Source organism: Litorimonas haliclonae (assembly GCF_965138505.1).
Lineage (GTDB): Bacteria > Pseudomonadota > Alphaproteobacteria > Caulobacterales > Maricaulaceae > Litorimonas > Litorimonas haliclonae.
Genome location: NZ_CBCSCO010000004.1, coordinates 57,672 through 114,556 on the forward strand (window position 1 = coordinate 57,672; position 56,885 = coordinate 114,556).

Here is a 56,885-nt window from a genome sequence, read left to right on the forward strand (position 1 = left end):
AGTCACAGGTCAATAATCTTAGATTCAATTTGACCGGATATTATATTGATTACAGTGACCAAGTTCTGTCCTCGACGTTTACGACCGGGCCGGGCGGCGTAAACTCTTTCAGTGATAATGTCGGAGACACCGAAATTTTTGGTCTTGAGTTGGATACCCAAATCGACTTGTCGGATTCCTTTTCTCTGCTCGGAACCTACGCGCTCACAGACGCACAGTTCAAAGAAGGTTTGAGCGCTGACCAAGCTTATTTGTTTGGCGGCGTTGGATGCCAAGGCGTTGACTTGGTCAATAATGATGTGACCCTTCCAGTCGGGACCATTATTGGAGACGGGTCTGCGTTAAATGTTGCTACATCTTGCGCAGAATTTGGAGATATTGGAGGGCAGCAGGCTCCGCTTGTTTCCAAACACCAACTTACCTTGAGCGCGGACTATCAGAATGATCTCGGAAATACGGGAATGGATTGGTTCGCTAGAGGAGACTTCATTTATCGCTCCTCATTTTTCGCGCAAGTTCATAATTTGGCAGAGTCTGGTGATTCCTCTCGCTTCAATTTCTCGACGGGTGTGAAGAATGATAATTACACAATCCGCCTCTGGGTGAAGAATGCTTTCCAAAATGAGGATGTTGCCGGAATTATACGGTACGTTGATTTCGCTGCGCCGGAGCTAAATGGTGATCGCCAACGTGCCTTCGGAATTACGCCTGGATCTAGACGCCAGTTTGGGGCCACGGTTTCTGCAAACTTCTAACAAAGTTTGCAATCCTTGAAATAAAACCCAGCGAGTATTCTCGCTGGGTTTCTGTTTTTAGACTGAGAAATAATCTTTCATGGGAAAATTTCAGGCGAGTTGAACAAAAATTGAAGTTTTTTCCTGGAAATGCCGTTTAATTGCCCTCAGACGAAAGGATTTTCGTCTCAAAGACATACAAATGATTTTTATCAAAAGGGTCTTCAGGATAGCGCGCATATTTATTGTTACAATATGCTCACAAAAATGAAGGGGACCTCAATGACATATTTGACTCGTAAATCCGTAATAGGACTATCTGCTTCCACTTTAGCTATTGCGGCCATGATAGCGACGCCGAGCGCTTTTGCCCAAACGGCAGATGAAATTGTTGTGACAGCCCGTCGCCAAGCGGAGACTCTCATTGAAGTGCCTGTGGCCGTTTCTGCCTTTGATGAAAACGCAATTGAAGAGTTGGGGCTTCGGAGTGTGGACGATGTAGCCAGATTCACAGCGGGATTATCCTTTTCGCAAGCCTATGGCCGAACAACCGAACGTCCGGTTATCCGAGGGGCGGCAAACATTCTTGCTGGCGTTCAGTTCGGTGTCGAGTCAGGCACGGCTTACTATATTGATGGCGTATATTATTCCGGGGATCTCCAGGCTCTGGATACACGAGGGCTGGAGCGTGTCGAAGTTACCAAAGGGGCTCAATCTGCTCTATATGGTCGGAACAGCTATGCTGGCGCGATTAACTTTGTAACCAAGCGCCCAAGTAAAGAAGGGTTTGGCGGTTCATTTGAAACTTTGGCGGCCGAGGACGGTGAATACGAAGTTTACGGTCGTGTTTCCAATTCCTTTGCGGACGAACGGATTGGGCTGGCTCTTTCAGGTCGCTACTACACTTATGACGGAGACAGCGCCTTCATTAACGAAGAAGACGGGTCTCAATTGGGGTCAGAGGAGACCATATCTTTTAATGCTGTTTTGGACGCAGATCTGACTGATAAATTGACGGTTCTAGCCCGTTTGGGAGTTGTTGAAGATAATGACGGGCCGCGTCCTTTCCGGATCAATGGGGCTGAGGCGAATAATTGTTTTCCAGGCTATCGTTCCGGCGCGTATTATGACCCGAATTACCTGAGCTTTTTAAACCCTCCCTTTGGCGGTATCTTCCCAGCCTCACCGACAACGGATAATAATTTTCAGTATTACTGTGGAAGCTTGCAAGAGTTCGAGGATTTGGCTCCCGCACAGTCGTTAGATTCTGGTCCGTTCCAAGGTGTCGATAGGGAAATGACTTTCGGCACTCTAAAGGCTGATTACAGTTTCGACAGCGGATATCAGCTTTCTGCCCAGTTTGGGTTAAGAGACCAGGAATTACAGACAGGATCTGACTCTACTCATCAATCGGGCACGACTTTCTTTTTCCCTATCAGCCCATTCTTTTCGATCCCCCAAGCTGACGGACTCTTTTATAATGGTTCTAAGAACGATTCATTTGATTACTCTGGCGAGCTTCGTTTCTCATCTCCGGTCGATAAACGCATTCGCTTTTCTTTTGGTGCGTTTGCATATGACTTTAATGAAGAACAGCGTTCTGTTAGTTTTTCCAACGACCCAGACAATGACTTTATAAGCGGGCCTCCAACCGACACGCGCTTTGTTAAAAACCAAGCTGTCTTCGGTACGTTAGATTTTGATGTCACGGATCAGGTCGAGCTTTCCTTAGAAGCCCGTTATCAGTCAGAAGAAAAAGGCCTCCAAGAAGACACCGGCTATCAAAATTCAGTTACGTTCAAAGATTTCATTCCAAAAGCTATCTTGTCGTATGACTCTAATTCTTTCGGCAACTTTTATGCAAGTTATGCCCGCGGTGTGAAACCAGGCGGAATTAACGGTCCTATCGGTCAGCCATCATTCGAGTTTTATGAGCCGGAAGAATCTGATAACTTTGAAATTGGCTACAAAGCTCGCACGGCTAATGGCAAAGGACAGGTTACACTGTCTGCTTTCTTCAACGACATCTCAAAATATCAACTCACGACCCCGGTACAAGTCGGCACAGCGCTCAATTCCGTAGCTACAAACCAAGGTGATGCCGAAATTAAAGGCATAGAGTTTGAGGGAAACTATAACCTGACTGACTATCTGACAATCGGGGCCACATACGCTTATACTGATGCAGAGTTTACGTCAGGCTGTGACGACTTTCAGTTTACCCTAAATTCCGGTGGTTATCTTTTGCAACCATTTGATTTGGACGATCCGAGCACACAAGGTTTTATCCGTAATCCAGCTGACTTGAGTGTCGGAGCAGGCTTAAGCGCTCCCATATATGATCCTGACGGGTTGTTTACAGGCAACCTTTCCTGTTCAATCGCGGGCAAGAAGATACCAATGACATCAGAACACCAAGCCGCAATTTTTGGAGATGTGAGGGTGCCGCTGAACGAAAAGCTCGATCTTTTCGTAAACGCAAATTATACTTATGAAAGTTCCAAATTCATCCAAGTGCATAATAGTCAAGAAACCGGAGGAACGAGTATCTTCGGCGGTAAAGTCGGTGTTTCGTATAACAATGTTCGGTTTGAAATTTTCGGTCGCAACCTGTTCAATGAGAAAACTCCTCCGATAGGGACGCGTTGGTTTGATCTTCTGGAAGGTTTCAACACTATAAGTGCAAGTATTCCTGGAGCAGGTCAAATTGATCGTAATCCGACCGGACCACGAGCAACGTTTCTTTCCTATCGCCGTGGAAGACAAGTCGGCGCCCGCTTCGCTGTGGACTTCTAGAGGGTATTTAAGGGCAACTGCCCGAAATGAAAAAGCCCGGTCACCGACCGGGCTTTTTTGCTTTTCGCCTATAATTAATTAGGAAAGAATTAGAAAAACTTGGTGGTTCCAATAAAGGCTGTAATGACCAAGAGGAGGTACGTCATCCTAACCCAAAAACGTGACTTATTCATTGTGCGAAGAAGAGGCACTTCGGTTTCATCAGAAGACCCTTTTTCAATCAGAGCCATTAGTAGAGGCCCAACAGGTTTGAACATGACATCAATTAAGATGGCCGCGACAAAGATCAGACCAAACAAGAGAGCTTTAGACGCCAGCCAATTCGGCTCCAAAGGCGCATTTGTCGTCAAAGACAATGAGCCCAGTCCCAGATAGAAGGCGGCTAATACCCACTTTAAAATAACTTCTATCTTACGCAGTTTTGTCCCTTTTTCTGTTTGCCCGGCTTTATGAGCAGATAAGACCAACCAGAGCCAAAAAAAGCTAATGACCCAAGCAAGAATTACGCCCCAAGCCGGTACGGCCCAATAGCCTCCGACCGTGACAAGTGAAATTGTACTCGCGATCATGAGGGCCCAAGCATATCTGGGGCCCAAATCGTTAAGAACCAAAAGTTTTAAAATCGTCAGCCTTTCCTGAACGGAATAGGTATCTTTCTTACGAAAGTTATCTCCGAGTATGGCTACGCCCAAATCTCCTCCCAGCCAAAATACAAAAAGCAGAATGTGGAAAAAAACGAGACAGGAATAAAGCGTCAGCATTGAAAATTTCTCCGAATTTAAAGTTTCTCTAGGGAGACGAGTTCATACCAGGTTTCCATGTATCCCCCGACGCCGCCTTGAAGGAAAAAACCTTGCTCATCGTTAGAGCACCACATTTCATAAGGCGGATGTTCTTCTGGCAGGCCCTCTGCGGTATCAACGATTTGGAACTTCCGGGCTTCGAATGTTCCAGCTCCAACCGATACCTTTTCATCTCCTGTATAGACTAGACCAAAGGAGAGGGGGAAAAGCTCCGGACCGGTTGCGCCTCTGTGATCAGGGGAACTCATCATCGCCGTCTCAAGACGGACTTTCCCAGGCTTTGAACCCAATGGGAAAAGACGACCTAAAAACCCGTCATTGATGATGGCATGGTGACCAAACCAGGGCGTGCGGGACGTCAGCGGTATTTCTGCCTCGTTTGGACCATGGGTTGAGTTAATCCCGCTAAACCGCGCGTATGTCTCATCGAATTGAAACCATCCGCATCCTTCAAATTGGCCGCCAACGGAGAGACGTGAAAATCCATCAATCGGGTTGAGGGTTTTTGTTTCAAAACTGGCCGTGACATCCCGCAGCACATCCGGAGCGTCATCAATTTCCGTGTGAGCATGTAAAACAGAAGTGCCATTTGTTTGCTCATGCAGAGTGAAAGTTTCGCGGCCTCTGTTTTCATTCATCCGGTCTGCTTTTTTAGATGTATAAGCAATTACCCCACGCCATGTATTATGGGTTTTCACAGTGCCACCACGCATTTCCCAACATTTTTACCGTTCATGAGTTTTTCCATCAAAGCGGGAGCCTTTTCCAACCCAGAGACTTCATCATGGATATAAGCGACCTTGCCTGATTTTACCCAAGGGGCGACTTCGTTTCTGAACTCATCCCAACGGGAGTAATAATCATAAACGACTAAGCCGTGTAAGCTTGCACGTTTGCCGATAACCATTCCTATGGAGGTCATGGCTGGCGGTCCATCTTCATGATAATGTGCGGCCAAACCACAAAGTACGGCGCGGCCATAAAGTTGCATGGAGGACATTGCAAGACTGAGCATGTCTGAGCCGACATTTTCAAAATGGACGGAAATGCCGTCAGGAGCGGCTTTTTTGAGTCCATCCTTCCAATCTGCCTGTTTATAATCAAGGCAGAAATCGAACCCGTAGCTTTCTTCGACTTCACGGCATTTTTCTTGGCCTCCAGCTATGCCGATAAGCGTTTTAGCGCCTTTCATGCGGGCAATTTGTCCTGCTGTCCCGCCCACAGGGCCGGCAGCGGCATTAACCAGGAATACGTCTCCGTCCCGAACTTTTGCAAGCTGGGTTACTCCGGCCCAGGCGGTTAATCCCGGCATTCCCAGAACCCCTATATAACTCTCAAGGGGCGCGGCTTCTGGATCGACGATTTGAACGTCCTCAGCCTTTAAGGCAATAAACTCTGCCCATCCGCCTTCCATGGAGTGTATGAATTGGCCCGGCTTGAAACCGGGGGCTTGGCTTTCAAGGATCTCTCCAACAATAGCGCCTGGTATTAATCCCGTTCTTGGAGCGGGGGCCGCTTCGCCCATATGTTTGCCGCGTAGACGGGTACCGACATAAGGGTCCAAGGATATATATCTGACTTTGACAAGAAGTCCGTCCTTTGGACATTCAGGCGTCTCAACGTCTATGAGCTCAAAATCAGCGGCTTTGGGTTTCGCGTCTAATTCTTGTTTCAGTACAACTTGTTTCATTCTATGCCTCGACTATTTCGATGAGTGTGCCGTCAGGGGCGGCGAGAGTTCCGCTACGTTTATTGTTATAAAACGGCCCGCTGCGCTTTATGGGCGGTGTGATCCAATTGTTTTTGTTAAGGTCATCTATCCGGTCAAAATCCGGATGCAGGAATGTACCGATTGCCGCACAGGGCGGGAGCATCCCTTTATGCCGGGGCCGTTGTGTTGCCTGCTCTGGATATTGATCCACTTCCAGGAAAACGTCTTTTTCGTGGATGAGCGTAGCAATTTCGTGTTGCGTCCCTTCCGGAAGGCCAAAGGCCTTATTTATCATGGTGTAATCAATACTCATATCCCGACCAGCAGAGAGGTCTAGGTGATTTACGAGCCAGTCTTTAGAGTTTCGGAAATCGGAACACCCCATGACCAGAATGAATAATTTATCGATGAAACTCCCGGCTCGGGGCAGGTTGTAATTGGGTAGGTCGCCTCTGATTTGCGTTAGATAAACAATCTCTTCATCCGGGCCTTTAACCTGCATAGGAAAAATCGTCGGCAGGCCCGCAATCTCAGCTGGAGGGCCAATGATCTCAAAAGGAGACTTCTCCATACGCTCAGCAACTTTAGGCGTATCTTGTGTGCAGATTTCAACGGCGTTCCATCCATAGGTGCTGAGCGCTTTATATTCTGGCACAGCAGGTTGTTCGATAAACCGTAAAAAAACTTCAGCTCCCGAGGCGGGTTGGAGGACAGCAAAAGGACGCCCAGCGGTCTTGGGTGTTCCCCAACTTTCGGCCAGGTCAGAGGGTATTTCTCCCTTTTCAATAACAGAATATTCCAACCATTCTGTATAAAGCTCACAAGAGCGTTTCAGGTCAGTCACAACCAGCGTTGCGGCGTGCATAATTTTCATAATTTAAATCTTTCCCGGAAAGCCGAGTGAGCCTGAATTGACCGAATTGGCCGGATCGACGAGATGTTTCACCCCGTCAAGCAAGGCTTTTGTGGCGTCATCCATATTGTCGCGATAGGGATAGGTTCGACCAATTTGGAGATGGGCCGCCCCGAATTCTGTGAAGATATCAAGGATTCCCTGACGGGCTTTTTCAACAATAGCGGTGGCGTCAGGGTTCTTTTCAAATTGCTTGATGCGCTTGCGTACGCTTGGTTCAACTGTATTTTTGTGAATCTGGAAAATCTCTTCCGGCCAAATGAAGACGGGTTCAATTAAATAACCATTATTGGACAAAGTCGTCATAAGGTAACCTGTCATGATTTCATATTTTTCGATTTCCTCTTTTAGACTTTCGAAAAGGGCGTCGAGTTTTGCAATGCAGGCTTTTCCATCGCCCATCGGAACGACGCCGTGAATAGGAACCCAACGTTCCCCTTGAGGACCAAGTATATTGTTTAGGGGGGTAAACGGATTTGACCGCATAATCTTTGGAATCGAGTTTTCTATTTCCCGTCCCCCATTTTTCTTCGCGATATCCTTCAAAGTTTTCATTTTTGCGCGAATTTCTTCATCGCTGTGACCTTCAATCGTCCAGTGAAGGGAGTAGGCGACGTCATCCATGTAAGACCGTCCCGCCATGGCGATTTTTGCGCCCTCCTTGAGTCCTTTTAGAAGGCCGCCTTTTTGACCTTTGACGACATTACCCAGAGTTTTGAAATCCGCAGCCAAACTGGCGCGTTTCATTCGTACCGCTTGAAGGTTGGGGTCAAACCCGAATAGTTCACAGGCAAGGCCAAGACGTCCGGCTTCTGCGAGTGACTGAGCCCAGCCATCCCGATTGTCATATTCAAAACTTGCCCAGCTTTCAGCTTCCGGTAGGGGGATGAGCCGGAGAGTGATCTCTGCTTTATACCCTAATGCGCCTGCATCAGAAAGAAACAGACCGGTTAAATCAGGGCCGTATTGACGAAAGAAGGGTTTGCCCTTTGGGCTCGATGCCGTACCCGTTTTGATAACCGACCCGTCTGCCAATACCACAGTCATTGAAGTGACGCTGTCAATAGAAGAGCCGTGAGTGCTTGCGCCGAAGAAAGCATTATTCTGACTGACACCGCCGCCTATTGTTGAACAATAGCCTGATAACGGCCCCCAGAACGGGGTGCGAAGACCTAATGGCTTTAAAGCTTCGTAGAGGGTCTTCCAAGAACACCCAGCCTGTACCGTGACATACATATCGTCTTCGTTAATCTCTAGGATTTTATCCATTTTGGAAAAGTCTATGATGGCTGTATGCTTCTGGTTTGGGATGTACCCCTTAGTGTAGGACATGCCTGCCCCGCGCGGGTTAAAGGCCATTTTCTTTCTCGCGCCGATGCCAATAATGTGGGCTAATTGTTCCGTGTTCTCTGGACTAACAACAAAGTCTGCTGTCTCGCCTTTTGCCCAAATGTCCTGAGAAAACAGGGCGCGGATGCCTTCATCCTGTGAAAAGTTTTCGGCCCCTACAATTTGTTTTAGTGTGTCGAGTGAAGCTGTATCCAATGACTGACTCATATTTTTCCCTTTTTCGTTTTCTTAGGGCCGACTTACGAAAGCGACTTTGTTTTTCGTCAAGTTTAATGTTTGACGGAGAAGTGACATTTAATTTTTCGGTAGATTAAGTGCGGTCAAGGTCATCTGATATTTATAATGATCTGGGTGGTACCAGGCATGTATATCTTCGACGGATCGGCCGCTTTCCTCAATCATAATGCAATGAATTTTCAAGAGGGGTCGATTGACTTCGGTCCCGAGAATTTCGGCGATATGGGAGTCAGAACTCACTGGAAATAGTGTTTGTTCTGCCCGTTCAATCAAAACACCGGATTTACTTAGCAAAGTCATTAGTGGTTCATGACAAAGTTCGTCATCGTGAAAATTTTTAGCTAAGCCATCTGGAACAAAAGTTTCGACATAGGATAAAACTTTTTTCTCCAGCGATAGAGTATGGCATATTTTCTCTACCTCTATACCTTCTGCGCGCTTTAGGTTTCTTGCCGTTTCAGGCGATGCAGAGAGCACGTCACGGGACAAAATTTGCGCCGTGGTTGATTTTCGTAGCCGCGTAACATTCTTGACATAATTGTGCATCGGATCGCTGAATTTTAGATCGGTTGACGCTGTAACAATCGTTCCGCGTCCTCTCGATCGGCTAACTAAGCCGGACTCTGCCAAGTCATTCAGGGCTCTTTTCACTGTTATTCTGGATACATCCAGATTGTCAGATAATTCTTTTTCACTCGGTACCTTTGCCCCGGTGGGCAAAGCGCCTGTCTGAATTTTATTTTTTAGAGCCGTGTAAAGCTGATGATAAAGCGGTTCCGGTTTGTCGGGGTTGAGTGGTCCAATGGTTAAGTCATTTTCTAAGCAGGACATTTAATTAACCCTCCACTCGTCACATAAAGTGCGTTTGTAAAGCTTTCCGTCTTTAAACCAGTGCCACGTTCTGGCTCTGTGTTCTCCGGTGTCGCCTAGGGCGATTAGTTCAAAGAAATGAGCTCCGGGGTCGTCCTTTCGGTTCAGATTCAACAAAATGAGGTTATCTTTGGTTTGCCAAGCCGACCCATGAAAGGTCTCCGTATCCCACCAAAGTCGTCCGTCACGGTATATTCCCGGCAGGTCGACTTTATACTCTCGACCGTCATCCCAAATGAAATGATTATGCTGGATATAAACAAACTCTCCAGAATCAGGAAACTCACAACCTATGCGGACTTTATGTTTATCTAGGATTTTAGCGTTCGGGTCGAGATGCGTGTAAACCCCCTCCCAAACGCCTTCATGTTTCATCATGGCCGGCATTTCTTCCCTGAAACGATTTGCCTGACTCACTTGTTTTCCCCTGTTTTATTGCCGTTAAACCGTGGCCATTCTGCCACAGAAGGCGATTTTTTTTGTCGATGGCGCAGTCCTTTGTCACAAATCAAAGTGCATTAGGCGGCCCCGCTACAGAGTAATTCCATAAAAGATATATCATTATATCAATTGCCTTAAATCAAATGAGGCTCGTGAAATTAAATTGAACGGGAGGACAATATGAAACCGTCACTTAAAAATAATACCGCGCTCGGCCAGTTTGGCATGGCTTTTGGAGCTTTGGCTCTTCTGGCGTCCCCTACAACGGCGTTGGCTCAGATTGATGAAGTTATCACTACGGCTCAGAGAGCGTCGGAAAACCTTCAAGAAGTTCCGGTTTCAGTGACGTCATTATCCACGGAGGAGTTAGAAAACCGTCAGGTGCAGGACATTCTCGACCTGCAATACCTAGTGCCCAATATAAATATTGGAACGAATACCGGTACGTCCAATGCGGCGCGTATCTTCCTTCGCGGCGTCGGCGAAGATGAGTCCCGCGGGGCGGTTGACCCTGCGGTCGGTATTTATATTGACGGCGTCTTTATTGGTAAATCTGTAGGAGCATTGTTCGATATCGTCGACTTAGAGCAGATCGAAGTACTCCGTGGTCCCCAAGGTACGCTTTATGGCCGATCAACGAATGGAGGGGCGATCAAGCTCACCAGCGTAAAGCCTCAAGATGAATTTCTAGCGAGCGTCAAAGGAACTTACGGAAATTATGACCGCGTCGACACAAAAGCGATGCTGAATGTTCCTGTCACGGATAGTACGTCCGTTCGCTTATCTGGATTGTACCGTTCAAGAGATGGGTTTCATACTTTAAATCCGAACGGTGACCGCGCGGAATTTGCGGGCACAAACATTGGTATTCAAGACATGTTTTCGCTTCGGGGACAGTTAAGTCAGGATTTCGGTTCAAATTGGAATCTCCTCCTCGCGGCTGACTACACGAAAGACGATTCAGATCCGGTTCCGGACACTGTGGCGCCGCCAAATGACCGGGATAACGATCAGTTCACAATTGAGCCTTTACCGGGAACAACTTGTAGCAATCTTACTCCGGCAACGTTCCAACCGCTCGGTTGCTTTGTGAACTATGATAGTGAGTCTATCTCCCAAGGTTTGAGTGCCACTTTGACCGGTAGCTTTGCAAATTTCGATTTATCTTCCATCACTTCTTATCGTGAATTGGACGATGACCTAAGTTCCCGGATTGGGTTCCCGTATTTCCAAGAAACGAATGCCCAACAGTTCAGTCAGGAAGTCACGGCCTCATCTAATTTCTCTGGCCCGTTTAACTTCGTAACAGGCGTATTCGTCTACGAAGAAAATACAAAATTGGACGCAACATTTGTTGTGCCGACCTCTCTTATTACAGATACGAGTTCAATCGGAGTTTTTGGGCAAGGCAATTATGATGTAACAGATCGCCTAACCTTGACAGCGGGTGTTCGTTATACCGACGAGAACAAAACCTATGAAGGCATCAACAGAGCTGGAGGATTTGGACGTACAGACGATGCCGATTTCAATAATGTTAGCTATACTCTGAAAGCAGACTACCAAATCACAGATGATTTCCTCGGTTATGTTTCATATGCGACCGGATTTAAATCTGGTGGATGGTCAGCGGATTGCTTTTCTCCGGGAGCCGCTTGTTTTCGTCCAGTGGATGAAGAAAAAGTCGGCACATTTGAAGCGGGCATCAAGTCCCAAATCTGGAACGATCGTTTGAGGTTCAATGCGACATATTTTAACAATCAATATGACAACCTCCAGATCGGAGCGACCACGAGTATTGGATTTACTCGGTTCAACGTGGATGAAACTGAAATTCAAGGCTTGGAATTTGAATTGGCGTTTAGACCAACACAAGATTTTCAGCTCAACGCAAACCTCGGATTTCTGGATGCAGAATATCAATCTGCTACACCCTTTCAGGTCTCAGGCTTGACGAACAATGGGGCTAGTTGCCAAAATGGAATTCCAACGCTTGATTGTGCCTTAGGGTTAGAGCTTAAAAATGCAGCGAATTACAAAGCTAATATTGGCGCTGTTTACACAAAATCTGCATTTGGGGGTGATGTGACCTTAAGCGGTGATGTCGGGTTTGAAGGTAAATCTTGGAGCCTCGTGGCTAATAACCCCCCTCATACAGAAATCAGCCCTCCGACGATTGCTAATGCCCGGATTGCTTACCGTCCGGACAATGGAAATTGGAATATCGCCCTTTGGGGTAAAAATCTGACGGATGCTAATTATTACCGAGCGGCAGCTGCTAATCAATTAACCGCTTATGCCGCTGATCCGATAACTTACGGAGTCGATGTTGGATTTGATTTTTAAATCAATCACACTCGCTTGATTTAAGGCAGTCGCATTTTGTGCGGCTGCCTTTATACTTTCTGCATGACTAAGACCGTTTTTGATAAATTATGGGATGCCCACCGGGTGAAAACTTTACCGACAGGTGAAGATTTGATCGCGATAGACCGTGTTTTTCTGCACGAACGCACTGGTAGCGTCGCTTTAGAAAGCTTGCTCGAAAGTGGACGAAAACCTCTCGCTCCGAAACGTGTTTTTTGCACTATGGATCATATCGTCTCGACGCAGGCTGGACGAGGGCGCAATGATGCCCGCACGCCAGGCGGCGGCGTTTTTATCACGGCGACCCGCTCTGCGGCCAAAAAGGCTGGCATAAATCTAATAGACATAGACAGTCCCGAGCAAGGTATTGTGCATGTTATTTCACCGGAACTTGGCATTGCGCAACCCGGACTGACTTTGGTTTGCCCGGATAGTCATACCTGTTCTCAAGGCGCTTTGGGGGCGCTGGCCTGGGGGATTGGGTCGACAGATGCAGAACATGCCATGGCGACCGGAACGCTTCGGTTGCAAAAGCCGCCTCAAATGAGAATTCAAATAAACGGGAAACTGCCGATAGGTGTTACGGCGAAAGACTTAGCGCTGCATATTATTGCCTTGGAGGGAGCGGCCGGCGCGAAACGCTGCGCAATTGAATATTGCGGCGAGACAGTTAAAGCTTTGCCCATCGAAGCGCGTTTGACACTTTGTAACATGGCGGTCGAATTTGCCGCTTTTACAGCGATAATTGCGCCGGATGAGACGACGTTTGATTATTTAAAAGACAAGCGATTTTCTCCAGACGAGAAAAATTGGCAAGAGGCGCAGGCTTATTGGGAGACGTTGAAATCTGATGTCGACGCAGATTTTGATTTCGAGATAGAGATAAACGCAGAAGAGGTTCGGCCAACGGTCACATGGGGCACAAGCCCGTCTCAGTCCGGCGCTCTCGGAACAATTATTCCGGAGGATGCAGACGAAAAAGCCCTCTCTTATATGGGGCTCAAAAAGGGGCAGTCTGTTGAAAATATTGAGATTGGAGGAGCTTTTATCGGCTCGTGCACCAATGCAAGGCTTTCTGACTTACGGGCTGCTGCTGACATAATAAAAGGAAACAAAGTAGCAAGTGGAATACGCGCCATCTGTGTACCAGGCTCCACCGCTGTGCGCCGCGCTGCTGAAAATGAAGGATTGGACAAGGTCTTTAAAGACGCCGGATTTGAGTGGGGCGAGGCAGGTTGCGCATTTTGTTTTTATGCCGGAGGCGAGACGTTCAAACCGGGGACAAGAGTTATTTCCTCTACAAATAGAAATTTTGAAGGACGGCAGGGGCCAGGGGTTAGAACGCATTTAGCCAGTCCGGCAGTTGTTGCCGCGTCAGCCATTGCCGGGAGGATTACGGCGCCGGAGACTCAGACATGAACCAGCCACTTACACTCCACACTGGATTTGCGGCCCCGATTTTACGGGATAATATAGATACGGATCAAATTATTCCGTCGCGGGAAATGAAAACAGTTTCAAAACTTGGTTTGGGGGATGCCTTATTTGCCGGGCAGCGCTATGTAAAAGACCGCGACGAAGACCCGAGTTTCATTCTCAATAAACCTCCGTTTAATAAGGCGACGATTATTTTATCAGGCGAGAATTTTGGATGTGGGTCCTCTCGGGAACATGCCGTCTGGGCGTTAAAGGACTTTGGTATCCGAGCGGTTATCGCAGAAAGTTTCGGTGATATATTTTATAAAAATTGTATCGTGAACGGTATCGCTGCGATTATTCTGCCCAAAGAAATTATCAAATCATTGGGGCAAAAAGTGACGCTTAACCTTCCAGAGCAGACAGTAGACGGACAACATTTTCAGATTGCAGAAAATGATAAACGTATGCTCGTTGAAGGTCTCGACGCCATCGCATTGACAGAGAAATTTGCAGAAGAGATTTCTAACTATCTCAAACAGGATAAATCAAATCGCCCGTGGGTGTATCCTTAAACGCTAAATAACGCCTGCTGATTTCAGCTTTCTAATTTCTTCGGCAGACCGACCAATCGACGCCAGAACGTTTTCAGTATGTTCCCCTGCTTTCGGTGGATCAAGTTCAAGCCCTAGTCGTTCTCCGTTTAGACTGATTGGCAAAGCCGGGAGTTTACACCGGTCGCCATCTTCCATCTCCATATCCAAGAGTCCTCCGCCCGCATTAAGGTGCGGATCGTCAAACATCTCTTCCGGTTTCCCGATTGGGGCAAATGGAAGACCGAGATTTTCAATTTTTTCCATAAGCTCGGCTTTGGTCAAAGAGCGGAACTTTTCGATTATTTCCGGGAGGAATTTGTCTTTATGAATGACGCGGTCTCGGTTTTCGGCCAATTCTGGATCATCTAAAAGATGCTCTAGCCCGAATGCTTCGCAAAGAATCTTCCATTGTCCGTCAGAGACGACCCCAATGAACACCTGCTCGTCGTCTTTGGTGTCAAAGAGCTGATAAATTGCCCAGCTTGAAACGCGTGCCGGCATGGGCGCCGCCGCTTCGCCTGTCACGGCTTTTTGCGCCATATGCTGTCCAACGAGAAAGACGGTTGTTTCGAACAATGATGCGGATACATGTTTGCCTAGGCCCGTTGTGGCTCTCTCATAAAGTGCGCCGAGCACAGCCATCGCCCCGAACATCCCGCCAGTGACATCAATAACGGAAGACCCTGCCCGTAAAGGCTGTCCCGGAGGGCCGGTCATATAGGCAAGTCCCCCCATCATTTGTGTCACTTCATCCAAAGCCGTACGATGCGAATATGGCCCGTCGAGAAACCCCTTTTCAGAGCAATAGATCAAAGACGGATTTAGGTTTTTCAAAGCGTCAAACCCGAACCCTAATTTCTCCAGAGCCCCTGGCCGGAAGTTTTCAATAAAGACATCGGCTTTGGCGATTAATTCCAGAATGGCCGCTTTCCCGTCCGCAGATTTTAGATCTATACAGATAGATTTCTTATTGCGGTTATACATAGGGAAGTACCCGGCGCCCGCGCCGCGCAGGCGTCTTGTCTTGTCGCCTCCCAAAGGTTCAACTTTGATAACTTCTGCGCCCATATCGGCCAGCATCAATCCTGCAGCTGGCCCCATGACCATATGTGAGAATTCAACGACCCGGAGGCCGGAAAGAGGCTTTTTCATTTTATCTGTTCTCTAAAGTTCTGAGTGAGTTCAGAGCCTGTCATAACGGCGATATCAGCGTGGTCTGCGATATATGTCAAAAACTCGCGTAAGGCCCAGATGCGGAAAGGCTGCCCTAGAATATAAGGCGTGAGCGTCAGGCCGAGACATTGTCCGCCAAACCTTTCATGCTCTGTTATCAGAAAGTCACAAGCCTCTTTCATCTGTGTCAGCCAGCTTTCTTCAGTTTGGCGTCGTGTGTGCAAAAGCGTGAAATCTGAAAGTTCATAATTATTTGGCAGGAGCGTCATTGGCCCGTCAGGTGTCTTTGCCGCGACAGGGGCATTTTCCATTTCCCAATCGAGACAATATTCAACTCCGGCTTTGGCCAGCAGACCAAGCGTGCGGGAAGATTGATTCCGGGCCGGGCTCATCCATCCTTTTGGGGGCTCTTCAAAACAGGCCAGAGTCTCTTTAACTAACTCTAGCTCCTCTTCAAGACTAAGTCCTTCGTGATGTATATGATTTGTTGAGAGACCATGTGCCACGACTTCGTGGCCTGCGGTTTGGACGGCCTCTAGCAGGGGAGGGTATCGTTTTGCGACCTCGCCATTTATGGTAAAGCTCGCTTTTAACCCGCATTCGTTCAAGCTTTCCAAAAGTCGGAATACTCCGACTCGATTCCCGTAATCGCGCACCGTAAAATGCCGCAAATCAGGATAAGGCGTTGCCATGGCGCCGGGATGTTTAAACGGACTTCCACTCGGATTAAGCGGGAAAAACTCCAAAGGAACGATAAGCTGAACGGCTAATTTTGCGCCACCATCCCATGCCAGAGGAGTGCGATCTTTCGCTTGCCGCCAATCATATAGTTCATGATCTTGACCATATCCGCGTTTAGGATAGATGAGATAGTTGTCCGGTAAACTCATGACGCAAATCCCGTTCCGAGGGTCGTCACACCGCGGGATTTGATATCGGCGACCGTCTGATCCCAGTAATTATCGATGTAATATTTCGCAATTTCTTTACCTGTCGCAAACCAGACATCATCCGAATGGGCGCAGATATGTTTTAACGCTTCTTCAAATGGGCGGATGCGATGCGGTTGGCTGACGAGATAAGCGTGAAGCGGGATACACATGACCGTGCCGGACCGCTCGCCTTCTTTCAAAAGCTGATCAAAATGGCGTTTAAGAATATCTGTGTAACGCTGCGGATCAAAGCCCATAACGGAATAGGTGATCACGTCATTGACTTCGAGCGAGTAAGGCATAGAGACGAGATTGCCCGTTTTAGTTTTTAACGGTTGCGGCTGATCATCCTGAAACAAGTCACAACTATACCAAAAGTCATTTTCAGCAATTAGGTCAAGCGTGCTTTCCGTATGGGTCAGGGCGGGGGCGAGATAGCCGCGTATACGCTGCCCGCTGGCCTTTTCCACCGTCCGAATAGAATCATCCAAAACCGCCTGCTCCTGCTCCGGTTTTAGGCCGTAAGAATAGCGAGTATTATAAATGCCGTGGCTAAAAAACTCCCAATCACGTTTGACGCAGTCTTCGATGATTTCAGGGTGATGGTCGCATAGGGCAACGTTCAAACTAACAGAGCCCCGCAGGTTGAATTTATCGAGGAGTTCCATCAGGCGAAGATGCCCGACCCGATTGCCGAAATCACGTTGGCTGTATTGCTGCACATTCGGAATGGCATTTGGCCACGGGGAGCGCTGAGGATTGCCCGGCGGCATAAATTCGTAAAATTCGATGTTGGGCGCAATCCAGAACGCCAGCTTCTTGCCGCCCGGCCATTCTATTTTGGGCCGCCCAGCGTATGGCCAATAATCATAAAGGTTCGGTGTGGCGCGCATTATTTCGCCTCAAACGCTTCGAGCCAATCATAGACCTCCTGAACGTCAACGACGTCGGCGTATTTAATAAGCAAATCGGTGAGATTGGCAAAATGATAACTCTCATGCTTATCTGCGGTGGTTTCAATTGGGACGATAGTGCGGAACCCGTAAGACAGGCTATCCACGGCTGTCGCGCGGACGCAACCCGATGTGGACCCGCCGGTCACGACAACCGTATCTATTTTGTGAAACCGTAAAAAACTGTTGAGGGGCGTTTCAAAGAAAGCACTTGGCATACGCTTTGTATAAACGGCATCGACATCAGGATTGATATCGAGGCGGTCATCAAACTCTGTGCGCTTGCTCCCGAATTTGATGTTTTGCAGGCTATCCGGTGTGTCGGTGCGCGTGCCCCAAACGCCGCAATCCGCCGCATTGTTCATATAGGCAACATGGGTCCAGATAACGGGAAGGTCTTTGTCCCGCGCCATTTGAGATAACGTATTGATATGTTTCATCTGATCCGGGTCAGTCACATAGCCTGTTTTGAATAGATCGGGACGGGTATAAGATTTTTGTGGATCGACATTCACAATCGCGAGGCGCTCGCCAAACCCAAAACGTTTTCGAGACGGATTGGCGCGTATTTCTTTAAATATTTCTCGCGCTGTTTTGTCGGAGAGCTCCATAGTTGAATCTAAAGATGTAGAGGCAGAGGATATTTTTGTCATAATCATATCTTCCAATAATTTATGGCCTTGCGAGTTGATGCACCTCAACTCGAAACCTATTTAACGCGTTAAGAGACCTTCATGCACAAAAAAATTCTAATATCCGAGGTTGGCCCACGTGACGGACTGCAAAACTGCAAAGGCGTCATGCCGACCGAAGTTAAGAAACGTTGGATAAAGGGCCTTTATGAGGCGGGAGTAAGAGAGATTGAAGTGGGTTCTTTTGTGCCGCCCAAACTCTTCCCACAACTCGCCGATACAGCCGAGCTTGTGGAATATGCGAAAACATTTGCTGATTTGCGGGTCTTGGCACTCGTTCCGAACTTGAGAGGCGCAAAAGCGGCCATTGAGGCCGGGGTCACTTCGATGGGCTTTCCCCTGTCGGTGTCGGAAACTCATAGTGAGAAAAACCTGCGTCAAACTCATGACCAAGCGATTGAAAATGTTGCCGCCATAGCTTCGTTAATTGCGGACCAGCCCAAAGAGAAACGCCCGGAATTTGAAGGTGCGCTCAGTACGGCGTTCGGTTGCACGATAGAGGGTGAAATACGGGAGGATCAGGTCCTGCGCTTGGCAGAACGTCTAATAGAGGCGGGCGTGGACGAACTTGGCCTGTCCGACACAGTGGGCTACGGCAATCCGAAATCGGTGCGTTCTCTCATCCGTAAAACGCGCGAAGTGGCCGGAGACGACAAAGTGAAATCGGTTCATCTTCATAATACATATGGCTTGGGTCTCGCCAACGCGCTCGCGGCCTATGAGGAAGGGATTAAAGTTTTTGACTCCTCACAAGGCGGCCTCGGTGGCTGCCCGGCATCCCCGGGTGCGAGCGGAAATATCGTCACCGAAGATATGGTCTATATGTTTGAAATGATGGGGGTGGAGACAGGCGTTGACCTAGACGCTCTCATAAAATGCCGAGACTACCTCGCCGAAGGCCTGCCAGGGGAGCCCGTTTATGGCTTCACGCCGAATGCGGGCCTACCAAAGATTTACAGGTAGAGTATTCCGCACATTTTGCCTCTCTTTCCGAAGTGGGAAGAGTTGAGCGGACTAGCCTTAAAGTACCCGATAACCGAGTAATTTTACATCAGAACTTAGATACCCCTCTTTCACCGGCTCGATCTTGGTCAAATCGGTTGAGAGGTATTTTTTGCTGTCGTCACAAAAAACAGTAACGACTTTTGCGTCTGGGCCCACTTCCTGCTGAACTTTCAGCGCCGCTAACAGATTAGCGCCGGAAGAGATGCCAACTCCCAGCCCCAAATCAGAGCTGAGTTTTTGCGCCATGATGATACCGTCGCCGTCATTGACACAGATCACTTTATCAAGCGTTTCGAGGCAGACGATGTCAGGAATGAACTCATCGGAGACGCCTTGAATGCGGTGTTTTCCGACCTTGTGACCGGTAGATAAAGTCGGGCTTTCCGCTGGTTCCATCGGGTGAATTCTGGTGTCTGGGCAAAGAGCTTTCAACGCTTTCCCGACGCCCATAACTGTGCCGCCTGTGCCAACGCCTGCGACGAAAGCCTCCGGACACTCGCCGAGCTGTTTCGCGATTTCTGGCCCGGTTGTGCCGCAATGAGCCTTACAATTATCTTCATTGGAAAACTGACGGGGCAGGAACACATCATTGCGGGAGCGCGCCAGATCTTCAGCCATTTGGATAGACCCGACAAATCCGCCTTCTTCGTGACTGACGAGGCAAACATCCGCGCCGTAGCTTTTCATTAGGGAAATGCGTTCTTGGCTCATCCAATTCGGCATATAAATCCGAACGGGATGGCCCAGCGCCCGACCCAAGGCACAAAAGGCGATTCCGGCATTTCCGCTGGTCGCCTCAACGATCATATCACCCGGACGCAACGCACCGGTCTCATAGGCGCAGCGCAGAACTTCCAATGCCATCCGGTCCTTGATTGACCCTGAGAGGTTGAAGTATTCCAGCTTGGCGTAAAGCGTCACGTGCGCGTCACGATAGAGCATATCCACCGCCACCATAGGCGTATTGCCTACTAAGCGTTCAAGCGTTTTAAACATGGTGGGGAGGGCGAAATCCGTTTTTGGTTTCTCTAACGTCGGTGTCATATCGTGCCTTTCTTCTTTAAGGAAAGACTAGCGCGGTGCGGTGCAAAAGACTTCTACATGAAAAAGCTATTTCAGTAGAATAATGCAAATAATTTTGATATAATTGCTATATGACAGAAAATATTACACATACAGATGCTAAAATCCTCCAAATTCTACAATCGGATGCGACCCGCTCGCTTGAGTCGATTGCTGAAGAAATCGGGGTGTCACTGAATACCTGTTGGCGCCGGGTCAGGGCTCTTGAAGAGTCAGGCGTGCTAGAGCGCCGGGTCGCACTAGTCGACAATGAAAAAGTTGGATTGCCGCTAACTGTATATGTCTCCGTTCGCACGGATGATCATTCAAAGGCATGGTCTGAAGCTTTTGATAAGGCCGTTCGTGACATGCCGGAAATTGTCGAATTTTACCGTCTGGCTGGCGATGTAGATTATATTATGAAAATGCTGGTCGCCAATGTGAAACATTATGACACGGTTTATCAGCGCCTTATTAGCCGTATCAGTCTTTCAGACGTGTCGGCTAGCTTTGCGATGGAAAAATTGAAGTTCACGACAGAACTCCCTTTGTCCCAGATAGAGAATAGGTAATCAGAACGGGCAGGGGGATTTAAATTTTACCCAATCTCCGCCCGTTGGCTCTCGAAACTTCAGACTGTGGGCGTGAAGGTGAAGTCTTTGGCTTTGTTGAAATACCTCGTCCGGCGCGTAAAGTTGATCGCCGATAATGGGGTGTCCCAAACAGAGCATATGCAGTCTTAATTGGTGCGACCGCCCCGTCAAAGGATGGAGGCAAACTCGTGTGCTATTCCTTCCAGACTCAGTGACTATCCAGTCCGTGATAGCCGGGCGTCCTTTTTCGAAATCTATCATTTGTCGCGGGCGGTGAGGCCAATCCGTCCAGATCGGTAAGTTGATGCGACCGCTATTGGACCTAGGCACTCCGGCGATATCGGCCAAATATGATTTTATGGTCTGGCGTTTTTCGAATTGCAGGCCGAGATGGCGTTGAGCGTGTTTAGTTTTGGCAAAAATCATGAGGCCGGAGGTTGCCATATCCAGACGATGAATAGTTAAGGCATCAGGGCAATAGGACTGAACTCTCGCTTCGAGGCAATCGGGTTCAGTCTTTCCGGGAACGCTCAAAAGGCCCGCAGGCTTATCGACTAAGAGGTAATCCTTTGTCTCAGCAATAAGACAAAGAGAGTCTGTTGGAGGAGTATAAACAAAGGGCCGGACGTAAACCGGAAAATCATACATCGAGGCGGATCAAACTTTAAAGGATCACATCATCCGACAGGTTCGACGACGACGTCTTCCCCGTCCAGACGTAAAGCGAGCTTGCCATCCAAAAGGGCTAAGGCATCCTCTCCAAAAATTTCCCGTCGCCACCCTTTTAACGCGTCAATATCTGCGTCTTCTCCGAAAGCGGCAAGTTTATTAATGTCAGCCGAATTCGCCACCATGCGCGTGGCCAGCCCGACAACTTCGGTCCGAAGCCGCAATAAAGTCCGAAGCATTTCTACGCGTGGGCCCAAATTAGGCGGCATGTGCTGAACTTTCGGGGCGGGCGGGGCGTATTCTGCCGCATTGTCTACGGCGGCGCTAATGGCATCCAATAGAGGTTGGGCCGTACGGGATTTTTCAAACCCTCTCGGAACGCCCCGCAGACGCTCAAGCGCTTTCAAATCGCGCGGTCGCTGCTGAGCTAAATCATACATGGCATCATCTTTAAGGATGCGGCGGCGCGGGACATTTTTGGCAATTGCCTCGCGTTCCCGCCACGCGGCGGCGGCTTTCAAGGCAGCGAGGTATTGCTTCTTGGGGTTACGAACTTTGAGTCTTTGCCAAGCCTCTTCCGGCTCGAACGTGTAGAGGCTTTCTTCCATTTGCGGGAGCATTTCCTCTTTGACCCATTTTAGACGTTTTCTCTCCTCCAACTCTTTGATCATGCCCGGATAAAGGTCCCGTAAATGTGTGACATCGGCGAGCGCGTAGGAAAGTTGTTTCTCAGAGAGAGGACGTCGAGACCAGTCGGTAAAACGAGCGCCCTTATCGAGATTTATATTAAGGCGTCCTTTTACAAGAGCGCCATATCCTACGCTGTCTCCAAATCCTAATGCCATTGCGGCAATTTGTGTGTCGAAAATCGGGCCGGGTACTGTTTCGCAGAGTTGATAAAAGATTTCCATATCTTGGCGGGCGGCATGGAGCACTTTTGTCACGCTCTTGGCCATCAGCATTTTGCAAAAGGGGGCCAAGTCAATGTCGTCTGCCAGGGGGTCGACAATGACCTCCCGGTCTTTTGTCGACATTTGAATGAGACAAAGCTCGGAATAAAATGTGCTTTCGCGCATGAACTCAGTATCGACGCAGACAAATTCCTGCGCCTCCGCATGTTCGCAAAATTCAGCGAGGTTTTCTGTAGTTGTAATAATTTCCAAAATAAAGATCGACGCTTAGGTCGATATAACTCCGTGATTGTCAAAGACTTCTGCGAGTAAGTCCTGGGCCGCCATGGTAGAACGGCGCTCGCTGTCTGGGTTGAAATGTAGGCCAAGTTCCTCGTTATTGGCCCCGGGGACAGTAAATGCGTGAGAGGTGTTTCCGTAAGCATGAAGCTGCCAGTCGCAGCCTGCTTCCGCCATCTCTTTACCCACGCTGACGACATCCTCCGGCGGAGCCATCGGATCATCCCAGCCATGGGCGATCAGAACTTTGGATTTGATTTTGTTCTTGGGTAAGTCCGGGGCGTCTAAAAGGCCATGGAAGGAAATTGCGGCTTTTAGATCCAGTCCCGCCCGGGCCATATCAAGTGTACATAATCCGCCAAAGCAAAATCCCATAGCGGCCATCGCATTCTCATCAACTTCTTCGAGCGCCGCTGCGGCGTCATATCCCGCCTTGAGTCGTTTTAGAAGTTTAGCGCGATCTTCCTTTAAAGGCCCCATACGTCCCATTTTGTCTTCGGTTGTCTCCGGTTGATCTCCATTGCCGTAATTATCGAGACAAAACCCTACATACCCAAGAGCTGCCATTTGAATGGCCTTGTCCTGCGCAAATGTGTCTAACCCGCCCCAAGCGTGATTAACCAAAACACAAGGTTTCGGATCTGCATAACTCTCATCCCAAGCCAAATATCCAATACAGCTTGTCTCGCCGTCTTCATACTCAATCGGGCGTGTCGTGATCGTCATACAATACTCCTTATAAAATTATGGACGGAGTTTTATCTTTCAGACAGCTTTCGTCAACTGCTCTGGCCCCGAACTGCATGAGATTAACGAAACATTAGTCATAAAATGAGAGTCTGAACGCGAAAATGTGGAGGGAACTCATGATTGTACAAAAATTCTGCGCTATCAGCGCTGTCCTAGCCTTAACCGCCTGCGCGACGGCTCAGGAAAATCCGAATTATCAATTTTCTTCTAAATATGAAGGAGAAGCGTCTGCCACTCAAATGGCCTCAAATTCTTCTAGCTCTAATGTGGTCTATGTGAGCCCAGAAGCCAGAGCGGCTGAGCTTAACGGAACGACAGAGCAAACTACCACTCAAGCCACATCGCAGCCTCAAGTGAGTTATGCAAACTCAACAACTGAGCAAAACAGCTATCCCGAACGTGTGAGCGTGGTCACGTCGAGCCAAATTGGGACGCCGGGTTACGGCGCCTATATCCCGGAAAATGTTGAAAATTACGACTATTCGGAAAATATTGTTTCTACGAACAGCCAAATTTCTGTGCAAACCGATCCGGCGGAAATCAGATCATTCGAAGCTCGCCCTTCCGCAAATTACGTCGTCGGGAGCGGAGATACGGTCTACAATATCTCGCGTCGTCTCTGCGTGGACGTCGAAGACGTTCAAGCGCCGAATGCGCTCGGAAATGATTTTGCAATTAATATCGGACAACCGCTCTATTTGCCGCCGTCACGCTGTTGACCGCGAGAAAGTCTGCAGGTCATAATTATGAGCCTTTGCGTTCCATACTCTACGGAGATCTAGCTATCGTGGAAGTTTAAAGGTGCATTCTTGTCTGTATCAGACTATGCGCGTTTAAGAATATTTTTAGCGGATCTTCTATGCGAAATCGTTTTGCCAAAATCTTAGCCACACTTGGCCCGGCTAGCCGCGCGCCAGATACAATGCGGCTCCTGCATGAAGTGGGCGTAGATGCGTTTCGGTTAAACTTTTCTCACGGGTCTCATGAGGATCATGCTCAGTCGGTTAAAAATATTCGAGAAGTCGAAGCGTCCACCGGAAACCCCATAACGATTGTCGCGGACATGCAAGGACCAAAGCTTCGCTGCGGTCCATTTAAAGGCGGGTCGATTGAGCTGCGTTACGGCGAGACGGTTATCATTGAAAAATCGGTAGAGCTTGGGGAAGCGGGCCTGATCCGTATGCCGCATGCCGAACTTATCGAAGCCCTCAACGAAGGTCACATTCTGAAATTTGATGACGGCAAATTGCAGGTCACAATTTTAGAAAAGAAAGAGGGCCGCCTTCATGCCCGGGTCGACGTTCCGGGAACGCTATCTGACCGAAAGGGCATCAATGTTATCAACGCCGTTTTGCCGATGAGCGCGATGACGGACAAAGACAGAGAAGACATGGCCTTCGCCTTGACCCAAAGTGTGGATTATATTGCTCTGTCATTTGTGCAAACCGCCCAAGACGTCATCGACGCCCGAAAAATTATTCAAGACCATCCAGGTGATATTAAACCCGGAATCATTGTGAAGATCGAAAAACCTTCCGCTGTCGAGGATTTAGATTCTATTTTAATGATGGCGGATGCCGCCATGGTCGCCCGCGGGGATCTCGGGGTTGAGCTGCCGCTGGAGCAGGTTCCCGTGGTTCAGCGGCAGATTATCCGGAAATGCCGCGCGCTTGGAAAGCCGGTTATCGTTGCAACTCACATGCTCGAATCTATGATTGACGCGCCGACCCCGACACGGGCCGAAGCGTCAGATGTTGCAACGGCTATTTATCAAGGGGCGGACGCCGTGATGTTGTCCGCCGAGACGGCTGTGGGACGACATCCTGCCACCGCTGTGGCGATTATGGACCGCATCATCGTGGCCGCCGAAAACGACCCGGAATATTGGCAGTATTTTGAGCAAATTGCTTTGCCGCATGAGCCGACTGCCGAAGACGCGATAGGCCAATCCATAGGCGGAATTGCCCGTACATTGGGATGCAAAGCTGTGCTCGGTTTCACCTTTACGGGATCTACCGTGCAGCGGATCAGCCGCGAACGCCCGCCCTGCCGCATTGTCGGATTGACCCCGCAGCCGCGCACGGCGAGCCGATTGGCTCTGTCCTGGGGCGTCCTGCCTATCGTCACGGAAGATCCCAAAAATTTCGATGCGATGGTGGGCAGCGTCAATAAAGTGGCCAAAGAAAAAGTGGGTCTGGCTAAGGGGGACCGCATTATGATTACCGCCGGAGTACCGTTTGGCCGTCCAGGCACAACGAACACGCTTAAGATTGAAACGATTGATTAGGCTCTAATTTATTTTCGTCCCTGAGGGGACGGAAGTCGTGTTGAAGTGTAAAGAGCTTCGCGCAGGTGGCAACAAATAATATCCAGGACAGGCTGTTCTGCTGCAAGATAGCGCTCTCTGACATGGAAAACCCGATATAGGACAAGAGCATCAGCACGACCCAGTAGGTTTCTCGCCCGCCGTTTCTGATGTTGTAAACGGCGAAGCCTAGGGTGACGAGAATTTGCAGCGCGAAAAGAATGACAATTCCGACTCCAGCGGAAAGCCAAATTTCAATCCATCCATTATGCGCGGTTGGCACGCCCCATTCCAGAACCTGCCGAACAATATAGGACGGTCCCAGAGGGTCATCCCAGAATATACCATATCCGTAACCGAGCCAGAATTTTTGCTGAATAGCCTCGCTTAGAAGCGCCCAAATATCTGTCCGCCCTGTCAGGGAAGGGTCTTTGCCAATGAGGCCGAACATCACCTCAGGAAACATTGCCAAGGCGGTCGAGAAAAATCCAATTGTCATAACCAGAGTGAAGATGAGGGGAATGCGGGTGACGGGGTTAGTCCGGTAAAGTTTCAAGAAAATATACGTCCCGATACAAAGCATGGATATCAAAAGAGCGGTTTTCGACGTCGAGGCAATTACAAGTCCGAAGCATAAAAGAGCGATGGGGATGTAAAGCCATCCGCGTTTAGGGCGCAGCGCGAAGGCGCAAATGGCGGCAATCAATCCCTTTGTCATCATTCCGCCAAGCTGGTTTTTCTCGGCAAAAGGTCCGCGCCAGGCTCCGGCATTGACCTCCTGCATAATGGCCCGCCCCGGATCCATCACCACCAGCGCAATCGTAATGATACCGATAAACAGAAAAGCGATCGCGATGATTTGAACCAATCGGCCCCAGCTAAACCAGGCCGCCAAGGTCAGGCCGATATAGCTTGTGAGCAAAAGCGCGATAGAGCGGCGCAAAGTCGTCGACGGGTCAATCGACCAGAACATGGACAGCCCGCAGAATAAAACGCAGAGAATGATTAACGGCGAAAAGGTCGCGAGACGGACAATCTCCATCAGCTTCGGTAGGCTGAGAATTAGCACCAAAAGATAAACCGGATACCAGACAAAGCGCGCCATCGGGCTCTCCGCGGCCAACTGGTCTGCGCTTGCAAAAAGATCAGGAAAGAGAATGCCGACGCCGGCGCCGCTCGCAAATACGACCAGTAGAATAAAGATCGAAATAACCAGAAAATGACCAAGGTCGCTCAGCGCGCGGTTACGCGTGCGAAGTTGCAGTTCGGAATAGGGAACAGTGACCATAGGGAGGGGGTAGTCAATTATAGTTAATGAAGATTTACGTTTGGCGCGTCGAAATTCTTTGCTCACGAGATTGATGGGCAGGAAAACAATCTTAAACATTTTGGTTTATGGCTCCGCCATGTTTAAGCGACTGACATCCCAGGCTCCGCTCACGGCAAAAGCCCAATATGGTTATATTCCGGGGCTCGACGGCATCCGGGCGATTGCGGTTTTGATCGTCATCATCGCGCATTTTGGTCTGACGAACCTCATTCCGGGCGGGTTTGGCGTGACGGTATTCTTTTTCATTTCAGGCTTTCTGATTACGCGGCTCCTCTTGGCGGAGGCTCGGATAAAAGGAAAAATCCACCTCAAAGATTTTTATATCCGGCGAATAGTCAGGCTCTATCCGGCGCTTATTTTCATGGTGGTCGGGAGCACGGCGCTCTATTTGCTTTTAGGGCAGGGCGGCCCGAAACCTCTCGAATTTACGGCCGCGCTTGGTTATTTCACCAATATCTATCAAGTCGCCGTTAGGGCCGGGGGGGAGCTGCCCTTTATGCCGTGGACACATTTGTGGTCGCTGGCGGTGGAAGAGCATTTTTACCTCATATTCCCGCTCCTCATGGTGATTTTCGGGGTCTTCAAACGGCGCTTGATCTGGGCCTTAATGGGGCTTCTCGCGCTTGTGCCTTTATGGCGTTTATTTACCTATTCCACTTTCGAAACCCTTCCGGTCGTTGATTATAACTACATGATGACGGACGCCCGAATTGACTCCATCGTTTGGGGCTGCTTCCTCTCTGTCCTGCTTGATAAGGATATTCGCGAAGGACTAGTTCAGAAACTTACAGGCTGGCTTCCGATTGTCGGCGCAGGGGCGATCTTGCTCCTTTGTTTTGCTCTGCGGGATGAAAGCTTTCGTTATATTTGGCGTTACAGTCTCCAAGGCGCGGCGCTTTTTATCCTCGTGTTAAACCTCTATTTCTTCAGGCCGGTTCGGTGGAGCCTTGGCGTTTTGGAGCTCTGGCCGCTCGTCTGGATAGGACGGCTCTCTTATCCACTTTATCTCTGGCATTTCCCCGTTCTGGATCTATCTCACAGATTTATGGAGCCGGGAGTGGCGCAGCTCAGCGTTGCCGTTATCGGCAGTTTGGGCATATCTATTTTCTCTTTCTTTCTCGTCGAAAAACCCTTCATGGCGCTTCGTAAACGCTTCGGCGCGCATATCGTGAAGAGGCCCGCCATTACGAAGGACGCCCCGTCGGAAGCCAGGAAGCCCGACCCGGCTTTAATGTCTTGAAACAAACTTTAGTGGCTTTTTTCCTGTCATTCCGCACAAGGCCGATAGGCCGCAGATGCGGAATGACAGGAAAAAATTGAATTGTGTATCGACCAAGCGTTCCTTCCCGCTTGCCATCGAGGGCCAAGCCTTTCTCACGGTTTCCAAATAAAGTGGACAGCCCGCAGAGCGTGACGCCTTGTCGGAACAACCGATAAAGACGTCAAAAAGTAATTTTCACAAAGCGTCACGCTCTGCAGCAGCGATTTTATACCCGAGCGGCCTCTTGTTTCTCCGACAGTCGCACTCACCGGGTTTATCTCAGCCCGACACTGCACGGTACGGCAGGCTCACACTCATAGCAGGCCCGGCACACACCCTCCTGTCACGAAAGGGTCGCTCAACCTCGCCGTCCCCTGAACCAAAACCTGACGCGTTCCTGTCCGTGTTCAAGAGAACATCTTAAACATACCCCGAAAACGCAAAGTGAGGATCTATCTCCATGAATTTCTTCTAAGAGACTGCAAGGAGTGGGTTTTTAAAATTGGTAAACGAGGATCGTTCTTTCCAACAGATTTAAATAGCCCGAACAAATTTATTCAATCCTGGCCACCCGCCCGGATTCCAACCGAGGTTGTTTAACTTCGTGCAATCCATTTCGGCTTTCTCGGATTTCGAAACAGCGCTTGGAAGTGATCTGTCTAACCCTTTGTGCTCTCCATAGGCTTTAAGCAGGTCATGGCGATCGACGACTATGTCTGAGACATTGAAAGCCTGATTGGCCACCTGCTCTTTGGGTAAGGACAAGATTAGACGGATTGCCGCGACCAGATCGTTGCCGTGAAGTTCGGTTCCGGCGCGGGGCTCTATGGTTTTTCCGGCTTCGAAATCAGCAAAGAGTTTTGACCATTTGTGATCGGAATTTGGCGTGGGATGGCCGTATATTCCAGTAGCCCGCAGACTGGTACCGATTACGTCAAGATTATTGAGCGCTTGCTCGACTTCCCATTTCATTTGTCCGTAAAGAGAAGTGGGATTGAGCGGGAGATCTTCGGTCAAACGCGTCGTCGCTGGGTATCCGTCATAGACCGCTCGGGAGGACAAAAAGAGGATACGCGGGACGCCCGCATCTTTAGCGGCCTCAAATAACTTAACTGAGCCTTCCAAATTACGTTTTAGGAATCTGTTCGGGTCGTCGCCTTCGCCGCCCCGATACCGTCCGGGAATATGGTCAAAGGCGCAGTGTATCAGGGCGTCGGCCGTTGGAAGGCGTGTTGGGGGATTTTCCAAGTCAAAGGGAAGCCATTCGCCCTCATCGGGCTCGGAGCGGGTGAGATGAATGACTTTATCTCCGCGCCTTTTGGCATCTGCGATGATGAAACGCCCAATATAGCCGCTGCTTCCCGTGACGAGCAGTTTCATTTCGGATTTGTCAGCGCGGCCAAATCGGGGGTTTCGCCATTTTTAAACTGCCACCACAAATCAATGAGCGGTTTGAGTTTTTCGGCCTTGGGGTGTTCGGCCTGCCACGGCTTTTCATATTGATAATGCAGGATGTGGATGGAGTTCCAGTCCCAGAGAGCGGGTAAATTGAACCACACATATTGAAGCATATTGTAGAAAACGGGGAGGCCGTGCCAGTTCGGGAAATAATGCTCTAGAAAAGTTTGGTCTGTTCGTCGCCAGAAGGTGTCTTCGGCGCCTAAAGCCTCAAGCATTTTCGCGTAAGTGTCCTTTGACGGGCGGGCGGTGAATACGCCGGAGTTTAGGCGGTGGAAATCGACGACGCTTTCATAGACATTGGGCGCGGCGCAAAATTCCGGGTAATTAAATAAAACATCGCAATTTTTGAGCATCAAGGCGTCAGCGTCGATGAAGACGACTGACCTGTATTCCGTCATTTCCCAGAGACGTAATTTGGCGAAATTATCGAGCGGCGTGTGGAATTTCGGTTTCTCGCCCTTGGTGAAGGGGGCGGCGTCATGTTGCGCCTTGCGGGAGTGGCGCGCGTTAAACGCGTCACTCATCGGTAAAAGCTCTATCTCCACCAGACGCACGCCCATCCCTTGGAGTGTTTTCAAATCGTTTTCAGAAACACCGCCCGTATGCATCACCACCTTATCCGCCTCTGTGCCGGTCAGGGCGATGGAGCGCATAAGCGCCTCTGCCCCGTCGGCATAGTCGGCATTGGTGACAAGAGTCACATAGGCGTGGTTAGCAATAGGAGCGGCGGTCATTTGCTATGACACAGACTTGAGGCGTTTTCCTTCAGGGTCTGTTTCGACGCGGTTCGCAATATCCTTGGTCCAAGCGGAGAGGGCGCGAACGCGGCTGCGATCCACGCGGTGGGCGTATTTCTTTGCCACTTCCACGACTTCATCGAGAAGACCTTCGGCCAAGGTGGTCGGCTCTAAGCCAAGTGCGAGGAATTGATCATTTTTCACGATGAGATCGTTTTCCGGCGCTTCCTTTCGCGGGTTGGCGATATTGGCAATTTTGGCGCCCGTCATGTCGGAAATGAGCTTTGCCAAATCCCGGATGCGGTGCGTCTCCGTCATCTGGTTATAGATTTTGACGCGGTCGCCGGCGGCGGGCGGCGTGTCGAGGGCCAGCTCGATACATTTCACGCTGTCCTTAATATGGATGAAGGCGCGGGTCTGGCCGCCTGTGCCGTGCACCGTCAGCGGGTAATCAATGGCCGCCTGGATGAGGAAACGGTTGAGGACCGTGCCGTAATCGCCGTCATAATCGAACCGGTTGATAAGCTGTTCATGGCGCTGCGTCTGTTCGGTATGCGTGCCCCAGACAATGCCTTGATGGAGATCTGTAATGCGGAGGCCGTCATTCTGCGCGTAGAATTGGAACAGGATCTGATCCATGCTTTTGGTCATGTGATAGACGGAGCCCGGCTTGGTCGGGTAAAGCACTTCCAGCCCTTTTTTCTCGCCTTCCAGATTTTCAATCTCGACGTCGAGATAACCTTCCGGGATGGCGGCGCCGACGCTAGAATAGCCGTAAACGCCCATCGTGCCCAGATGCACCAAATGCGCGTCAATTCCGGTTTCGACCATCGCTGTGAGGAGGTTGTGCGTGGCGTTGACGTTATTATTGACCGTGTAGACCTTATGTCGGTCGGACTTCATGGAGTAAGGCGCGGCGCGCTGCTCGGCGAAATGGATGATGGAGTCAGGCTTGTGGTCGGCGAGCCATTGACGGAGAATCTGGTAATCCCGGGCAATGTCTATCAGGTGAAAATGCAGGCGGCGTCCGGTAAGTTCATACCAGATCCGGCAACGTTCTTGGATGGAATCCATCGGGGTGAGGGACTGGACGCCAAGCTCTGTGTCGATCCAGCGTCGGGACAAATTGTCGATGATGTGAACCTCGTGGCCCAAATCCGACAAATGCAATACGGTCGGCCATCCGACAAATCCATCTCCACCTAAGACTGCGATTTTCATTCTTCTCTCCGGTTATCTATTCCTATCTGGTCGTTATACAGAGACATTATATGAAGTCATGTCTCCACATCAAATTTCATATAAATGACATAGACGGCCCAGGCGGGTGGGCTCGGAGCGGGCTTCCTATAAAAGCGTCGGATCGACATTGCGCCGGACAACCGTCTTCACGGTCAGGCCCTGCACAATGATAGAGAAAATCACGATGCCGTAGGTCGCCGTCAGAATGAGTGGTTTATACTCATTATCCGGCAGAGCGAGGGCGAGGGCGACGGAAATGCCGCCGCGCACGCCGCCCCAAGTCAGGACGGGAACCGCGCCTTTGGCGAAATCCTTAAACGTTCCGATGACTTTCATCGGCACATAAACGGCGCAGAGACGGGCCAGCAGAACCAGCGGAATCGCTATCAATGTGATAATTGCAAATTTCGGCGCGAGGCCAAGCACCAGAATTTCCAAGCCGATGAGCAGGAAAAGCACCGAGTTTAAAATCTCGTCGACCATCTCCCAAAACCCGAACAGGGCGGATTTTGTATGTTCGGACATAGCGAAGGCCGCGCCCTTATTGCCGATCATCAGACCTGCCACGACGACGGCGATGGGGCCGGAGAGATGATGTCCGAGGATGTTGATTCGCTGCGCCAAGGCGTAAGTGCCGGCAACCAGGGCGAGACTGATGAGGACTTCGATCGCGTGTTCATCAATGCGGCGCATCATACGATAGCCAATCCACCCAGCTAGGAGACCGAGCGCTGCGCCGCCAATCGCGTCCACAACAAACAGCTCGATAATATCCCATATACCTATCGCGGCGTGAGCGGCGTCCGCATTGCCTGTAGATCCGACCGCGATGGCGAGAAGGATAGTAAAGACAACAACCCCGACGCCGTCATTAAACAGGCTTTCGCCGGCAATTTTCGTCTCCAGCGTTTTCGGCATTTTGACGGTTTTCAGGATAGAGAGAACGGCGACCGGGTCTGTTGGGGAAATCAGAGAGCCAAAGACCAAGGCCCAGATATAAGGAAGGTTCACTCCAAAGAGCTGGGCAAGGTAATAAAATCCCGTCCCGACGATGAAGGTCGAGAGAATAACGCCGAAGGTCGCCATGCTCCCGATCTCCAGCTTGGCGCTTCGGAGTTTGGAGAAATCGACATGCAGGGCTCCGGCAAAGAGAAGAAAGCCGAGCATACCCTTCATCAGGGTTTCATTGAAATCTATCTGCCCTAGGGCCGCTTGCAGCGTATCCGTCATGGAAAGCTGTGGGAACATGGCCTCGGAAGCTAAAAGCAGGAAGGACGCGACCAGCGCCATGATCAAAAGGCCGATGGTGTGAGGGAGTCTTATATAGGCGTGATTAACCCAGGATAGAATGGCCGACAGCACGAGCAATAGCGCCGCGATTTCAAATATACTCAACATAAGGTCTCCCGCCCCGAATAATTTTGACAAACTACGCCTTGAGGAGTGGCTTGCAAGAAAATATCCGTTAAAAGACCCCTTTAAAACAAAGGGATTGGCAGTTGACCTTGTCGCCCGCTTTTCTAGGCTATGGGTTCAACACGAATAGGTAGATGAATATATGACATTCGCATTTATTTTTCCGGGACAAGGCAGCCAGTCCGTTGGCATGGGCAAGGACTTGGCAGACGCTTTTCCAGCGGCCCGCCGCGTTTTTGAAGAGGTGGACGACGCGCTCGATCAAAAACTATCCGACCTTATGTTTAACGGCCCGATGGAAGATTTGACGCTTACGACAAATACGCAGCCGGCTTTGATGGCCTGCTCCATGGCGGCGATGGCCGTCTTGGCCGAAGAGTTTGGGTTCAAGGCCAAAGATCAGGCATTTCTGGCAGGGCATTCCCTCGGTGAGTATTCAGCGCTTTGTGCGGCCGGGTCTATCACCTTGGCAGACACAGCAAAGCTTTTGCGGATTCGCGGCGACGCGATGCAAGCGGCTGTCCCTGTCGATGCAGGCGCCATGGCAGCACTTCTGGGCGCGAGCGTTAAGCAAGCCGAGGCGGCGGCCGAAGCCGGATCCAAACACGGCATTTGCCAAATCGCCAATGATAACGCGACCGGCCAGATTGTCCTGTCAGGCGAAAAAGACGCGGTTCAGGCCGCGGTCGATGCGTGTTCTGATTTGGGGATTAAAAAAGCGATGATGCTTAACGTATCCGCGCCTTTTCATTGCGACATGATGATGCCTGCGGCGGCGAAAATGCGCGAAGCTCTGGCGCACCAGACGATATTAGAGCCGTCAGTGCCTGTCGTGAATAATGTCACGGCGCGCCCGGTCACAGATCCGGACCAAATTCGCGAAGACCTGATCACACAAGTCACAGGCCGCGTCCGGTGGCGGGAATCCATTGAATGGATGACCGCAAATGGTGTCGAATTGTTTGCCGAGCCCGGAACCGGCAAAGTGCTCACGGTTATGCTCAAACGTATTGTCAAAGATGTCGAAGGGGTGGCGCTCAATTCTCCCGAATCGCTCGAAGCCTTCGCCCAAAAAATAAAATAAAGCCAAAAATAGGATAAGTTATGTTTGATCTCAGCGGAAAACGCGCGCTTGTGACAGGCGCAACCGGAGGCCTTGGCGGCTCCATTGCTAAAATGCTCCACGCGCAAGGCGCGCATGTTGCCCTTTCAGGCACGAGAGCGGAAAAACTCGAAGGACTGGCCTCAGAGCTCGGCGACGGCGCTTTCGTCACGCCGTGTAACCTGTCAGACGGCGACGCGGTAGACGCGCTGCCGGGTCAAGCGGCGGAAGCCCTTGGCGGTCCAGTGGATATTCTTGTCGCGAATGCGGGCATTACCCGCGACGGCTTGTTGATGCGCATGAAGCAAGACGATTGGGATTTGGTTCAAAAAGTAAACCTCGAAGCGTATTTTCGTCTCTCCAAAGCCTGTCTGCGTCCTATGATGAAGTCCCGTTGGGGCCGCATTATCGGAATTACATCCATCGTGGGCGTCACCGGAAACCCCGGACAGACGAATTACGCGGCCTCCAAAGCCGGTATGATTGGGTTTTCAAAATCTCTGGCACAAGAAGTGGCAAGCCGGGGAATCACCGTGAACACTATTGCGCCCGGATTCATTACTTCGCCGATGACGGATGAGTTAAATGACGCTCAAAGAGAGGCGACTCTGGCAAAAATTCCGGCCGGAGAGCTAGGCACAGGCGAAGATATTGCCGCCGCTGCGCTATATCTTGCGTCTCAAGAAGCCAATTACGTCACGGGTCAGACCCTGCACGTAAATGGCGGAATGGCGATGATTTAATCAGAATTTGGGGGTGTTTTTACCCACATTTTCACGGTAATAAGGCTCTGGTCACTTGTTTTGGGGTGTGCTAACCCGCCGCAGCACTTAATATTGGAAGGTCTCCAATATAGGATCGTTGCTTGTAATTTAGGTAACTCACCTTATTTGCTAGCCGTAACCGCCGGAAGAAAACCCGGCTACAGTAAAAGGAAAGTCTATGTCAGACGTATTAGCCCGTGTAAAAAAGATGGTCGTAGAGCATCTTGACGTTGAAGAATCGAAAGTCACGGAAAACGCCCACTTCATCGATGATCTTGGCGCAGACAGCCTCGACAATGTTGAGCTTGTCATGGCGTTTGAAGAAGAATTCGATATCGAGATCCCTGATGATGCCGCCGAGCACATCCAAACTGTCGGCGATGCTGTTAAATTCATCTCTGAAAAAGTCGACTAGACTAAAGGTAGATATATCGCATGAGACGGGTTGTTGTTACAGGCCTGGGCCTAATTACGCCCGTCGGATGCGGTGTTGAGACTGCATGGAAAGCGATTCTGGACGGAAAGTCCGGCGCTTCTAAAATAGAACATTTCGACGTCAGCGACATTGCTTGCAAAATCGCTGCCGTCATTCCCCGCGCCGATGGCCGGGCAGGGGGAAGCCCCGATCAAGAAGGGGTTTTTAACCCCGACGATGTGATGAGTGCGCGTGACGCCAAACGCATCGATGATTTTATTCTCTACTCCATTGCTGCCTCTGATGAAGCCTTGAAGGATTCCGGTTGGAACCCTGTCGAGGAAGGTCAAGAAGCGCAGGAACGCACTGGCGTTATGTTTGGCTCCGGTATTGGCGGACTGCAAACGACTTACGATGCGTCAATTACCCTTCACGAAAAGGGCCCGAGACGGCTCTCTCCTTTCGTTATTCCCGCGATGTTGATCAATCTGGCCTCTGGTCAGGTTTCGATCCGTCATGGCCTAAAAGGGCCAAACCACTCAGTTGTCACCGCCTGTGCCACAGGGGCGCACGCTATCGGCGATGCCGGGCGTATGATTGCCCATGGCGACGCTGATGTCATGGTGGCCGGCGGCGGAGAAAGCTCTATCAACCGTTTGGGAATTGCCTCTTTCGTGGCCTGTCGCGCCATGACCACCGGATTTAATGACACGCCTGAAAAAGCGTCCCGCCCTTATGATAAAGACCGCGACGGATTTTTGATGGGCGAAGGCGCAGGTGCCGTTGTTCTCGAAGAATATGAACATGCCAAAGCGCGCGGCGCCAAGATTTATGCGGAATTGGTGGGTTACGGCCTCTCCGGTGATGCCTATCATATTACAAGCCCAGCGCCGGAAGGCGAAGGCGGACATCGCGCCATGAAGGCGGCTCTCGCCGGATCCGGCTTGAAAGCTGAAGACATTGGCTATGTAAACGCACATGGCACCTCCACGCCGATGGGGGATGAGCTTGAAGTTCGCGCCGTTGAAAAACTATTGGGTGATCACGCAAAGAATGCGTCTATGTCTTCGACGAAATCAGCGACAGGGCATCTTTTAGGCGCCGCTGGCGCTGTAGAAGCTATTTTCTCTATCTTGGCGCTTCGGGATCAAATGGCCCCGCCCACGCTCAATCTGGACAATCCATCCGTCGATACGGAGCTCGATCTCGTCCCGCATAAGGCCAAGCCGATTAAAGCCAAAGCCGTGATGTCCAATTCATTTGGATTTGGCGGTACAAATGCGGCTGTTATCTTCGCGCAAGCGCCCGAATCTGATTAGACAGGGCAAATGGCCCGAACTTCTAAAAAACCGAGTACTTTAGCAAAGCGTGATAAGCGTGTTTTGGGGCTAATCGCCGTGGTCGCGCTCATCACCTTTTTTGGCGGTTTGGTTCTCGCGGCCTATGCGGCGGTGAATTATAAATATGAAACGCGCATGTCTCTTGACGCGCCCCGGGACCCGGTCGTTTTCGAAGTGCCTAAGGGCAGCGGTTTATCGTCCATTGCAACCCGGCTCGAAGGCCAGGAGCTGGTTGAGAGTGCCTTCATCTTCAAACTCGTAACGAAAATGCGCGGCAATGAAGCGAATTTTAAAGCCGGAGAATTCCTCTTGACGCCCGGCGATCCGATGGCGAAAATCTATACAGATTTGGCTGAGGGGCAGGCTATTCTCTATCCTGTGACGATTGCCGAAGGGCTTTCCAGTCGACAGGTTATGGCGACACTCGATCTCATTCCAACGCTCATAGATGATAACCCTCCAGTGCCGGCGGAAGGGACGCTTTTGCCCGAAACGTATCTGACCCCGCGCGATATGAAGCAGTCCGAACTGATTGCGAAAATGCAGGCCGCGCAAAAGGACGTTCTGGACACGCTCTGGGAGAACCGGGCAGCGGATTTGCCGGTTACAACAAAAGCCGAGGCCATTACTTTGGCGTCCGTTGTTGAAAAAGAAACGGGCATCGGTAGCGAACGCGATGAAGTTGCCGGGGTCTTTGTGAACCGCCTCAATCGCGGCATGATGCTTCAATCCGACCCGACCATAATCTACGGCATAACCAAAGGCTTGCCTATTGGGCGCCGCATTCGCCGCAGCGAAATCAACGCGCGGACGGATTGGAATACCTATCAAATGACCGGCCTGCCCAAGACCCCTATTTGTAATCCTGGAAAAGAGGCTCTGGCCGCGGTACTCAATCCCGCGAAGACAGATAATATTTATTTCGTCGCGGACGGGACGGGCGGGCATGTGTTCGCAACATCCCTCTCGCAGCATCAACTCAATGTGGCCAAGTGGCGGCAAATTCAGCGGCAAAGAGGGGAACGATAATGAGTGAAAAGCTGAACGCGCTAAAAGAAAACCGACGCGGCCTAATGATCGTTCTGTCCTCTCCATCCGGGGCCGGAAAAACGACTTTGACGCGGAGATTACTGGCCGAGAACGAGAACATGACCATGTCCGTGTCGGCAACGACTCGCGCGCCGCGCCCCGGCGAAACGGATGGGAAAGATTATTATTTCATGTCGAAGACACAGTTTTCCGACATGGTCGCCAAGGATGACTTTCTAGAACACGCCAAAGTATTCGATAATTTTTACGGCACCCCCCGGGGGCCTGTCGAAACAGCGCTGGAAAATGGCGGCGATGTTGTCTTTGATATTGACTGGCAGGGCGCCCAGCAGCTTGCCGAAGCGGCGGCGAATGACTTGGTGAAAATCTTTATTTTACCGCCCAATATGCAAGAACTGGAAAGCCGTCTTCGTTCTCGCGCTCAGGATAGCGACACCGTCATTGCCAAACGCATGAGCAAGGCCGAGACAGAAATCAGCCATTGGCCCGAATATGATTATGTTATCGTCAATGAGGATGTCGAAACGGCGATGAGCGAGCTTCGCGCGATTGTGGCTGCGGAAAGAATGCAAAGACGCCGTCAATTCTGGCTTTCTGGATTTGTAAAAACGCTGATTAGCGGCGGGTGACCTCTGTCTCTATTTTTGAGACAGGCAATCCGCGAGTTTCTGGAAATCAGAAACGGGGAGGGTTTCTGGTCTGAGTTGCGGATCTATACCGGCTTTTTCTAACCATTCCGTGGCGGTCATGCCGTGTTTCTTCGCGAAACTTTTGAGCGAACCTCTAAGCATTTTTCGTCTTTGCCCAAACGCCGCTTGGGTGACCTGACCGAGTAGTTTCAGGTTCGGGTAGCATTTTCCCTCCGGCAGGGGGTGCATAACGACGACGGCGCTATCGACTTTGGGCGGCGGGGTGAAGGCGCGAGCCGGAATATCGAACGCCATATGGCATTGGGCAACGCTCTGACATAAGACGGCGAGCCGTCCATAGGCGCTCTCGCCCGGCGCAGCGCAGACCCTCTCTGCGACTTCTTTTTGGAACATAAGAACCATTTGGTCCCAGAATCGAGGCGTCTCTGTCACCCAGTTTATGAGCATTTTCGTCCCGACATTATAGGGAAGGTTCGCAACGATCTTCCGCGGGGCGGGAACGTTTGTAGCGATGTCGAATTTAAGCGCGTCGCCCTTGATAATCGAGAGCCGATCACCGCTAGCGCGGCCAATATCCGCCAGAGCCGGAAGGAAACGTTCGTCCATTTCAATAACGGTGACAGAAGCGGTTTCGCGTAGCAATAAGGCACGGGTCAATCCACCCGGCCCAGGGCCGATTTCAACGACGTTTACTCCATCCAGGGGGGTGGCCAGCCGCGCAATTTTGTCGGTGAGATTCATATCCAGCAGGAAATGCTGACCGAGCTTTTTATTCGCGCCGAGGTCATAATCCTTCACGACCTCCGTGAGGCTTGGCAGATTATCCATTTAAAAAGGCCTTGCGGTTATTGGCGATTTCTCTCGCGCTGCGAATGGCGGCGATGAGGCTGTCCGCTCTGGCGCTATTTTGCCCCGCAATGCCGAAAGCTGTGCCGTGATCGGGCGAAGTCCGGACGATGGGAAGTCCAAGCGTAATATTGACGCCGCCGTGGAAATCCAATGTTTTGACAGGGATGAGGCCCTGATCATGATACATGGCCAGAACGGCATCATAGTCTTCGCGCGCTTCTGCGTGGAAGAGCGTGTCGGCAGGTTGAGCGTTGGTGGCGTTTATGCCCTCGGCCCGCAGCGCCCGTGCGGCCGGGTTGATGATGTCTATTTCTTCCCGGCCCAAGGCGCCGTTTTCCCCCGCATGAGGGTTCAGGCCCGTTAGGCTGAGGCGGGGTTTGGCGATGCCGAAATCGCATTTAAGCGCCCCGTTCATGACGCGGGCATTACGGAGGATTTTTTCAGAGGAGAGTTGCTCAGCGGCGTCTTTCAAGGCCAAATGAATGGTCGCCAATCCGACCCGTAAACCGCCGCCGGAGAGCATCATGACAGGGCCCCTGGTATAGGGCGCCTTATGGCGTTCGGTTAATTGCCCCAGATATTCGGTGTGTCCCGGGAATTTAAACCCGGCTTTGTAAAGAACATTCTTGGAAATTGGATTGGTTACGAGGCCGTCGGCTTTGCCGGACAAGCAGCGGGAGACGGCGCGTTCGATGCTTTCCGTTGTCGCAAGGGCGTGGTCTGGATCTGGCTCTCCGGGCTCAGGGACGCGGCCTTCGATGGGTAGAATAGGAAGCCCTTCGCGGAAAGCGTCTATCGCCTCATCGCAGTCTTCAATCTCTATAAGATTATGATCATAGCTTTCATTGGCCCGCTCGATAACGCGCGGAGTCGCCATGACGGCAAAGGCAAATTCAGGATCGTGCCGTAAAGCGGCCCAAGCCTTTAACGTAATCTCAGGCCCAATTCCCGCCGGATCGCCCATGCTCAATAAGAGAGGGGCGCCCATAACAGCTAGCGAACGACGACGGTGGACTTCCGCCGAATGTCACGCAAAGCCCGGCGCGACGCCTGAGCCAATTGCTGCTCCATAAGGCGGTTCTCAACATCGTCTCTTGTTGGAATATCTTCGCCTGTCGCAGAGCGGGAGCATACCATGATTGACGCCGCGCCATTGGGACGCGCGATCGGATCGGACAAGCTTCCGACGTCCGTTGCGGCTAGAATGTCGATGAGTTCTGGCGCGAGTTCGCTGGCTTTTAGTTCGCCCATATCGGCCTGATTAACGCCGTCAACAGCGTCCACATCGTCTTTCAGGGTTTCACAAGACGTCAGTGTGTCTTTGAGGGCAAATAAACGCGTTTTTGCATCTTCGGTTTCCACATCGGAGATGTTGACTTGCTTGAGATTATAGAGCGTGTCCGCTTTGGAAATTTTTGTTTCGATCAAGGCCACAACGTAAACGCCGCCCGGAACCTGAATGGGTTGCGATACAGCGCCAGGTTCCATTTCCTGGATTACTTCGTCAATCTCAGGGCGCAATTCACCTTCGTGAACCCAACCGACATCGCCGCCTTTAGCGGCGCTTGGCGCGGAAGAAAATTGTTGAGCAAGTAACGGGAAAGGCGCGCCGCCTTGGACTTGTTCGATCATGGCGTTGGCGCCTTCCATGGCGCCGTCCATCCCGCCGATTTCCGGCGTGGCTTCGATATAAATTTCTGCAACGCGGAAACTTGGCTTATCCGCATTGGCGGTTAAGCGGTTGAGAGTTTCGTTAATCTGAGCATCGGAAATCCGGATGCGGGAGCCATAAAGACCATTAACGATACGCTGCCACGCAATTTCGGATCTCACCTGATCGCGCAAGGTTTCAATTGAAACCCCAGCGGCCGCGAGTTTGGCAACGACTTCATTCGGGTCCAAACCATTACGTCCAATCAGACGGGCAACGGATTGATTGACCTCTTCATCGGAAATCGTCTGTTCGTATTTTTGAGATTCCTGCATTTGCAAATGCTCATCGACCAAATTCCGCAAAGCCTGTTGCTGAAGGCGGCTGAGCGTCTCTTCATCCCGCTGCGCCCCTGTTGTCGCGAGCATGAACATGACGCGCTGGCGCAGGTCATGAGTGGTCACGATATCACTATTGACTACAGCGGCGATGCCGTGATTGGGGACTTGTGCCTGCGCAGTGGCAGCAGAGCCAATGAGCAGAGCCGCGCCGAGCATCAGATTTTTAAGAGATTTCGTCATATTGGCCGTCATAGAGTTTTCCAGCTTGGGTTTTCGCGCTTATACGACTTTCCGCATTAAAGGCAATTCTCACGCTGTTTTCTTACAGGGAGACTCTAGCCTCTCTATGGCTTGGAGCGCGTTAAATTTCGGTCAGATTGCAGAGCTATGTTGAGCTCAGCCATCTTCCACTTTCGAGAGATAGCTTATACCAGATAATAGGACAAATAAAGGGACAGACCATGCCGCTAAAGCAACGGGTACCAAGGCCACTTCGCCAAAAGCGCTAACCATAGAATCGGCGAAATAGACCCCAAACCCCATGGCGGCCCCTGTAATCAAAAGTCGTAGCGTGCCGCCTTGACGCGTCAGATGCATGGACACGCTGGCGGCAATAAAGGTCATAGCAATCAGCATAATCGGCAAGGCCAGAAGTTTATTAAACTGCATCCGTAAAGCCAAAGCGGAAAACCCTGCGCGTTCATTGGCCTTAATAGCGGACGGTAGCGCCCAGAAAGGCGGCGCTGTCTGTTTCTCGCCTATGTCTTCCAGTTGTTTGGAGGTTATTTTAGTCGGCAGAGAAATTGTGGTTCGGGCCTGTTTTATCTCACCCGGAGCGTTTTCCGTGACATCCGTCAATTCCCAATACCCTTGGGTAATCAACCGGGCTTTCTGAGCGTCAAAGCGGCGGCTGAAAACCGCGCCTCCGGTTTCGTCCAGCGTCAGCTGAAAGAAGCTCGGATTTATCAAAATCTTGGTGTCATCCTCGATTTTATCGGCGCGGATGACGGTTTGCATGAAATCGTCGCCCTCGCGAAGCCAGACGGGGCCTCCGTCTGATTGAGTTTGTCCGCCCATATTATCACTGAGTAGGTCATGTTGGGACATCATTTGAGAGGCGAGCGGGTTAAACAGAAGAGACCAAATTAAGCCGAGCGTACCCGTCACAAAAATAACCGGGAGGAGAAACCGCCAAGCCGATACACCCGAGGCGCGCATGACAATCAACTCACTTCGCCGGTTTAGCCCGTATAGGGCGCCCATCACGCCGAAGAGCACGACAAAAGGTATGGTTTGCTCAATCAAATACGGGATTTTTAAAAGGGTCAGATAGGCAAGCTGAAAGGAGGAAATGTCTGTGTCGCTGCCGATGTTCCGGCTGCCTTCTACGAAGTCTACGAGCATGATAATGCCGGTCACGACCATAAATGTGATAGCGAGGGAGCGTAGGACCCGTATTGCAATATAGCGGTTCAATGTGGCGCGCGTGAGAAGGGTATTCATCCGGTCGCTCCAACAGGAATGTCCGGAGCAACATCTGGTGCCTGGGCGGCCTGAACGGCATATTCGCGCGCGCGCTTGGCCCGGCCAAAAGAACGGACACGTTTGCGCTTGATCAGGTAAAAGGTGCAATAGGCGATGACGATCAATGGCAGACAATATTGGATAATGTTTAGCCACCGATCCGACTCCGCCGCCGACGCAACACCAAAACCTGTCAGGCGAATTACAAACCCTAGAGACGCACAGACGGCGATACGCCGGCCATAGCCTAATCGTAAATGTTCACCCCTAACCATGAAGCACAAGGCCAGCAAAACCAGAGCAATATTATAAAGGGGAGCGGATAATCGGGCATGCCCTTCGGCGGCGAGTTCACGTTTAAATTTTCGGTCGGCAAATTCCCGGGGGTCTGGACGAAGGAGTTCATGTAGGAAACGGTCAGAGGTTTTCAGGCGCAACACATTATCCATGGCCATCACGTCTGACAGATCAACGACATAATTTTCAAACTCTATAATGTCCAAGGAACCGTCTTCGAGTTTTTGCTGAACGCTTCCATTTCTCAAGGAGAGAGTGACTTGTGACGGATTACGTTGAACCTCTCCGGTTTTGGCCATGTGAGTCGTGATACTGTCTGGGTTTCGCGCGTCATAAATCATGACATCTTTGAGAGTGCTGTCTGCCCCGATCTCGCGGGCATAGACTGTTAAACCCGGAGACGGGGTTACAAAATCCCCGGCTTGGACCATTTGCGACGCTATATCCGTTCTGACTTTCAATATCTCTGCGCGCATCTGGCGAAAGGAGAGGGGCTGGACCACCAAATTGATAATCAAATGCGCGATCAGAGCGTAGGCCCCCAGCCTGATGACCGGAGATGCAATCTGCCAGGGCGAGAATCCAGAGGCTTTGGCGACAATTAATTCCGAGTCAGAGTTCAATCTATTAAGAGCGTAAAGGGCCGCCATAAAAACCGAGAGCGGCATGATAATAGAAATGAGCTGGGGGAGAGCTAGAAAGGTAATCTTGAGAAAAGTCACAGCAGACTGACGGTTTTCAACAACCAAGTCGAGGGTTTGCAGGCTTTGAGTGAGCAAGGCCAGTCCCGCCAATGCGGCAAGGGAGAGCAGAAGCGGCCAAAGCGCCTGTGTCCAAAAATAGCGTTGCAGCAGTGTCATGCTTGGTCTTGTCGATTCAATTTTGGCTCGTTAAATTTCGTATGAATATGTCATTTGCGCTGCTTTGCCCTTCTAATCTGATGATGCGTAAGTTACTAGCACTCAACAACTATAATATCCGTAATACATTTTTGACGTGTATCGTCAGAAGGAGTTCCCGTGAAAGTCAGCTTTATCGACAATAAACCCGCCGAATATGGCGCGTCTATAATATTTGCAAAACATAATTTAGTTCTGGATTCATCAGGAAGGGCTTATCGTGACAGCGCTTCTACCAATTTTGATGCTGCGGCCAAAGCCGCGGCGTTTAAAGCCGAATCAGGCAAGTTGTTTGAAAGCTTCATCATGATGGGAGATGAGGCTGTCCGCCTAATTGTCATCGGAACCGGAAAAGACGAAAAGCCGGACTATGAAAGGCTTGTCGCGAAGGCTGTGAAACGCCTTTTGCCTTATGGCGAAACGCTTTTGACCGTGCATATGCCGTCCGAAAGCACGCCAGAAGACGCCGCCAATGCGGCGGTCGGAGCGCGCCTCGCCACTTACCGATTTGACGCTCATAAAACCGAAGCGACTCTGACCAAAACAAAACAGATTGAAACCCTCAAGATTGCATCAGATGATGCAGATGGAGCGAAGCAATCTTATGAAAATTACCACGGCCCTGTGTGTGATGGTCAGCTCTATGCGCGCGACCTTGTAAATACCCCTTCCAACATCCTTTTCCCTGTAGCCTATGCAGAGAAATTAAAGGCCCTTGAGGAAATTGGTTTGAAGGTTGAGATCCTGGGCGAGAAGAAAATGAAAGCGCTCGGCATGAACGCGTTTCTCGGTGTCGGCGTGGGGTCAGAGCGGGAATCACAATTCGTTATCATGCGTTGGGACGGCGGCGAAAAAGACGCTCAGCCGACAGCGCTCATCGGCAAAGGTGTTACGTTTGACTCAGGCGGTATTTCGCTAAAACCCGGCAATAATATGTGGGACATGAAAGGCGATATGGGCGGATCAGCGGCCGTTGTCGGCGCTATGATTGGCCTTGCAAAGCGTAAAGCAAAAGCAAATGTGGTTGGCATGGTTGGCCTAGTTGAGAATATGCCGGACGGCAAAGCTCAGAACCCCGGCGATATTGTCACGTCTATGTCTGGCCAGACAATTGATGTTCAAAACACGGATGCGGAAGGGCGTTTGGTATTATGTGATGTGCTTCATTACGCTGTGACCAAAATTAAACCTGTTGCGATGATTGATTTGGCGACTCTGACAGGGGCGATCATTACGTCTCTTGGTCACGAACATGCCGGGCTGTTTTCAAATGATGACGACCTTGCTGGGCAAATCATGTCAGCCTCTGAGACGTCGAGCGAAAAAACATGGCGCCTGCCTTTGGCCAAAGAATATGACAAGCTTCTCGATAGTCCTTTTGCAGATATGAAAAATATCGGCGGCCCGACGGCGGGATCTATTACGGCGGCTCAATTCTTGAAACGTTTTGTCGGCAAAGACACACCTTGGGCGCATATTGATATCGCCGGTGTGGGCATGAAGAACACGCGCAACGACCCCCGCGAAACGACATTCGGGACCGGTTTCGGTGCGCGTCTCTTGAACCGTTGGGTTGCGGATAATCACGAAGGCTAATGAGCCCCGTTCCAACGCATTGGTTTTACCACCTTGAAGGCAGCACAATTGAAAACGTGCTGCCTGAACTGCTTGAAAAAACGCTGGCCAAAGGCTGGCGCGCGCTCGTGAAGCTTCCAAAAGAGATGTTATCCGAGATGGACGACCTTCTCTGGACGTTCCGCGACGACAGTTTCCTACCGCATGGCCGAGATGACGAGCCAATGGCGGATTGGCAACCCATCCTTTTAAGCTCGACCGCAGACAAAGCGGAAGGTTTTGAAGCTGTGTTTGTGATTGGAGGCGAGAGCGTCTCTGACATGACTGGCGTCGAGCGCGCTATGGTGATGATAAACGGCCGATCCGAAACGGATGTGACGCGAGAGCGAGGTCGTTGGAAGCAGCTTAAAGCAGCCGGCGCAGAGCTTGCTTATTATCAGCAAAATGCTCGGGGAAGTTGGGAGAAGAAGGCCTAAACCTTCTCTAATTTTTGGACTGAAAAAGTAGAGAGCCCGCGAAGGGAGGAAGTTTCGCAGACTCTCCTAAGTGACTACGCAGCGCTTTCGAATTGGTTCATTGTATTGTGAACCCCGCCCGCTTTTAAGGCCCGGTCACCGCCGGTCATCTCTTTGAAGTCATCGCCGAGGTTGGAGCCGACTTCATGTTGATGTTTCACGGCAGAGACATTGCGGCGAATTTCTTCGCGTTGGATCTCTTTGACATAAGCGAGCATTTTCTGCTCTCCGAAATATCCTTCGGACAGATCGTTCATCACCTTGGCTGTGCCGTGGAAGGTCGGCAGGGTGATCAGGTTGTGGAAAACACCGGCTTCACGGGCAATGTCCGTCTGGAAGCTTTGTAAGCGGCGGTCCGCTTCAAGCCCCAGTTCGTCTTCGTCATACGCCGCTGACATAAGCTGGTTATTATCAGGATATTCTCCAGCCGTGATTTTGCCTTCGGCAATCCAGTCTTCCCTGACTTGCTTGCGCAGATTCAGCGTCCAGTTGAAGGACGGGCTGTTATTATAGGTGAGCTTGGCGTGTGGCGCCTTCTCGCGAATACGGCGGACCATATTCGCGATCTGGCCCACATTCGGTGTCGCGGTTTCGATCCAGAGGAGATCGGCGCCGCCGTCATTCAGGCTTGAAATACAGTCTTCGACCACGCGGTCTTCACCCGTGTCTTCCCGGAATTTGTAAAGACCATTGGGCAGGCGCACAGGCTTGACGAGCTTGCCGTCGAGCTGAATGGCCATCTCGCCGTCTTTCAACTGATGCAGATCAGACACAGGCTCGGTTTCAAGCCATTTCGTATACTCGGCGGCCTCGTCCCCGGCTTCGCGGCTGACGGGGATTTTCTGTGTCAGGCCAGCGCCAAGGGAATCGGTCCGCGCCACAATAACGCCGTCTTCAACGCCGAGTTCTTCAAACGCCATGCGAACGGCGCGGAGTTTTTCAACGAAATCCTCGCGCGGCACGGTGACTTTACCGTCCTGGTGCCCGCATTGCTTGGCGTCGGAGACTTGGTTTTCGATCTGGATGCAGCAGGCACCCGCCTTGACCATCTCTTTCGCCAAGAGGTAAGTGGCGTGAACATTCCCAAAGCCTGCATCGATATCGGCAATGATCGGACGAACATAGGTTTCGAACCCGTCGATTTTTGCCAGAACGGCCTCGCGGTCGTCGGTTGTTTTCAGCTCGGCAAACAGATCGTTCAGATCCACTTCATCGGCTTGGCGGAGGCTCGTGTAGATTTCCTGAATCAGGTCAACCACGGCTGTTTTTTCATGCATGGACTGGTCCGGCAAATGACCGAAACGGTTACGCATCCCTGCAACCATCCAACCGGACAGATAGACATAGGCTTTATCCAGTGTGCCCTTCTGGCGCTTAATGGCGCGCAGCATTTGCTGAGCGTGGAAACCGGACCAGCAACCCAGAGACTGGGTGAAGGCTGAGCTGTCATTGTCATATGCGGCCATATCGGCGCGCATGACTTTGGCCATGGCTTTGGCGATATCCAGATGGGTTTCAAACGTGTTCTGAGTTTTCAACTGGGCCAAATCCTCGATGGAAATGCCTCCCGGAACGCCGTTAGGGTAACGGGACTGCAAATTTGCAAGTGTTTGTGAGTAGGTCATATTTATTTCTCCAATATTTCGTAAGCTGGAATTGTAAGGAATTCAGGTAGATCGTCGCCGGACGCCGTCGCGTTGAATAGCTCCGCGGCTTCTGGGAAGCGGCCTTTGTCGAAATCGGTTTCGCCGAGTTCACTTTGCAAACCCGAAACTTCTTCGGCGAACAGCCGGTCATAGAGGCGCTTGCTCAAGGTTTCGCGAAAGCCGCCTTCCATCTCGACGCTGGCGCCGTGGTGGAGCCACTGCCAAATCTGAGCGCGAGAGATTTCAGCTGTCGCCGCATCTTCCATCAGGTTATGGATGGGCACTGCGCCTCGGCCGCAAAGCCAAGCCGCGATATAGCGGATGCCGACTTCGATATTCGTGCGGACGCCGGCTTCGGTGATTTTCCCGGTGTGGGGCGCAATCATGGCCTCATCAGTAACGCGGGCTGATTGGCGCTTCTTATGGATCTGATGCTTGCCGGGCATGATATCGTCAAAGATATCCATGGCGACAGGAACGAGATCCGGATGCGCGACCCAAGTGCCGTCATGACCGATGCTGGCTTCGTGCTTTTTATCTTTACGAACTTTCTCGAACGCCGCTTCATTGGCCTCCGGATTATTCTTAACCGGAATTTGCGCGGCCATGCCGCCCATAGCGTGGGCACGGCGCTTATGACAGACTTCGACGAGGCGCGTGGCATAGGCGGACAAAAAGGCCCGATCCATGCCGACTTGCGCCCGGTCGGGCAGAACGAATTGCGAATGGTTTCGCAAGGTCTTGATGTAAGAGAAGATATAATCCCAACGTCCGCAATTCAGACCCGTGATATGGTTGCGCAGAACATAGAGGATCTCTTCCATCTGGAAGGCCGCCGGAAGCGTTTCGATCAAAACCGTCGCTTTGATGGTGCCGTTCGGAATGTCCAGAACCGCTTGCGAGAAATTGAAAACATCATTCCAGAGGCGGGCCTCCTGATAGCTTTCCATTTTCGGCAGGTAGTAGAACGGACCTTTTTCCTGTTCGGCTAATAATTTGCCATTATGGAAGAAGTGCAGACCGAAATCGCACAGGCTCGCGCTCATCGGTTTGCCGTCGACCGTGATATGCTTTTCTTCCAAATGCCAACCGCGCGGACGAACTAGCATGGTCGCGGTCTCTTCGCCGAGTGTGTAAGATTTCTTGTCGGTCTTCAGAGACAAGTTCCCACGGGCATAATCGCGCATGTTCATCTGGCCTGACATCATATTGTCAAAGGTCGGCGAGCTCGCATCTTCAAAATCCGCCATGAACATCTTCGCGCCGGAGTTCAGAGCGTTGATCATCATTTTACGGTCTACAGGACCTGTAATCTCAACACGGCGATCCTGAAGGGCAGGCGGGCAGGGCGCGACTTCCCAGGCAGAATTGCGCATATGCTTTGTCTCGAGCGGCTGCGTCGGCATTTCGCCGTCGTCATAGCGTTCCTGTTGAAGCTGACGGTTTTGCAGAAGGATTTTACGCTGCGGGCCGAAACGACGTTCAAGATCCGCAAGAAACAATAACGCATCCGGTGTGAGGATATCCGAATAGGTCTCGGCTGCGGCGGCGTTGACTTTGGCCAGAACCCGGTGGCGGGGAATGGGTTGGTCTGTATTTTTAGCAGGGGCGTTCATCTGACGATCTCCTTTGTATGAGTTATTGACCTTACGATATTTACAAAATGTCCTGCGAGTCTATAAGTGTTTGTAAATTAGAGGTATTTTTGTAATAACTGTAAATACACAGATGTAATATCTGTAAAAGTTGTAAAAATAAGGCGGCGTCATGGCGGTTGCAAAAGACGAGAAATTAATGGTTGGTCCGAGGCTTCGCCGCTTCCGGCAAACGCTGGGCCTTACGCAAACGCGCATGGCGGAAGACCTTGGCATATCAACGTCTTACTTGAATTTGATGGAACGAAACCAACGCGCGCTTTCGGCTAAAGTCCTCTTGAAAATGGCGGAGATCTACGATTTTGATATTGCCGGATTTACGGGGGCGGGGGACGCACATCTGGTCGCCGAAATTTACGAAACGATGCGTGATCCTCTGTTTAAAGGGGACAGCATTTCTAAAAATGAAGCAGAAGACTTGGTCAATGTGAGCCCGTCTGCCGCCAAAGCCTTTTTAAAACTCTATGGAAAACACCGGGATTCGACTCGCCGCGCCGCCAATCTAAGTATGGATCGGGATAAGGTTGAGTTGCTCGAGCAATCGGGCGAAGCCGTCGAAGCGGTGCGCCGTTTCATCCATGAGCAGCGAAATTACTTTCCCCGACTTGATGAAGCGGCGGAAGAGTTGTCGCAAGAACTGGGTTTGACCAAACGCGAACCTCACGCGGCTTTGACAGACAGGCTCAAAGAAAAACATGACCTCTCAGTCCGCATTGTGCCCGTGGATATTATGCCGAAGATGCTGCGCTATTTTGATCGCCACTCAAAGCGTATAAACCTCTCTGAACTTCTCCGGCAATCGGGCCGGCGCTTTCAGCTCGCCTTTCAAATCGGCATGCTGGAGCAAAGAGAGCTCATCGACGAGATGGTGAAAACCGCTTCTCTAGGTGGGAGAGAGGCTGAAGGGCTGATGCGCACCTCATTGGCGAATTACTTCGCGGCGGCGACGATTATGCCGTATTCGCGGTTTTTAAAAGAAGCCGAAAATACGAGATATGATGTGGATCTGCTTTCTCATCGTTTCGGGACGAGTTTTGAGCAGACCGCGCATCGCCTGACCACCCTGCAAAAGCCAGATGCACGCGGCATCCCGTTTTTCTTTGTCCGAATTGATGTGGCGGGGAATGTGTCCAAGCGATTTTCCGCCGGGCGGTTTCATTTCAGCCAGTTCGGCGGGGCGTGTCCGCTCTGGAATATTCATGAATGTTTTCAGACGCCCGGTAAAACGCTGACACAAATGATACAGCTTCCGGATGAGACAACTTATTTCTCTGTCGCAAAAATGGTCAGCCGATCAGACGGCAGTTTTGATGAACCGGCGCAGAAGCTTGCCATCGGTTTAGGGTGCGATATCGCCTATGCGCCCAGACTTGTTTACGCGCAGAAATATAATCTGGAAACGCCCAAGCCGACGCCGATTGGAATTAATTGCTATTTGTGTGAACGGCCGCATTGCCGCCAACGTGCCCATGCCCCGCTCAATAAAACGCTCAATTTTGACGAGCGCGCCAGAGGCATGTCGCTCTTTAGCTTTAGTGAGGATTAACCCTTTTGGTCCGGACCGCCAATAACCCAATTATAGGGTTGGACCGTTACGCTCGCCGTTAATCCGGCCTTACGGTATGGATCCTTCGCGAGCCAATCTTCGACAGTTTCTTTTTCTTCTGCCTCGACAATCAAAAGACTGCCACGCATTTCGCCGTCTTCATCTAGCCATGGCCCGGCAATATGTAATGTGACCTCTGGGTCAGAGCGGAGCCATTTAATATGAGCATCTCGGTTATCCTGCCGGAGCGGGACGCTATTGGGGCGGTCAGCGGTATAGACAAGAAAATAGGTCATAGAACTTCCGTTTTGTGAACGCGGGACAGCAGAGTGATGAGCGCGTTTTGAATATCCATATCGCCCGAGAGAATATCGGCAACGACAGCGCTAATCGGCATATCGACATTGAGCTTAGTCGCCATTTCTTTCAAGGCAGGCGCTGAGGCGACGCCTTCGGTCACGCTGTTGCGGGCGCCCAGAATGTCATCGAGCGACTCGCCCCGTCCCAGGGCCAGGCCGCAGGACATGTTTCGCGATTGCTCCGACGAACAGGTCAGGACCAAATCGCCGAGTCCGCAAAGGCCCGTAAGCGTTTCAGGTTCGCATCCCAGAGCGACGCCTAAGCGCCGCATCTCCGCGAAGCCCCGCGCGATAATGGCGGCGTGGGCCGAGCGGCCCAGTTCCATGCCGAGCACCATGCCGCAGGCGATGGCGAGGACGTTCTTGACGGCGCCGCCAATTTCTGCGCCGAGCACATCCGTAGAAAGGTAGGGGCGGAATGTTGGGGCAGCGACGGATTCAATTAAGGCTTCGCCAATCTTTTTGTCCTCACAAGCTAAGGTGACGGCGGTTGGCAAGCCTTTGGCCACATCAATCGCAAAGCTCGGGCCTGAGAGGACCGCGGGAACGACATTCGGCAAGGTTTCCCGCAAAACATCGGACATAAATTCACGCGTGCTAATTTCGATGCCCTTGGAGCAGAGAACAACGGGCTTGCCGGAGAGGGCGTCAATTCCCTTTAGCTCGTCTAAAGTGCGTCTTGTGTGCTGGGCCGGAACAACCGAGAGCAAAGCATCACAATCGGTCAAAGACTTTAGGTCTTGGGTTGCCTTGATTTTGGGGGAAAGCCGGGCATCCGGCAAATACAGTTTATTGACATTTTCGTCATTGATTGAGTCGACGCATTCTTTTTCGAAAGCCCAAAGCGTGACGTCGCGTCCGCCCGTGGCGAGGCTCTGCGCGAGCGCCGTCCCCCAGGCCCCGGCGCCGATAACGCCGAAATTCTGATATTCCGTCATGATTTAGGGCCTTTCTTACCATATCCGCTGGCAGGATTTGCTTTCGCGGCCGCATTGTCGAGAGGCCAGCGCGGGCGCGCTTTCACGCCAAGCTCGTCTGTCTGACCGGCGGCGAGTTTGGCCGCGCCTGCCAAAGCAATCATTGCGGCATTATCCGTGCAGAATTTCAGGGGCGGGGCGAAAAAGCTCATACCATTAGAAATCGCCAGCTGGGTTAATCGTTCCCGTAACGCTTTATTGGCGGCGACGCCTCCGGCGACGACAAAGCGTTTCGCGTCCTCACCGTGCATGTCTTTGAACATGGCCATGGCTTTGCCCGTGCGCTCGGCCAGAACGTCAGAGACAGCCCGTTGGAAACTGGCGGAAATATCAGCTTTGGCTTTATCCGTTTGCTCGCTTGCCTCCCAAGCGCGGGCGACGGCTGTTTTAAGCCCTGCAAAAGAGAAATCGGCATGGTCGCGGCCCTTAAACGGGCGTGGGAGTTTGACAGATTTCGGATCGCCTTTCGCGGCCCATTTTTCCACATTCGGCCCGCCAGGAAAACCGAGCCCCATCACCTTGGCGGATTTGTCGAAAGCTTCGCCCGCCGCGTCGTCCACCGTGCTGCCGAGGCGAGTATAATCGCCAAGTCCGTTGACCGAGAGGAGCTGCGTATGGCCGCCTGAGACGAGCAAGAGAAGGTAGGGGAAGGGGCAGGGCTCCGCCAAACGGGGCGAGAGGGCGTGACCTTCCAAATGGTTCACCGCCAAGAGGGGCTTATCAAGCGCAAGGGCGAGACCCTTGGCCGCGAGTAAGCCCGAAATCACGCCGCCAATCAGGCCGGGCCCTGAGGTAGCGGCGACGCCGGAGAGTGACTCGTAACTCATTCCCGAAACGTCCATGGCCTGTTCAACGATGCCGTCGATTTTCTGCATATGCGCTCTGGCGGCGATTTCGGGCACCACGCCGCCAAAGGGCGCGTGGGCTTCGTCCTGGCTGGCGATGATAGAGCTGAGGATTTCGACATCGTCTTCGCCGCGATAGCGCAGGACCGACGCCGCCGTTTCGTCACAGCTCGATTCAATACCCAAAACGAGGAGGTCTTGGCCGCTGGGAAGCGTTTCATCTGAAAAATTAGTGGTCACACACGCTGGATAAGGTTAGTCGTGCCTGGATGCAACATGGACTAACAATTGGAACGCGGGGATCTCCGCTGGCGCTGTATCAAGCGCATTTGGTTCAGCGCCTTTTGGCGGAGACGTCGGGACGACCGGCGCAGGACTTTCCGGTGCGGATTCTTAAAACCTCCGGCGATCGCCTGAAGGGTCATTTGCGCGATTTCGGCGGCAAAGGTCTATTCACCAAGGAATTGGAAGAGGCGCTGATGTCTGGGGACATCGACATCGCGGTTCATTCCATGAAAGACGTGCCGACAGTGGGACAGGAAAGTTTGGAAATTTCCGCCATCCTCCCGCGCGAAGACCCCCGCGATGCCTTTATTTCTAAAAAATATGCCAAGCTCGACGATTTGCCAGAGGGCGCTTTGGTTGGGTCGGCTTCTATCCGCCGCCGCGCGCAGCTCTCGGCCATGCGCCCGGATATTCAATATTGTCTCTTGCGAGGCAATGTGGGGACGCGTCTGCAGAAGCTCTCGGATGAAGTGTGTGACGCGACATTCCTGGCGTGTGCAGGTCTGAAACGACTGGAACAAGAAGATGCCATTACCGAGGCCATTTCCACTGAACGCATGCTCCCCGCTCCGGCGCAGGGCGCGATCGGTATTGAGATCCGTAAATCGGATGAAGCCGCCAAAGGGCTGATAAGACCGCTTAATTGCAAAGCGTCTGAGCTATGTATCACGGCCGAGCGGGCTTTCCTCCGCGCGCTGGACGGCTCTTGCCGGACCCCCATTGCTGCGCTCGCGGTCTGGGACGGAAAACTCATGAATTTCAAAGGTGAAGTTGTCGCCAAAGACGGCTCCGCCCGATTTGGCAATGAGGATACCGCCGCCGTGTCCAATTCCATAGAAGCTTATGATCTTGGCTACGGCTTAGGGCAAACCGTGCGTAAGGCTGCGGGTCAGCACATAGACTGGGATGAATAGCGGCCCCAAAATATGGATCACGCAAAGCCTACCGCGCGCGAGGGACACGGCGAAAGACTATGCTGATTTAGGGTTAGAGCCGATTATCTCCCCGGTTTTGCAGATTTCCTCCGTCACGCCTACGCCTGCGCCCCCCAACAAAAGCGATTTATTGATTTTCACCTCGCGAAATGGCGTCCGCGCCTTTGCGGATATCTGTAGCGAGCGCGCAAATTCGGTTATCTGCGTCGGCGCCGCCACGGCGGAGCTGGCAAGGTCGGTCGGCTTTGTCCATGTGAAGTCAGCAGAAGGCGACGCTCAAGACGTAGTGAAATTAGTCCTGAAAACAGTGCCTCGCTCTCAAACCCTTCGGCATTGCTGCGGTAAGCATGTGCAAGGCGGCATTGCCGAGCAGCTTTCTGAGGCGGGCTATAAAATTGAGCGGGTTATATATTATGAAGCGTATCCGGTGGGAAAAGCGGACGTTAATATAGAACGCGTGGATTATGTCGCTCTGTACTCCCCTCGCGGGGCGTCGGCCTTTATTGATTTGCTAAAGACAAAATGCGCGGCGCACCTAACCACTCTTTCCATTAGTGCGGCTACCGACTCGGTATTGGAACCGTTGGGTTTGGCCAACCGTTTAATTGCAGAAACACCGGATCAGACCGCTATAATCAAGACGTTACGATCCCATTTTCAGACGATACGAAAAGAGGCGCAAAGATGACAGAGTCTGAGACATCGGAATTAACGAGCGTGCAGGAGGCTTCCGATGATAAAGAGGAGACCCCTTCACCCTTTGAAGAAAAACCGGCCACCGATAGACGAGGCTTGGGTTTGATCCCGGTTCTCGGACTATCATTGGTGGCCGCCCTTTTGGGAGCCGTGGGAGGCGCTTACGGGACGCACTATCTCTTCCCTCCTGCCAATATGGAGGATCTACGCGCCAGCGTTCAGCAAGATGTATCCCGAATTCAGGCCGAGACCCAAGCTGCTGTGGAAGACCTTCGCCAAATGGTGGCGAGCTTGGAAGGCCAGGTCTCTGATGCCAGCTCAGATACTAACATTGAGGAGACTCTGAACGCGATAAATGAACGTCTGCAGACGCTCGAAAATGCCCCTGAGCCAAATCTGCCGGAGATTGCCCCCGAAACGCTTAGCGCTCTAAAGGCCGCTCAAAGGGATGGATTTAACTGGCCAGAAACGGACGCGGTAGAAAATGATGTATTAGACCTAACCTCGAAAACCGAGAGTTTGGAAGCTCAAATAGACCGTTTGAAAGCTCAGATTAACTCGCTTCAAACAGAGCTCAACGCACAAGCGTCCCGTCCACAAGTGCCGCAAACCGAGACCGAAACTGTCACGCCCGCCGGCCCCGAATTTCCAAAACAAGCGCTCTTAAACGCAGCAAAATTAAGAGTGGACTCGCAAGGGTTTTTAAGCCGAACACTTAACAAACATGTGAGCGTCGACAGTCCGGACAGCCCGAAAAGCCTTATCGAAAAAATTGATACCGCCTATGATAAAGGCGATATTTATACGGCAATCAAGACTTTTGACCATTTGCCTTCCGACATTCGCTCAGCGGGTCAGGACTGGCGCGACGCCGCAGAACGTTTACAGTGATATAAACGGATACAGACTTTATGACAAAATATGTAATCGCCATTCTCTTATTTATCGCGCTTTTGGCTGGGTTTTTACTCTATGTCGGCGACAACGCCGCTTTGACACTGACCTCTAGTGCAGAGGCCGGTCTATTCCAGTTTAGTCCGATTACCTTGACATGGCAGGCCGTGATTGTTTTCACGACGGCGATAATTGTCTTCACCCTTCTGACTTGGACTCTCCTGACATGGCTTTGGCGTTTGCCGTCCCGTATTCGCTCAGGCGTTGGCCTGCGACGCCGTAATCAGGCTTTGGACGCGATGGAAGACGCGCTTTTGGCTGGGGCAGACGGGGACTGCGACAAGGCTCGGAAAAAGGCTGAAAAGGCTCGTAACTTAATTGGCTCAGAAGATTTGGGCCGCATTGTGAGCGCGCAGGCGGCAGAAGCTTGCGGCGATCAGTCAGAGGCCGTGGCGCAATATACCGCTATGCTCGAGTCGGATAAAACCCGGGCGACAGGGCAGCACGGACTCGCGAGAAATCTCCTCGCAATAGGCGATTTATCCCGCGCAATAGAGCAGGCCGAAATCGCCTATGCCGATAACAAAAATGCTCGATGGGCTTTCGATGTGTTGTTTCAGGCGCAGATGGCGGACTATCAATGGAACGAAGCGGCCAAAACCTTGGAAATGGGCGAGCGCCGCAAGCATATCGATAAAGAAGCGGCGCGCCGCCGCCGCGCTGTTCTGCTTAGTGCAGAAGCCGACCGCATAAGCGATACCGGGCAAACTCAACTCGCCACAAATCTCGCCAGCCGCGCCGCCAGTGAAACGCCGGAATTTGCGCCGGGCGTGGCGCTTGCCGCAAATCTCCTCAACCTGACGGGTGAGAAGAAGAAGGCGATCTCTCTGATTGAAAAAGCCTGGGCGAAACGACCTCACCCGGCATTGGCGATTGCGCTTTTGGACTTAATTGAAACAGAGGCACCGAAATCACGGCGCAAGCGAATTGACGCGTTAATCAAGGCCAATCCTTCTCATCGTGAGTCGCATATGTTGGATGCCGAGGAAAAATTGAAAGCGGGGGACGGC

The 56,885-nt window shown here is 51.2% G+C and carries 53 protein-coding genes (2 of these 53 cut by a window edge); 23 read left to right on the forward strand and 30 right to left on the reverse strand.

The genetic code is table 11. The features are described 5' to 3' along the window. Positions 1-755, forward strand: partial view of a TonB-dependent receptor gene (locus tag ACNA05_RS09925; protein WP_415811325.1) — the final stretch only. The gene continues 1,648 nt to the left of window position 1, outside the view; the window shows 755 of its 2,403 coding nt (coding positions 1,649-2,403); its start codon lies off the left edge, out of view; it ends in the stop codon at positions 753-755. Positions 756-1,016: 261 nt separating this feature from the next. After that, positions 1,017-3,530 carry a TonB-dependent receptor gene (locus ACNA05_RS09930; protein WP_415811326.1) on the forward strand — a complete coding sequence of 838 codons (2,514 nt, stop codon included), beginning with the start codon at positions 1,017-1,019 and terminating at the stop codon, positions 3,528-3,530. A gap of 89 nt (positions 3,531-3,619) precedes the next feature. On the opposite strand, the gene ACNA05_RS09935 is transcribed toward ACNA05_RS09930, so the two are convergent. The 7 genes from ACNA05_RS09935 to ACNA05_RS09965 all read right to left on the reverse strand — a co-directional run bounded on the left by ACNA05_RS09935 (position 3,620) and on the right by ACNA05_RS09965 (position 9,831). Further along, positions 3,620-4,291, reverse strand: coding sequence for a hypothetical protein (locus ACNA05_RS09935; RefSeq protein WP_415811327.1), 672 nt, complete (start codon positions 4,289-4,291; stop codon positions 3,620-3,622). Positions 4,292-4,308: 17 nt separating this feature from the next. Further along, on the reverse strand, positions 4,309-5,031 hold the full coding sequence (locus tag ACNA05_RS09940) for a hypothetical protein (RefSeq protein ID WP_415811328.1): 723 nt from the start codon (positions 5,029-5,031) through the stop codon (positions 4,309-4,311). Continuing rightward, the gene (locus ACNA05_RS09945; protein ID WP_415811329.1) at positions 5,028-6,023 is read right to left on the reverse strand and encodes a zinc-binding dehydrogenase; all 996 of its coding nucleotides are present in this window, start codon (positions 6,021-6,023) and stop codon (positions 5,028-5,030) included. The genes ACNA05_RS09940 and ACNA05_RS09945 overlap by 4 nt, the downstream gene beginning before the upstream one ends. A 1-nt stretch (position 6,024) precedes the next feature. Beyond that, complete coding sequence (locus tag ACNA05_RS09950) at positions 6,025-6,918, reverse strand: hypothetical protein (RefSeq protein ID WP_415811330.1); 894 nt, start codon at positions 6,916-6,918, stop codon at positions 6,025-6,027. Positions 6,919-6,921: 3 nt separating this feature from the next. Beyond that, positions 6,922-8,514 (reverse strand): FAD-binding oxidoreductase, encoded by a 1,593-nt coding sequence (locus ACNA05_RS09955; protein WP_415811331.1) that lies wholly within the window; start codon positions 8,512-8,514, stop codon positions 6,922-6,924. A gap of 87 nt (positions 8,515-8,601) precedes the next feature. After that, complete coding sequence (locus tag ACNA05_RS09960; protein ID WP_415811332.1) at positions 8,602-9,375, reverse strand: GntR family transcriptional regulator; 774 nt, start codon at positions 9,373-9,375, stop codon at positions 8,602-8,604. Beyond that, entirely contained in the window at positions 9,376-9,831 is a 456-nt protein-coding gene (locus ACNA05_RS09965; protein WP_415811333.1) for a hypothetical protein, read from the reverse strand. A gap of 204 nt (positions 9,832-10,035) precedes the next feature. Between ACNA05_RS09965 and ACNA05_RS09970 the strand changes: the two genes are divergently transcribed. From ACNA05_RS09970 to leuD, 3 genes are all read left to right on the forward strand, one after another. Further along, positions 10,036-12,201 carry a TonB-dependent receptor gene (locus ACNA05_RS09970; RefSeq protein WP_415811334.1) on the forward strand — a complete coding sequence of 722 codons (2,166 nt, stop codon included), beginning with the start codon at positions 10,036-10,038 and terminating at the stop codon, positions 12,199-12,201. Between the two features lie 63 nt (positions 12,202-12,264). Beyond that, positions 12,265-13,641 (forward strand): 3-isopropylmalate dehydratase large subunit, encoded by a 1,377-nt coding sequence (locus tag ACNA05_RS09975; protein WP_415811335.1) that lies wholly within the window; start codon positions 12,265-12,267, stop codon positions 13,639-13,641. Next, positions 13,638-14,213: a 3-isopropylmalate dehydratase small subunit gene (leuD, locus tag ACNA05_RS09980; RefSeq protein ID WP_415811336.1), complete on the forward strand. Its 576-nt coding sequence runs from the start codon at positions 13,638-13,640 to the stop codon at positions 14,211-14,213. The genes ACNA05_RS09975 and leuD overlap by 4 nt, the downstream gene beginning before the upstream one ends. A gap of 3 nt (positions 14,214-14,216) precedes the next feature. Here leuD and ACNA05_RS09985 read toward each other — a convergent pair whose 3' ends face one another. From ACNA05_RS09985 to ACNA05_RS10000, 4 genes are read right to left on the reverse strand one after another with little or no spacing between them, the layout of a single operon-like run. Beyond that, positions 14,217-15,386: a CaiB/BaiF CoA transferase family protein gene (locus ACNA05_RS09985; RefSeq protein WP_415811337.1), complete on the reverse strand. Its 1,170-nt coding sequence runs from the start codon at positions 15,384-15,386 to the stop codon at positions 14,217-14,219. Beyond that, positions 15,383-16,297: a polysaccharide deacetylase family protein gene (locus ACNA05_RS09990; RefSeq protein WP_415811338.1), complete on the reverse strand. Its 915-nt coding sequence runs from the start codon at positions 16,295-16,297 to the stop codon at positions 15,383-15,385. Before ACNA05_RS09990 ends, ACNA05_RS09985 begins: the two co-directional genes overlap by 4 nt. Continuing rightward, positions 16,294-17,232: a polysaccharide deacetylase family protein gene (locus ACNA05_RS09995; RefSeq protein ID WP_415811339.1), complete on the reverse strand. Its 939-nt coding sequence runs from the start codon at positions 17,230-17,232 to the stop codon at positions 16,294-16,296. Before ACNA05_RS09995 ends, ACNA05_RS09990 begins: the two co-directional genes overlap by 4 nt. Then, entirely contained in the window at positions 17,232-17,945 is a 714-nt protein-coding gene (locus ACNA05_RS10000; RefSeq protein ID WP_415811340.1) for an isochorismatase family protein, read from the reverse strand. The genes ACNA05_RS09995 and ACNA05_RS10000 overlap by 1 nt, the downstream gene beginning before the upstream one ends. Before the next feature lie 81 nt (positions 17,946-18,026). Between ACNA05_RS10000 and ACNA05_RS10005 the strand changes: the two genes are divergently transcribed. After that, positions 18,027-18,947, forward strand: a complete 921-nt coding sequence (locus ACNA05_RS10005; RefSeq protein WP_415811341.1) for a hydroxymethylglutaryl-CoA lyase — start codon at positions 18,027-18,029, stop codon at positions 18,945-18,947. Positions 18,948-19,004: 57 nt separating this feature from the next. Here the strand turns inward: ACNA05_RS10005 and ACNA05_RS10010 are convergent, their stop codons facing one another. After that, complete coding sequence (locus tag ACNA05_RS10010) at positions 19,005-20,033, reverse strand: PLP-dependent cysteine synthase family protein (protein WP_415811342.1); 1,029 nt, start codon at positions 20,031-20,033, stop codon at positions 19,005-19,007. A gap of 110 nt (positions 20,034-20,143) precedes the next feature. On the opposite strand from ACNA05_RS10010, the gene ACNA05_RS10015 reads away from it, so the two are divergent. Next, entirely contained in the window at positions 20,144-20,623 is a 480-nt protein-coding gene (locus ACNA05_RS10015) for an Lrp/AsnC family transcriptional regulator (RefSeq protein WP_415811343.1), read from the forward strand. On the opposite strand, the gene ACNA05_RS10020 is transcribed toward ACNA05_RS10015, so the two are convergent. Genes ACNA05_RS10020 through ACNA05_RS10030 form a run of 3 tightly spaced genes read right to left on the reverse strand, consistent with a single transcriptional unit; the run spans position 20,624 to position 23,229 of the window. Then, on the reverse strand, positions 20,624-21,292 hold the full coding sequence (locus ACNA05_RS10020) for an RluA family pseudouridine synthase (protein ID WP_415811344.1): 669 nt from the start codon (positions 21,290-21,292) through the stop codon (positions 20,624-20,626). A gap of 29 nt (positions 21,293-21,321) precedes the next feature. Next, positions 21,322-22,470, reverse strand: coding sequence for a ribonuclease D (rnd, locus tag ACNA05_RS10025; RefSeq protein WP_415811547.1), 1,149 nt, complete (start codon positions 22,468-22,470; stop codon positions 21,322-21,324). Positions 22,471-22,491: 21 nt separating this feature from the next. Beyond that, positions 22,492-23,229, reverse strand: coding sequence for a dienelactone hydrolase family protein (locus tag ACNA05_RS10030; RefSeq protein WP_415811345.1), 738 nt, complete (start codon positions 23,227-23,229; stop codon positions 22,492-22,494). Between the two features lie 140 nt (positions 23,230-23,369). On the opposite strand from ACNA05_RS10030, the gene ACNA05_RS10035 reads away from it, so the two are divergent. Then, positions 23,370-23,972 (forward strand): LysM peptidoglycan-binding domain-containing protein, encoded by a 603-nt coding sequence (locus tag ACNA05_RS10035; protein ID WP_415811346.1) that lies wholly within the window; start codon positions 23,370-23,372, stop codon positions 23,970-23,972. Between the two features lie 140 nt (positions 23,973-24,112). Continuing rightward, the gene (gene pyk / locus ACNA05_RS10040) at positions 24,113-25,540 is read left to right on the forward strand and encodes a pyruvate kinase (protein WP_415811347.1); all 1,428 of its coding nucleotides are present in this window, start codon (positions 24,113-24,115) and stop codon (positions 25,538-25,540) included. On the opposite strand, the gene ACNA05_RS10045 is transcribed toward pyk, so the two are convergent. After that, positions 25,518-26,945, reverse strand: a complete 1,428-nt coding sequence (locus ACNA05_RS10045) for an O-antigen ligase family protein (protein WP_415811348.1) — start codon at positions 26,943-26,945, stop codon at positions 25,518-25,520. The genes pyk and ACNA05_RS10045 overlap by 23 nt on opposite strands. A 19-nt stretch (positions 26,946-26,964) precedes the next feature. On the opposite strand from ACNA05_RS10045, the gene ACNA05_RS10050 reads away from it, so the two are divergent. After that, entirely contained in the window at positions 26,965-28,128 is a 1,164-nt protein-coding gene (locus tag ACNA05_RS10050) for an acyltransferase family protein (RefSeq protein WP_415811349.1), read from the forward strand. A gap of 555 nt (positions 28,129-28,683) precedes the next feature. On the opposite strand, the gene ACNA05_RS10055 is transcribed toward ACNA05_RS10050, so the two are convergent. From ACNA05_RS10055 to ACNA05_RS10070, 4 genes are all read right to left on the reverse strand, one after another. Beyond that, entirely contained in the window at positions 28,684-29,529 is an 846-nt protein-coding gene (locus ACNA05_RS10055) for an NAD-dependent epimerase/dehydratase family protein (RefSeq protein WP_415811350.1), read from the reverse strand. Then, positions 29,526-30,344 (reverse strand): glycosyltransferase, encoded by an 819-nt coding sequence (locus ACNA05_RS10060; protein WP_415811351.1) that lies wholly within the window; start codon positions 30,342-30,344, stop codon positions 29,526-29,528. The genes ACNA05_RS10055 and ACNA05_RS10060 overlap by 4 nt, the downstream gene beginning before the upstream one ends. 3 nt (positions 30,345-30,347) lie before the next feature. Beyond that, positions 30,348-31,568 (reverse strand): NAD-dependent epimerase/dehydratase family protein, encoded by a 1,221-nt coding sequence (locus tag ACNA05_RS10065; protein ID WP_415811352.1) that lies wholly within the window; start codon positions 31,566-31,568, stop codon positions 30,348-30,350. 126 nt (positions 31,569-31,694) lie between these two features. Further along, positions 31,695-32,987 (reverse strand): cation:proton antiporter, encoded by a 1,293-nt coding sequence (locus tag ACNA05_RS10070; protein WP_415811353.1) that lies wholly within the window; start codon positions 32,985-32,987, stop codon positions 31,695-31,697. A gap of 160 nt (positions 32,988-33,147) precedes the next feature. On the opposite strand from ACNA05_RS10070, the gene fabD reads away from it, so the two are divergent. From fabD to gmk, 6 genes are all read left to right on the forward strand, one after another. Beyond that, positions 33,148-34,089 (forward strand): ACP S-malonyltransferase, encoded by a 942-nt coding sequence (gene fabD / locus ACNA05_RS10075; RefSeq protein ID WP_415811354.1) that lies wholly within the window; start codon positions 33,148-33,150, stop codon positions 34,087-34,089. 20 nt (positions 34,090-34,109) lie between these two features. Continuing rightward, positions 34,110-34,850 carry a 3-oxoacyl-[acyl-carrier-protein] reductase gene (gene fabG / locus ACNA05_RS10080; protein ID WP_415811355.1) on the forward strand — a complete coding sequence of 247 codons (741 nt, stop codon included), beginning with the start codon at positions 34,110-34,112 and terminating at the stop codon, positions 34,848-34,850. Positions 34,851-35,049: 199 nt separating this feature from the next. Further along, positions 35,050-35,286 (forward strand): acyl carrier protein, encoded by a 237-nt coding sequence (locus ACNA05_RS10085; RefSeq protein ID WP_415811356.1) that lies wholly within the window; start codon positions 35,050-35,052, stop codon positions 35,284-35,286. Between the two features lie 20 nt (positions 35,287-35,306). Next, a complete protein-coding gene (fabF, locus tag ACNA05_RS10090; protein WP_415811357.1) occupies positions 35,307-36,605 on the forward strand; it encodes a beta-ketoacyl-ACP synthase II in 1,299 nt (432 codons plus the stop codon). Positions 36,606-36,614: 9 nt separating this feature from the next. Continuing rightward, on the forward strand, positions 36,615-37,655 hold the full coding sequence (mltG, locus tag ACNA05_RS10095) for an endolytic transglycosylase MltG (RefSeq protein ID WP_415811359.1): 1,041 nt from the start codon (positions 36,615-36,617) through the stop codon (positions 37,653-37,655). After that, positions 37,655-38,305: a guanylate kinase gene (gmk, locus tag ACNA05_RS10100; protein WP_415811361.1), complete on the forward strand. Its 651-nt coding sequence runs from the start codon at positions 37,655-37,657 to the stop codon at positions 38,303-38,305. Before mltG ends, gmk begins: the two co-directional genes overlap by 1 nt. Positions 38,306-38,314: 9 nt before the next feature. Here the strand turns inward: gmk and rsmA are convergent, their stop codons facing one another. The 5 genes from rsmA to ACNA05_RS10125 form a co-directional block, all read right to left on the reverse strand. Continuing rightward, on the reverse strand, positions 38,315-39,154 hold the full coding sequence (gene rsmA, locus ACNA05_RS10105) for a 16S rRNA (adenine(1518)-N(6)/adenine(1519)-N(6))-dimethyltransferase RsmA (protein WP_415811362.1): 840 nt from the start codon (positions 39,152-39,154) through the stop codon (positions 38,315-38,317). After that, positions 39,147-40,163 carry a 4-hydroxythreonine-4-phosphate dehydrogenase PdxA gene (gene pdxA / locus ACNA05_RS10110; protein WP_415811363.1) on the reverse strand — a complete coding sequence of 339 codons (1,017 nt, stop codon included), beginning with the start codon at positions 40,161-40,163 and terminating at the stop codon, positions 39,147-39,149. Before pdxA ends, rsmA begins: the two co-directional genes overlap by 8 nt. A 5-nt stretch (positions 40,164-40,168) precedes the next feature. After that, positions 40,169-41,419 (reverse strand): peptidylprolyl isomerase, encoded by a 1,251-nt coding sequence (locus ACNA05_RS10115; RefSeq protein WP_415811364.1) that lies wholly within the window; start codon positions 41,417-41,419, stop codon positions 40,169-40,171. Between the two features lie 144 nt (positions 41,420-41,563). Beyond that, entirely contained in the window at positions 41,564-42,670 is a 1,107-nt protein-coding gene (locus ACNA05_RS10120) for an LptF/LptG family permease (protein ID WP_415811365.1), read from the reverse strand. Next, positions 42,667-43,848, reverse strand: a complete 1,182-nt coding sequence (locus ACNA05_RS10125; protein ID WP_415811366.1) for an LptF/LptG family permease — start codon at positions 43,846-43,848, stop codon at positions 42,667-42,669. Before ACNA05_RS10125 ends, ACNA05_RS10120 begins: the two co-directional genes overlap by 4 nt. A 159-nt stretch (positions 43,849-44,007) precedes the next feature. On the opposite strand from ACNA05_RS10125, the gene ACNA05_RS10130 reads away from it, so the two are divergent. Further along, entirely contained in the window at positions 44,008-45,483 is a 1,476-nt protein-coding gene (locus ACNA05_RS10130) for a leucyl aminopeptidase (protein ID WP_415811367.1), read from the forward strand. After that, positions 45,483-45,938 (forward strand): DNA polymerase III subunit chi, encoded by a 456-nt coding sequence (locus ACNA05_RS10135; RefSeq protein ID WP_415811368.1) that lies wholly within the window; start codon positions 45,483-45,485, stop codon positions 45,936-45,938. The genes ACNA05_RS10130 and ACNA05_RS10135 overlap by 1 nt, the downstream gene beginning before the upstream one ends. Before the next feature lie 74 nt (positions 45,939-46,012). On the opposite strand, the gene ACNA05_RS10140 is transcribed toward ACNA05_RS10135, so the two are convergent. Both ACNA05_RS10140 and aceB read right to left on the reverse strand, forming a co-directional pair. Next, positions 46,013-47,602, reverse strand: a complete 1,590-nt coding sequence (locus tag ACNA05_RS10140; RefSeq protein ID WP_415811369.1) for an isocitrate lyase — start codon at positions 47,600-47,602, stop codon at positions 46,013-46,015. A 2-nt stretch (positions 47,603-47,604) separates the two neighbouring features. Then, on the reverse strand, positions 47,605-49,239 hold the full coding sequence (aceB, locus tag ACNA05_RS10145; RefSeq protein ID WP_415811370.1) for a malate synthase A: 1,635 nt from the start codon (positions 49,237-49,239) through the stop codon (positions 47,605-47,607). Between the two features lie 151 nt (positions 49,240-49,390). Here aceB and ACNA05_RS10150 point away from each other — a divergent pair, with 151 nt between their 5' ends. Then, entirely contained in the window at positions 49,391-50,824 is a 1,434-nt protein-coding gene (locus ACNA05_RS10150; RefSeq protein WP_415811371.1) for a helix-turn-helix domain-containing protein, read from the forward strand. Here ACNA05_RS10150 and ACNA05_RS10155 read toward each other — a convergent pair. From ACNA05_RS10155 to tsaD, 3 genes are read right to left on the reverse strand one after another with little or no spacing between them, the layout of a single operon-like run. Beyond that, on the reverse strand, positions 50,821-51,120 hold the full coding sequence (locus ACNA05_RS10155; RefSeq protein WP_415811372.1) for a YciI family protein: 300 nt from the start codon (positions 51,118-51,120) through the stop codon (positions 50,821-50,823). The genes ACNA05_RS10150 and ACNA05_RS10155 overlap by 4 nt on opposite strands. Beyond that, positions 51,117-52,121 carry an NAD(P)H-dependent glycerol-3-phosphate dehydrogenase gene (locus tag ACNA05_RS10160; RefSeq protein WP_415811373.1) on the reverse strand — a complete coding sequence of 335 codons (1,005 nt, stop codon included), beginning with the start codon at positions 52,119-52,121 and terminating at the stop codon, positions 51,117-51,119. The genes ACNA05_RS10155 and ACNA05_RS10160 overlap by 4 nt, the downstream gene beginning before the upstream one ends. Further along, positions 52,118-53,245 (reverse strand): tRNA (adenosine(37)-N6)-threonylcarbamoyltransferase complex transferase subunit TsaD, encoded by a 1,128-nt coding sequence (gene tsaD / locus ACNA05_RS10165; protein ID WP_415811374.1) that lies wholly within the window; start codon positions 53,243-53,245, stop codon positions 52,118-52,120. Before tsaD ends, ACNA05_RS10160 begins: the two co-directional genes overlap by 4 nt. A gap of 29 nt (positions 53,246-53,274) precedes the next feature. Between tsaD and hemC the strand changes: the two genes are divergently transcribed. The 4 genes in view from hemC to ACNA05_RS10185 are tightly spaced (at most 20 nt apart) and all read left to right on the forward strand, a layout consistent with a single transcriptional unit that may run on beyond the window. Then, complete coding sequence (hemC, locus tag ACNA05_RS10170) at positions 53,275-54,204, forward strand: hydroxymethylbilane synthase (protein WP_415811375.1); 930 nt, start codon at positions 53,275-53,277, stop codon at positions 54,202-54,204. Beyond that, positions 54,197-54,913, forward strand: a complete 717-nt coding sequence (locus ACNA05_RS10175) for a uroporphyrinogen-III synthase (protein WP_415811376.1) — start codon at positions 54,197-54,199, stop codon at positions 54,911-54,913. The genes hemC and ACNA05_RS10175 overlap by 8 nt, the downstream gene beginning before the upstream one ends. Continuing rightward, a complete protein-coding gene (locus ACNA05_RS10180; RefSeq protein ID WP_415811377.1) occupies positions 54,910-55,812 on the forward strand; it encodes a hypothetical protein in 903 nt (300 codons plus the stop codon). Before ACNA05_RS10175 ends, ACNA05_RS10180 begins: the two co-directional genes overlap by 4 nt. A 20-nt stretch (positions 55,813-55,832) precedes the next feature. After that, positions 55,833-56,885, forward strand: the 5' portion of a protein-coding gene (locus tag ACNA05_RS10185) for a heme biosynthesis protein HemY (protein WP_415811378.1). The gene runs 471 nt beyond the window's last position; the window shows 1,053 of its 1,524 coding nt (coding positions 1-1,053); the start codon lies at positions 55,833-55,835; its stop codon lies beyond the right edge, outside the window.

Excerpts from the sequence above, each read along its gene's own strand:
- ACNA05_RS09930 (WP_415811326.1), top strand. The coding sequence starts at position 1,017 with ATGACATATTTGACTCGTAAATCCGTAATAGGACTATCTGCTTCCACT.
- ACNA05_RS09935 (WP_415811327.1), bottom strand. The coding sequence starts at position 4,291 with ATGCTGACGCTTTATTCCTGTCTCGTTTTTTTCCACATTCTGCTTTTT.
- ACNA05_RS09945 (WP_415811329.1), bottom strand. The coding sequence starts at position 6,023 with ATGAAACAAGTTGTACTGAAACAAGAATTAGACGCGAAACCCAAAGCC.
- ACNA05_RS09950 (WP_415811330.1), bottom strand. The coding sequence starts at position 6,918 with ATGAAAATTATGCACGCCGCAACGCTGGTTGTGACTGACCTGAAACGC.
- ACNA05_RS09955 (WP_415811331.1), bottom strand. The coding sequence starts at position 8,514 with ATGAGTCAGTCATTGGATACAGCTTCACTCGACACACTAAAACAAATT.
- ACNA05_RS09960 (WP_415811332.1), bottom strand. The coding sequence starts at position 9,375 with ATGTCCTGCTTAGAAAATGACTTAACCATTGGACCACTCAACCCCGAC.
- ACNA05_RS09970 (WP_415811334.1), top strand. The coding sequence starts at position 10,036 with ATGAAACCGTCACTTAAAAATAATACCGCGCTCGGCCAGTTTGGCATG.
- ACNA05_RS09975 (WP_415811335.1), top strand. The coding sequence starts at position 12,265 with ATGACTAAGACCGTTTTTGATAAATTATGGGATGCCCACCGGGTGAAA.
- leuD (WP_415811336.1), top strand. The coding sequence starts at position 13,638 with ATGAACCAGCCACTTACACTCCACACTGGATTTGCGGCCCCGATTTTA.
- ACNA05_RS09985 (WP_415811337.1), bottom strand. The coding sequence starts at position 15,386 with ATGAAAAAGCCTCTTTCCGGCCTCCGGGTCGTTGAATTCTCACATATG.
- ACNA05_RS09990 (WP_415811338.1), bottom strand. The coding sequence starts at position 16,297 with ATGAGTTTACCGGACAACTATCTCATCTATCCTAAACGCGGATATGGT.
- ACNA05_RS09995 (WP_415811339.1), bottom strand. The coding sequence starts at position 17,232 with ATGCGCGCCACACCGAACCTTTATGATTATTGGCCATACGCTGGGCGG.
- ACNA05_RS10000 (WP_415811340.1), bottom strand. The coding sequence starts at position 17,945 with ATGACAAAAATATCCTCTGCCTCTACATCTTTAGATTCAACTATGGAG.
- ACNA05_RS10005 (WP_415811341.1), top strand. The coding sequence starts at position 18,027 with ATGCACAAAAAAATTCTAATATCCGAGGTTGGCCCACGTGACGGACTG.
- ACNA05_RS10010 (WP_415811342.1), bottom strand. The coding sequence starts at position 20,033 with ATGACACCGACGTTAGAGAAACCAAAAACGGATTTCGCCCTCCCCACC.
- ACNA05_RS10015 (WP_415811343.1), top strand. The coding sequence starts at position 20,144 with ATGACAGAAAATATTACACATACAGATGCTAAAATCCTCCAAATTCTA.
- ACNA05_RS10020 (WP_415811344.1), bottom strand. The coding sequence starts at position 21,292 with ATGTATGATTTTCCGGTTTACGTCCGGCCCTTTGTTTATACTCCTCCA.
- ACNA05_RS10030 (WP_415811345.1), bottom strand. The coding sequence starts at position 23,229 with ATGACGATCACGACACGCCCGATTGAGTATGAAGACGGCGAGACAAGC.
- ACNA05_RS10035 (WP_415811346.1), top strand. The coding sequence starts at position 23,370 with ATGATTGTACAAAAATTCTGCGCTATCAGCGCTGTCCTAGCCTTAACC.
- pyk (WP_415811347.1), top strand. The coding sequence starts at position 24,113 with ATGCGAAATCGTTTTGCCAAAATCTTAGCCACACTTGGCCCGGCTAGC.
- ACNA05_RS10045 (WP_415811348.1), bottom strand. The coding sequence starts at position 26,945 with ATGTTTAAGATTGTTTTCCTGCCCATCAATCTCGTGAGCAAAGAATTT.
- ACNA05_RS10050 (WP_415811349.1), top strand. The coding sequence starts at position 26,965 with ATGTTTAAGCGACTGACATCCCAGGCTCCGCTCACGGCAAAAGCCCAA.
- ACNA05_RS10055 (WP_415811350.1), bottom strand. The coding sequence starts at position 29,529 with ATGAAACTGCTCGTCACGGGAAGCAGCGGCTATATTGGGCGTTTCATC.
- ACNA05_RS10060 (WP_415811351.1), bottom strand. The coding sequence starts at position 30,344 with ATGACCGCCGCTCCTATTGCTAACCACGCCTATGTGACTCTTGTCACC.
- ACNA05_RS10065 (WP_415811352.1), bottom strand. The coding sequence starts at position 31,568 with ATGAAAATCGCAGTCTTAGGTGGAGATGGATTTGTCGGATGGCCGACC.
- ACNA05_RS10070 (WP_415811353.1), bottom strand. The coding sequence starts at position 32,987 with ATGTTGAGTATATTTGAAATCGCGGCGCTATTGCTCGTGCTGTCGGCC.
- fabD (WP_415811354.1), top strand. The coding sequence starts at position 33,148 with ATGACATTCGCATTTATTTTTCCGGGACAAGGCAGCCAGTCCGTTGGC.
- fabG (WP_415811355.1), top strand. The coding sequence starts at position 34,110 with ATGTTTGATCTCAGCGGAAAACGCGCGCTTGTGACAGGCGCAACCGGA.
- ACNA05_RS10085 (WP_415811356.1), top strand. The coding sequence starts at position 35,050 with ATGTCAGACGTATTAGCCCGTGTAAAAAAGATGGTCGTAGAGCATCTT.
- fabF (WP_415811357.1), top strand. The coding sequence starts at position 35,307 with ATGAGACGGGTTGTTGTTACAGGCCTGGGCCTAATTACGCCCGTCGGA.
- mltG (WP_415811359.1), top strand. The coding sequence starts at position 36,615 with ATGGCCCGAACTTCTAAAAAACCGAGTACTTTAGCAAAGCGTGATAAG.
- gmk (WP_415811361.1), top strand. The coding sequence starts at position 37,655 with ATGAGTGAAAAGCTGAACGCGCTAAAAGAAAACCGACGCGGCCTAATG.
- rsmA (WP_415811362.1), bottom strand. The coding sequence starts at position 39,154 with ATGGATAATCTGCCAAGCCTCACGGAGGTCGTGAAGGATTATGACCTC.
- pdxA (WP_415811363.1), bottom strand. The coding sequence starts at position 40,163 with ATGGGCGCCCCTCTCTTATTGAGCATGGGCGATCCGGCGGGAATTGGG.
- ACNA05_RS10115 (WP_415811364.1), bottom strand. The coding sequence starts at position 41,419 with ATGACGGCCAATATGACGAAATCTCTTAAAAATCTGATGCTCGGCGCG.
- ACNA05_RS10120 (WP_415811365.1), bottom strand. The coding sequence starts at position 42,670 with ATGAATACCCTTCTCACGCGCGCCACATTGAACCGCTATATTGCAATA.
- ACNA05_RS10125 (WP_415811366.1), bottom strand. The coding sequence starts at position 43,848 with ATGACACTGCTGCAACGCTATTTTTGGACACAGGCGCTTTGGCCGCTT.
- ACNA05_RS10135 (WP_415811368.1), top strand. The coding sequence starts at position 45,483 with ATGAGCCCCGTTCCAACGCATTGGTTTTACCACCTTGAAGGCAGCACA.
- ACNA05_RS10140 (WP_415811369.1), bottom strand. The coding sequence starts at position 47,602 with ATGACCTACTCACAAACACTTGCAAATTTGCAGTCCCGTTACCCTAAC.
- aceB (WP_415811370.1), bottom strand. The coding sequence starts at position 49,239 with ATGAACGCCCCTGCTAAAAATACAGACCAACCCATTCCCCGCCACCGG.
- ACNA05_RS10150 (WP_415811371.1), top strand. The coding sequence starts at position 49,391 with ATGGCGGTTGCAAAAGACGAGAAATTAATGGTTGGTCCGAGGCTTCGC.
- ACNA05_RS10155 (WP_415811372.1), bottom strand. The coding sequence starts at position 51,120 with ATGACCTATTTTCTTGTCTATACCGCTGACCGCCCCAATAGCGTCCCG.
- ACNA05_RS10160 (WP_415811373.1), bottom strand. The coding sequence starts at position 52,121 with ATGACGGAATATCAGAATTTCGGCGTTATCGGCGCCGGGGCCTGGGGG.
- hemC (WP_415811375.1), top strand. The coding sequence starts at position 53,275 with ATGCAACATGGACTAACAATTGGAACGCGGGGATCTCCGCTGGCGCTG.
- ACNA05_RS10175 (WP_415811376.1), top strand. The coding sequence starts at position 54,197 with ATGAATAGCGGCCCCAAAATATGGATCACGCAAAGCCTACCGCGCGCG.
- ACNA05_RS10180 (WP_415811377.1), top strand. The coding sequence starts at position 54,910 with ATGACAGAGTCTGAGACATCGGAATTAACGAGCGTGCAGGAGGCTTCC.